The organism is Paraburkholderia diazotrophica (genome assembly GCF_038900755.1).
Lineage (GTDB): Bacteria > Pseudomonadota > Gammaproteobacteria > Burkholderiales > Burkholderiaceae > Paraburkholderia > Paraburkholderia diazotrophica_A.
In genome coordinates, this window is the sequence record NZ_JBBPEN010000005.1 from 57,672 (window position 1) to 115,342 (window position 57,671).

The 57,671-nt window shown below is 63.5% G+C and carries 48 protein-coding genes (2 of these 48 cut by a window edge); 13 read left to right on the forward strand and 35 right to left on the reverse strand.

The genetic code is table 11. The annotated features are described in order from the left end of the window. Together AABE10_RS17210 and AABE10_RS17215 are read left to right on the forward strand one after the other, a co-directional pair. Positions 1 to 88, forward strand: partial view of a C45 family peptidase gene (locus AABE10_RS17210; RefSeq protein WP_342934490.1) — the 3' end only. It extends 989 nt beyond the left edge of the window; only the last 88 of its 1,077 coding nucleotides appear in the window; its start codon lies off the left edge, out of view; it ends in the stop codon at positions 86 to 88. After that, positions 45 to 1,043: a MurR/RpiR family transcriptional regulator gene (locus tag AABE10_RS17215; protein ID WP_342934491.1), complete on the forward strand. Its 999-nt coding sequence runs from the start codon at positions 45 to 47 to the stop codon at positions 1,041 to 1,043. The genes AABE10_RS17210 and AABE10_RS17215 overlap by 44 nt, the downstream gene beginning before the upstream one ends. Positions 1,044 to 1,368: 325 nt before the next feature. Here the strand turns inward: AABE10_RS17215 and AABE10_RS17220 are convergent, their stop codons facing one another. The 6 genes from AABE10_RS17220 to AABE10_RS17245 form a co-directional block, all read right to left on the reverse strand. Beyond that, the gene (locus AABE10_RS17220) at positions 1,369 to 2,937 is read right to left on the reverse strand and encodes a class I adenylate-forming enzyme family protein (RefSeq protein ID WP_342934492.1); all 1,569 of its coding nucleotides are present in this window, start codon (positions 2,935 to 2,937) and stop codon (positions 1,369 to 1,371) included. A gap of 148 nt (positions 2,938 to 3,085) precedes the next feature. Further along, the gene (locus AABE10_RS17225; protein WP_342934493.1) at positions 3,086 to 4,231 is read right to left on the reverse strand and encodes an acyl-CoA dehydrogenase family protein; all 1,146 of its coding nucleotides are present in this window, start codon (positions 4,229 to 4,231) and stop codon (positions 3,086 to 3,088) included. A gap of 238 nt (positions 4,232 to 4,469) precedes the next feature. Then, entirely contained in the window at positions 4,470 to 5,498 is a 1,029-nt protein-coding gene (locus AABE10_RS17230) for a nitronate monooxygenase (protein WP_342934494.1), read from the reverse strand. Positions 5,499 to 5,582: 84 nt separating this feature from the next. After that, the gene (cofC, locus tag AABE10_RS17235; RefSeq protein WP_342934495.1) at positions 5,583 to 6,209 is read right to left on the reverse strand and encodes a 2-phospho-L-lactate guanylyltransferase; all 627 of its coding nucleotides are present in this window, start codon (positions 6,207 to 6,209) and stop codon (positions 5,583 to 5,585) included. A gap of 124 nt (positions 6,210 to 6,333) precedes the next feature. Then, positions 6,334 to 7,026 carry an NADPH-dependent F420 reductase gene (gene npdG / locus AABE10_RS17240; protein WP_342934496.1) on the reverse strand — a complete coding sequence of 231 codons (693 nt, stop codon included), beginning with the start codon at positions 7,024 to 7,026 and terminating at the stop codon, positions 6,334 to 6,336. Positions 7,027 to 7,206: 180 nt separating this feature from the next. Next, positions 7,207 to 8,277, reverse strand: coding sequence for an LLM class F420-dependent oxidoreductase (locus tag AABE10_RS17245; protein ID WP_342934497.1), 1,071 nt, complete (start codon positions 8,275 to 8,277; stop codon positions 7,207 to 7,209). Positions 8,278 to 8,977: 700 nt separating this feature from the next. Here AABE10_RS17245 and AABE10_RS17250 point away from each other — a divergent pair. Beyond that, positions 8,978 to 9,511, forward strand: a complete 534-nt coding sequence (locus tag AABE10_RS17250; protein WP_342934498.1) for an acyltransferase — start codon at positions 8,978 to 8,980, stop codon at positions 9,509 to 9,511. A 143-nt stretch (positions 9,512 to 9,654) separates the two neighbouring features. Here AABE10_RS17250 and AABE10_RS17255 read toward each other — a convergent pair whose 3' ends face one another. From AABE10_RS17255 to shiA, 5 genes are all read right to left on the reverse strand, one after another. Then, entirely contained in the window at positions 9,655 to 10,323 is a 669-nt protein-coding gene (locus AABE10_RS17255; RefSeq protein ID WP_342934499.1) for a ProQ/FinO family protein, read from the reverse strand. Between the two features lie 321 nt (positions 10,324 to 10,644). Next, positions 10,645 to 11,865 (reverse strand): porin, encoded by a 1,221-nt coding sequence (locus tag AABE10_RS17260; protein ID WP_342934500.1) that lies wholly within the window; start codon positions 11,863 to 11,865, stop codon positions 10,645 to 10,647. 189 nt (positions 11,866 to 12,054) lie between these two features. Then, positions 12,055 to 13,962 carry a bifunctional sugar phosphate isomerase/epimerase/4-hydroxyphenylpyruvate dioxygenase family protein gene (locus AABE10_RS17265; protein WP_342934501.1) on the reverse strand — a complete coding sequence of 636 codons (1,908 nt, stop codon included), beginning with the start codon at positions 13,960 to 13,962 and terminating at the stop codon, positions 12,055 to 12,057. 27 nt (positions 13,963 to 13,989) lie between these two features. Next, positions 13,990 to 14,835: a 3-keto-5-aminohexanoate cleavage protein gene (locus tag AABE10_RS17270; protein ID WP_342934502.1), complete on the reverse strand. Its 846-nt coding sequence runs from the start codon at positions 14,833 to 14,835 to the stop codon at positions 13,990 to 13,992. Positions 14,836 to 14,976: 141 nt separating this feature from the next. Further along, the gene (gene shiA, locus AABE10_RS17275) at positions 14,977 to 16,284 is read right to left on the reverse strand and encodes a shikimate transporter (protein ID WP_342934503.1); all 1,308 of its coding nucleotides are present in this window, start codon (positions 16,282 to 16,284) and stop codon (positions 14,977 to 14,979) included. A 354-nt stretch (positions 16,285 to 16,638) separates the two neighbouring features. On the opposite strand from shiA, the gene AABE10_RS17280 reads away from it, so the two are divergent. Then, on the forward strand, positions 16,639 to 17,409 hold the full coding sequence (locus AABE10_RS17280; protein WP_342934504.1) for an IclR family transcriptional regulator domain-containing protein: 771 nt from the start codon (positions 16,639 to 16,641) through the stop codon (positions 17,407 to 17,409). A 37-nt stretch (positions 17,410 to 17,446) separates the two neighbouring features. Then, positions 17,447 to 18,109: a phosphoribosyltransferase gene (locus AABE10_RS17285; protein WP_342934505.1), complete on the forward strand. Its 663-nt coding sequence runs from the start codon at positions 17,447 to 17,449 to the stop codon at positions 18,107 to 18,109. An 82-nt stretch (positions 18,110 to 18,191) separates the two neighbouring features. On the opposite strand, the gene galU is transcribed toward AABE10_RS17285, so the two are convergent. Beyond that, a complete protein-coding gene (gene galU, locus AABE10_RS17290) occupies positions 18,192 to 19,085 on the reverse strand; it encodes a UTP--glucose-1-phosphate uridylyltransferase GalU (RefSeq protein WP_342934506.1) in 894 nt (297 codons plus the stop codon). A gap of 258 nt (positions 19,086 to 19,343) precedes the next feature. Beyond that, positions 19,344 to 19,487, reverse strand: coding sequence for a hypothetical protein (locus AABE10_RS17295; RefSeq protein WP_177200287.1), 144 nt, complete (start codon positions 19,485 to 19,487; stop codon positions 19,344 to 19,346). A 232-nt stretch (positions 19,488 to 19,719) separates the two neighbouring features. On the opposite strand from AABE10_RS17295, the gene AABE10_RS17300 reads away from it, so the two are divergent. Beyond that, complete coding sequence (locus AABE10_RS17300; RefSeq protein ID WP_342934507.1) at positions 19,720 to 20,910, forward strand: acyltransferase; 1,191 nt, start codon at positions 19,720 to 19,722, stop codon at positions 20,908 to 20,910. A gap of 94 nt (positions 20,911 to 21,004) precedes the next feature. Here AABE10_RS17300 and AABE10_RS17305 read toward each other — a convergent pair whose 3' ends face one another. The 3 genes from AABE10_RS17305 to AABE10_RS17315 all read right to left on the reverse strand — a co-directional run bounded on the left by AABE10_RS17305 (position 21,005) and on the right by AABE10_RS17315 (position 27,203). Continuing rightward, positions 21,005 to 23,503 carry a glycosyltransferase family 4 protein gene (locus AABE10_RS17305; RefSeq protein ID WP_342934508.1) on the reverse strand — a complete coding sequence of 833 codons (2,499 nt, stop codon included), beginning with the start codon at positions 23,501 to 23,503 and terminating at the stop codon, positions 21,005 to 21,007. Then, complete coding sequence (locus AABE10_RS17310) at positions 23,500 to 24,978, reverse strand: flippase (RefSeq protein ID WP_342934509.1); 1,479 nt, start codon at positions 24,976 to 24,978, stop codon at positions 23,500 to 23,502. The genes AABE10_RS17305 and AABE10_RS17310 overlap by 4 nt, the downstream gene beginning before the upstream one ends. A gap of 62 nt (positions 24,979 to 25,040) precedes the next feature. Then, positions 25,041 to 27,203 (reverse strand): hypothetical protein, encoded by a 2,163-nt coding sequence (locus tag AABE10_RS17315; protein WP_342934894.1) that lies wholly within the window; start codon positions 27,201 to 27,203, stop codon positions 25,041 to 25,043. A 520-nt stretch (positions 27,204 to 27,723) separates the two neighbouring features. Here AABE10_RS17315 and AABE10_RS17320 point away from each other — a divergent pair. From AABE10_RS17320 to gmd, 3 genes are read left to right on the forward strand one after another with little or no spacing between them, the layout of a single operon-like run. Beyond that, positions 27,724 to 28,809 carry an acyltransferase gene (locus AABE10_RS17320; RefSeq protein WP_342934510.1) on the forward strand — a complete coding sequence of 362 codons (1,086 nt, stop codon included), beginning with the start codon at positions 27,724 to 27,726 and terminating at the stop codon, positions 28,807 to 28,809. After that, the gene (locus AABE10_RS17325) at positions 28,806 to 29,606 is read left to right on the forward strand and encodes an SGNH/GDSL hydrolase family protein (RefSeq protein ID WP_342934511.1); all 801 of its coding nucleotides are present in this window, start codon (positions 28,806 to 28,808) and stop codon (positions 29,604 to 29,606) included. Before AABE10_RS17320 ends, AABE10_RS17325 begins: the two co-directional genes overlap by 4 nt. Then, positions 29,603 to 30,646 (forward strand): GDP-mannose 4,6-dehydratase, encoded by a 1,044-nt coding sequence (gene gmd, locus AABE10_RS17330; RefSeq protein ID WP_342934512.1) that lies wholly within the window; start codon positions 29,603 to 29,605, stop codon positions 30,644 to 30,646. The genes AABE10_RS17325 and gmd overlap by 4 nt, the downstream gene beginning before the upstream one ends. A gap of 199 nt (positions 30,647 to 30,845) precedes the next feature. On the opposite strand, the gene AABE10_RS17335 is transcribed toward gmd, so the two are convergent. The 10 genes from AABE10_RS17335 to AABE10_RS17380 all read right to left on the reverse strand — a co-directional run bounded on the left by AABE10_RS17335 (position 30,846) and on the right by AABE10_RS17380 (position 43,870). Further along, positions 30,846 to 32,003 carry a glycosyltransferase family 4 protein gene (locus AABE10_RS17335; RefSeq protein WP_342934513.1) on the reverse strand — a complete coding sequence of 386 codons (1,158 nt, stop codon included), beginning with the start codon at positions 32,001 to 32,003 and terminating at the stop codon, positions 30,846 to 30,848. A 32-nt stretch (positions 32,004 to 32,035) separates the two neighbouring features. Continuing rightward, complete coding sequence (locus AABE10_RS17340) at positions 32,036 to 33,265, reverse strand: glycosyltransferase family 4 protein (RefSeq protein WP_342934514.1); 1,230 nt, start codon at positions 33,263 to 33,265, stop codon at positions 32,036 to 32,038. Further along, the gene (locus AABE10_RS17345; RefSeq protein ID WP_342934515.1) at positions 33,266 to 34,726 is read right to left on the reverse strand and encodes a glucose-6-phosphate isomerase; all 1,461 of its coding nucleotides are present in this window, start codon (positions 34,724 to 34,726) and stop codon (positions 33,266 to 33,268) included. It abuts the gene before it with no gap. 3 nt (positions 34,727 to 34,729) lie between these two features. Beyond that, positions 34,730 to 35,965: a glycosyltransferase family 4 protein gene (locus AABE10_RS17350; protein WP_342934516.1), complete on the reverse strand. Its 1,236-nt coding sequence runs from the start codon at positions 35,963 to 35,965 to the stop codon at positions 34,730 to 34,732. Beyond that, a complete protein-coding gene (locus AABE10_RS17355; RefSeq protein WP_342934517.1) occupies positions 35,962 to 36,924 on the reverse strand; it encodes a glycosyltransferase family 2 protein in 963 nt (320 codons plus the stop codon). Before AABE10_RS17355 ends, AABE10_RS17350 begins: the two co-directional genes overlap by 4 nt. Before the next feature lie 65 nt (positions 36,925 to 36,989). Beyond that, positions 36,990 to 39,182, reverse strand: coding sequence for a polysaccharide biosynthesis tyrosine autokinase (locus tag AABE10_RS17360; RefSeq protein ID WP_342934895.1), 2,193 nt, complete (start codon positions 39,180 to 39,182; stop codon positions 36,990 to 36,992). Between the two features lie 171 nt (positions 39,183 to 39,353). Next, entirely contained in the window at positions 39,354 to 40,526 is a 1,173-nt protein-coding gene (locus AABE10_RS17365) for a polysaccharide biosynthesis/export family protein (protein WP_342934518.1), read from the reverse strand. Then, on the reverse strand, positions 40,520 to 40,963 hold the full coding sequence (locus tag AABE10_RS17370) for a low molecular weight protein-tyrosine-phosphatase (protein ID WP_342934519.1): 444 nt from the start codon (positions 40,961 to 40,963) through the stop codon (positions 40,520 to 40,522). Before AABE10_RS17370 ends, AABE10_RS17365 begins: the two co-directional genes overlap by 7 nt. Positions 40,964 to 40,999: 36 nt before the next feature. Then, a complete protein-coding gene (locus tag AABE10_RS17375; RefSeq protein ID WP_342934520.1) occupies positions 41,000 to 42,415 on the reverse strand; it encodes a UDP-glucose/GDP-mannose dehydrogenase family protein in 1,416 nt (471 codons plus the stop codon). A gap of 57 nt (positions 42,416 to 42,472) precedes the next feature. Beyond that, complete coding sequence (locus tag AABE10_RS17380; protein WP_342934521.1) at positions 42,473 to 43,870, reverse strand: undecaprenyl-phosphate glucose phosphotransferase; 1,398 nt, start codon at positions 43,868 to 43,870, stop codon at positions 42,473 to 42,475. Positions 43,871 to 44,412: 542 nt separating this feature from the next. Between AABE10_RS17380 and AABE10_RS17385 the strand changes: the two genes are divergently transcribed. Beyond that, a complete protein-coding gene (locus AABE10_RS17385; RefSeq protein ID WP_342934522.1) occupies positions 44,413 to 45,945 on the forward strand; it encodes a mannose-1-phosphate guanylyltransferase/mannose-6-phosphate isomerase in 1,533 nt (510 codons plus the stop codon). Positions 45,946 to 46,093: 148 nt separating this feature from the next. On the opposite strand, the gene AABE10_RS17390 is transcribed toward AABE10_RS17385, so the two are convergent. Continuing rightward, a complete protein-coding gene (locus tag AABE10_RS17390) occupies positions 46,094 to 47,377 on the reverse strand; it encodes a DUF6566 family protein (protein WP_428983343.1) in 1,284 nt (427 codons plus the stop codon). Positions 47,378 to 47,971: 594 nt separating this feature from the next. Beyond that, complete coding sequence (locus AABE10_RS17400; protein WP_152764796.1) at positions 47,972 to 48,268, reverse strand: YciI-like protein; 297 nt, start codon at positions 48,266 to 48,268, stop codon at positions 47,972 to 47,974. A 243-nt stretch (positions 48,269 to 48,511) separates the two neighbouring features. On the opposite strand from AABE10_RS17400, the gene AABE10_RS17405 reads away from it, so the two are divergent. The 3 genes from AABE10_RS17405 (at position 48,512) to AABE10_RS17415 (ending at position 50,637) form a co-directional block, all read left to right on the forward strand. Beyond that, positions 48,512 to 48,805 (forward strand): PsiF family protein, encoded by a 294-nt coding sequence (locus AABE10_RS17405; RefSeq protein ID WP_342934523.1) that lies wholly within the window; start codon positions 48,512 to 48,514, stop codon positions 48,803 to 48,805. A gap of 345 nt (positions 48,806 to 49,150) precedes the next feature. Further along, the gene (locus tag AABE10_RS17410; protein ID WP_342934524.1) at positions 49,151 to 49,597 is read left to right on the forward strand and encodes a hypothetical protein; all 447 of its coding nucleotides are present in this window, start codon (positions 49,151 to 49,153) and stop codon (positions 49,595 to 49,597) included. Positions 49,598 to 50,049: 452 nt separating this feature from the next. Further along, positions 50,050 to 50,637: a BPSL1445 family SYLF domain-containing lipoprotein gene (locus tag AABE10_RS17415; protein ID WP_342934525.1), complete on the forward strand. Its 588-nt coding sequence runs from the start codon at positions 50,050 to 50,052 to the stop codon at positions 50,635 to 50,637. 257 nt (positions 50,638 to 50,894) lie between these two features. Here AABE10_RS17415 and AABE10_RS17420 read toward each other — a convergent pair whose 3' ends face one another. The 7 genes from AABE10_RS17420 to AABE10_RS17450 all read right to left on the reverse strand — a co-directional run. Next, the gene (locus AABE10_RS17420) at positions 50,895 to 51,968 is read right to left on the reverse strand and encodes a glycosyltransferase family 4 protein (RefSeq protein ID WP_342934526.1); all 1,074 of its coding nucleotides are present in this window, start codon (positions 51,966 to 51,968) and stop codon (positions 50,895 to 50,897) included. A gap of 377 nt (positions 51,969 to 52,345) precedes the next feature. Next, positions 52,346 to 53,509 (reverse strand): AAA family ATPase, encoded by a 1,164-nt coding sequence (locus tag AABE10_RS17425; RefSeq protein WP_342934527.1) that lies wholly within the window; start codon positions 53,507 to 53,509, stop codon positions 52,346 to 52,348. Positions 53,510 to 53,585: 76 nt separating this feature from the next. After that, the gene (otsA, locus tag AABE10_RS17430) at positions 53,586 to 55,019 is read right to left on the reverse strand and encodes an alpha,alpha-trehalose-phosphate synthase (UDP-forming) (protein WP_342934528.1); all 1,434 of its coding nucleotides are present in this window, start codon (positions 55,017 to 55,019) and stop codon (positions 53,586 to 53,588) included. A 368-nt stretch (positions 55,020 to 55,387) separates the two neighbouring features. Continuing rightward, positions 55,388 to 55,744, reverse strand: coding sequence for a Rap1a/Tai family immunity protein (locus tag AABE10_RS17435; RefSeq protein ID WP_342934529.1), 357 nt, complete (start codon positions 55,742 to 55,744; stop codon positions 55,388 to 55,390). A 109-nt stretch (positions 55,745 to 55,853) separates the two neighbouring features. Next, positions 55,854 to 56,627, reverse strand: coding sequence for an ankyrin repeat domain-containing protein (locus AABE10_RS17440; RefSeq protein ID WP_342934530.1), 774 nt, complete (start codon positions 56,625 to 56,627; stop codon positions 55,854 to 55,856). Positions 56,628 to 56,678: 51 nt separating this feature from the next. Further along, positions 56,679 to 57,470 (reverse strand): TatD family hydrolase, encoded by a 792-nt coding sequence (locus tag AABE10_RS17445; RefSeq protein WP_342934531.1) that lies wholly within the window; start codon positions 57,468 to 57,470, stop codon positions 56,679 to 56,681. Positions 57,471 to 57,512: 42 nt separating this feature from the next. Continuing rightward, positions 57,513 to 57,671: the 3' end of an N-acetyltransferase family protein gene (locus tag AABE10_RS17450; RefSeq protein ID WP_342934532.1), read on the reverse strand. Its footprint extends 348 nt past the window's final position; 159 of the gene's 507 nt are visible here — the last part of the coding sequence; its start codon lies beyond the right edge, outside the window; the stop codon is at positions 57,513 to 57,515.

Here is a 57,671-nt window from a genome sequence, read left to right on the forward strand (position 1 = left end):
CGTTTATGAACAGCCAGGCGGGCCGCCACGGTATCGACTGATCGATGGACACAGACAAACGCAACACGCGCCGCACGGCTCTGAATGACGACGAGGCGAGGGCGCCGGAAACGACGGGAACCGCGCCGCGCAGCGTGGACGGACTGCGCGAACTGGTGGTGCGGATCGGGCGCGACGAAGCGGGTCTGTCGCTCGGCGGCAAGGCGCACACGGTGCTGGCGCGACTGCTTGAACGGCCGGAGGAAGTGGCCGTGCGCACCATCACCGATCTGGCGACGGCGCTGGACGTGAATGCGTCGACGCTCACGCGACTCAGCACGAAGCTCGGCTATACCGGGTTCGCCGATTTCCAGAGCGTGTTTCGCGATTCGCTCGCGCAGCGCCATCGGCATTTCTACACGCATCAGGCGGAGCGGCTCGTCGCGGGGAAAAAGGCGCGCACGCAGACGCCTGTGAATGGCGGATCGTCGCCCGAAGTCGAGGTCGTCGCGCAACTGGCGCGCGAATCGATCGGCAACGTCGAGACATTTCTTGCGCAGCTGTCGCCCGACGATTTGCGCGGCGCGGCGGCTTTGCTCGCGAGCGCGCCGCGGGTTCGCGTGCATGGCTTGCGGCAGTTCAGCGCGCTTGCGAGCTTTCTTTGCTACGGGCTCGGGATGATCCGTACGGATGTCGCGTTGCTCGATGCGCAAGGACTCGGCGTGGCCGAAGGACTCGCGCAACTGCAACCGGGCGACGTGGTGGTCGCATCGAGCGTCGCGCCTTACACGCGCAGCGTCGCCGAGGCCGCCGTGGCTGCCGCCGAAGCCGGCATGACGGTGATCGCGATTACGGACACCCTCGCGTCTCCATTGGTGCCGCCCGCGCGCCACGCGTTTCTGATTCCCCATGACAGCAGCTTTTTCAGCAACAGCATGGGCGCATATCTGATCTTTTGCGAAGGCTTGCTGAACCTGGTCGCGACGCATTTGGGAAAACGGTCGTTGCAGGCGTTGTCGCGGCGCGAGCGGTTGATTACGGCGTTGGGGATCGAGACGGGGTGATCTGGGTGCTTCGGGAGCCGGTTTAGGGCTAGTGGCGGAGATTGGCGAGCCATGGTAACTGATGAAGATCCGGTGCCCCGGACCCCGACATTTCTATTTAGGACCTACAGACAGATGGTTGATAATTTATGTTATGTCAAATAACAAACGCACAACCGCAACCCATCCTCTCAACCCGTATCCCAAGACATCCTCCATAAAGCAAACCGCTCAAACGGCCCCGACCATTCCATCGAACAGCCGAAGCCATCGCCGAAGATTCACAACGCGCGTCGGATGCAACGCACCCAATCCTCCACGCGCATCCGACTATCTCCATCAGGCCCTACGACACCATTCGCGCACGGTCCTTCCAATACCGCTCGCGAACCTGTCGACGCAGCACCTTACCGACCACGCTCACCGGAAGCGATTGCACGAACTCAACCGATTTCGGCGCCTTGAACCTGCCGAGGCGGCTCTTGACGTGCTCGATCAGTTCCTCTGGGCTCACCCGCGCGTCGTCCCGCAATACGACCTCCGCATGCACGGCTTCGCCCCATTCCTCGTGCGGCACGCCGACCACCGCGGACATCTGCACGGCCGGATGCGAATTCAGCGCAGCCTCGACTTCGATCGCATACACGTTGAACCCGCCCGTGATGATCACGTCCTTCTTGCGATCGACGATATACAGGAAGCCCTGCTCGTCGATATAACCCATGTCGCCGGATTTCCAGTAACCATCTTCGAACTCGGCCGCCGTGCCTTCCGGATTGTGCAAGTAGCCCGACACCGTGGCGCGCGAGCGGAACCAGAACTCGCCGGTCTCGCCTTGCGCTACGTCCGCGCCGTCATTTCCCACAACCCTGAGGTCCACGCCCGGCGCAACACGCCCGGCCGACGCGAGTTGAGCATCGCTGGCCACAAGATGGTCGGCCTTGGTCAGGCACGTTACGGCCTGGAGGCATTCCGTCGAACCATACTGCTGCACGAAGATATTGCCGAAGCGCTGCTGTGCCTGTCTGAGCTTGGCGGGACTCATCGGTGCGCCGCCGTAGGTCAGCGTGCGCAGCGACGAAAGATCGTGCTGCGCGGCCTCCTGCAATTCCAGCAGCCGGTAAATCAGGGTTGGGAGCAGCAGGCTGAACGTGATCCGCTCGCGCTCGACGTTGCTGCACCACAGCTTGAGATCCGGCGAATTCTGCGTGACCGAGCAGCCGCCGCGAAACAGCGTCGGCAGCAATCCGAGACCCGAGCCGTGACTGATGGGCGCCATGTGCAGATAGCGCGTATCAGGCTCGTAGTGCTGCTCGAATTCCACGTAAAACGAATCGCGCGAGGCGAGCCAGTTGTCCATCGTGTACTGCGCGCATTTGCTGTTCCCCGTCGTGCCGCCCGTGAAGCGGTACACCATGAGATCGTTGAACGCGTCGCTGACGACGCCCGGATTCTCATCCGATACGCCTTCGAGAAGATCCCAGAAGTAGTACAGACCGTCGCGCGTGGCATCCACGGGGTCCATGCAGACCACGGTCACGCCCGACTCATGCAACGTGTCGTAGTAACGGTCGATCAGCGCGTTCTCCATGAACACGACTTTCGGGCGGATGAATTCGAACTGCCGCCGATGTTCGTCCACGGAATCGCGGAAATTGGTCCACGCCGCGGTCGCCTCTCCCTTGAGCGTGGTCCACGCGTGCATCAGCGAGAGGTTGTCGTTTTCCAGCAGGCACATGAACACGTCGCCGCGACGCAACATCAGACGCTCGCGCATCATGTTGACGATCTGGTTGGTGAGGCGATGCAGTTCCCGATAGGTGTAGCGCCGCTGCCGTTCGATATTGACCAGTGCCTCGCGGTCGGCGAACCGGACTGCGAGCTTCTCCATGAGGTTCGCAAAATTGAGTTTCACGCGTTGTCTCCTTTTGTTTATGCATCCGGTTTCTGGAAGATTCGACAGCCATCGCTCCAGTTCGTACGCCTGATTGCGCGGCCCGGCCGTCGATGCCGGACCTTTTGCCCGAGGAAGACCGGCTCTCCCGATGTCCGGCCGAATAGGCCTAGACCAGGTTGCGAGCGATGATGAGCTTCTGGATGTGACTCGTTCCTTCGTAAATCTTGGTCACGCGCGCATCGCGGTAATAGCGCTCAACGGGGAAGTCGGCGAGATATCCGTAGCCGCCGTGAATCTGCAACGCATCCGAGCACACTTTCTCGGCAATCTCGCTGGCGTAGAGCTTCGCCATCGACGCTTCGGACGCGCACGGGATACCCGCCGTATGCAGTCTCGCTGCGTGAAGGACGAATTGGTGCGCCACTGCGACCTGGGTCGCCATGTCCGCCAGATCGAACCCTACGCCCTGCAGATTGATAATGGGCGAGCCATAGGCTTCGCGTTCTCTCGCGTATTGGACGGCGGCTTCAAGCGCAGCGCGCGCCACTCCGACCGCGACGGCCGCAATCCCGATGCGCCCTTCGGAAAATCCGCTCATCAACCGCTTGTAGGCAGTGCCCTCTTCGCCAAGAAGATTTTCGACGGGAACGCGGCAATTATCCAGTTGGATCTGCGCGACATGTGCCGAGCGCTGTCCCAGTTTATTTTCGACGCGCGCGACGACATAGCCCGGATCGCTGGGATCGACGATGAACATGCTCCCGCCACCCTTCCCCGCGTTCTTGTCGGTGATGGCGAACGCAAAGGCGAAGCCGGCTTCGCTGCCGTTCGAGATGAACTGCTTCGTGCCGTTCAGCACGTAGTGGTCGCCTTCGCGCCGTGCCGACGTGCGGAACGCCGCCGTATCGGAACCTGCCTGCGGTTCGGTCAGAAGCCCCGCGCCGATGGTCTTGCCGGACACCAGATCGGGAAGATAGCGCGCCTTCTGCGCGGCGTTGCCCTCGGAGGCGAGCATGCCGCCCATCGCGTTGTGAACGTGCAGGATCGTCGCGAATCCGGCGTCGGCTGCTGCGAAGGCTTCGATAGCGAGACAGTACTCGACGAAGCTCGCCCCCGACCCGCCGTACTCGGGAGAAACCAGCATGCCGAGAAATCCGAGCTCGGCTACCTGATGCAATTCGGCATGCGGCCACGCGCACGTCCTGTCGCGTTCGGCCGCAGTCGGCGCCACGACCTCCGCCGCGACCTTTCTTGCCGTTTCGCGAATCATCAGCTCCTGCTCGCTGAGAAACGCCGCTGAATTGTCTTTCATGGTCATTCCACCCGTTGGTTTCGTGTCAATATGGGATTGCGATGCCGCCGCTTTCTCAGGCTTGCGCTCTCGCGCCCTGCCGCCCTTGCGCGCCCGTCCGCCGTCGAAAAGAATGCGGATGGCCTTCCTGTTTTCTATTCCTTACTAATGTCGATGCATCGTTGTCGTTGACCTGTCGCGATTCAATCCGGGTTGCAACGTCCAACCGCGCGCCACATCGACGTCGACAACGAAGCGATCAAGCCGACACCATCCGGTTCTGTATCTCTTCTGCTTGCTGGAGCGCTCGTTGAATGATCGCCTCGGCGGACAGCACCTCGTCGATCAGCCCCTGAGCCTGTCCGATCGGCAAGATTCCGCGCTCCATGTCGCCTTTCCTGATGGACAGCAGCGTGGACTTCGTCAATGCGCCGATCTGCACTTGCTGCACCAGGTTCGCAGGCCGAGCGAGCGCCATTCTCACAATCTGAGGCAACGACAGGCCGAGCTGTGCGGCGCTTGCCAGCGCACTCGGCACGGCTTCGATGAAGCTGATCGCGCGACGCGCGCGCTTGCGCGCGGCTCGCGTGTCCATCACACGGCATGGAATCCCGTCGAAGTTCGGGCTGTACAGCGTGTCGGCCACGCTCTTGCTGATCGCCGTATCCTTTGCGTGCGCGTGCAGCGGGCTTTCGCGCGACAGCGCGAAGCGCGTACCCATCGCGATGGCGTCGGCGCCGAGCGCCAGCGCCGCGACCAACCCTCGCCCGTCAGCGAACCCGCCCGCCGCGATGATGGGTAGCTCCACGGCATCGCGCACGGCGGGCACGAGCGTCAGCGACGTCGCAGCGCCGCCATGTCCGGCCGCTTCGTGACCCGTCACGATCAGCGCGTCTGCGCCGGCTGCCTGAGCAGCGCGCGCATGCTTTTCGGTCGTGACCGTGCTGACGATCTTGCCGCCATAGGCGTGAACGGCATCGGTGATTTCCTGGCTTCGTCCAAGCGACAGATTCACGACGGGCACGCGCTCTTCCAGCGCGACGCGCACGTTTCCCGCCGCAAACGCCGTCAGCATCGTGATGTTGATGCCGAATGGACGCGAGGTGATCGCGCGCACGCGCCGGATGGACTCGCGCGTCGATTCGGGGGTCAACGGGGCTGTCGCAAGAATGCCCAGCCCTCCCGCTTCGGAGACCGCTGCGACGAGTTCCGGTACGGCAATGTGGCTCATGCCCGAACAGATGATCGGATGCTCGATACCGAACAGTCGTGTGATACGGGTTTCCAAAGTTGATCTCCTTATTGGTTTGCATCGGGGAGCGTTCATGTCCAGATCGCACATCGCACTCGGACTTGCGGTTCGCATACGCCCCTACGCTGCCCGCGCGTGCGGCCACAGCCATGGCACGACGAAACGCAGCGCTTGCAGATCGGCCGGCGTGTCGAGATCGACGGCAAGCCCCGGCCGCTGAACTTCGACGACCGGCAAGCCGTGTCGCGCCGCCGCGCTGCGGTGTCGTCCTGCACTGTCCTTGCCGAAGCTGAACGCGAACGGCGCGTCGAGCGCCAGGCATAGCGCGTTGGTGCCGTGACCCGTGTGGTCACGTGCAAGCGCGACGCCGGTGGCCTCGGAAGCGGCTGTTGCCAGCGCGATCAGATCGTCGGCGCACAGCAACGGCAGATCGCACGACACCGTCATCAGGCGTGATCCGCGATTCGCACCGAGATGGGCGCGTGCTTCGTCGAGAGCGCCGTTCATCCCCGTGCGATCGCGCTCGATGAGCCACTCGACGCCCGCCCTGTGCGCCGCAGCCGCTACCTCGGCACAGCGCGTCACGACGAGCGTGCGTCCGCGTCCGGGAAACCGCGAGGCCTCGGCCAGCACATGCTCGAGCAGCATCGTGTTGAGACGAACGCGTTCGTGCTCGCTCAATACGCCGGCGAGGCGTTGCTTGCCGCTGCGTATCGATCGAACGGGTACGACGAGCCAGGGTTTCATGCGTTCGCTCTCATGCCGGACCGATCGCGCGCGTCGCGCACACGTGCCGCAAGAACATCGCCCGCGGATAAAAGCGCGACGACTGCCATTGCCGTCGAAACGATCGGCTTCGGTTGCCGCAGCTTCATTGCTCGTGCGCGTGAGGATCGGCTTCGAAACCGGTGATACGAATGCCCGCACCCGGAATCTTGTAGCGCGAATTGATGGCGATGAGCACCGAGGTCAATGCCTCCGCAGCCGCGGCGTTGCAGATGGGCCCCGCATGGTACGCACGCAGGCCGATCGCGCGCGCGAGACCGATGACGGTGTCACGCGCGTCGATGTCGTCGCCGCATACGAGCACATCGCATGCGACCTCATGCGTGAGATCGCGCAGATGATGCGCCGAGACGTTCTGGAATGCCGCGACAACGCGCACGTCTGCGCCGAGATGCGCCTGCATCTGCGCGACGGCCGAACCGCCCTCGGGCAGTTGCACGCGTGCGACTTTGGGCGGAACGAGCGGCACGGTCGCGTCGATCAGAATCTTGCCGCCGAGACTGCTGCGCACCTCATCGGCCGTGGCGCGTGCAGCCGCATACGGCACCGTCAGCGCGACGATGTCGGCTGCCCGCGCGGCAGTCGGATTGTCCTGCCATGTCAACGCCGCGTGGCCGAGCACATCGTTGAGTTCCGCGCATATGCGCGCGGCCTTCTCGGCGTTGCGCGAGCCGATGATGACCCTGTAGCCGGCCTGCGCCCAGCGCAATGCGAGCCCGCTGCCTTCATTGCCCGTTCCGCCCAGCACGGCGATCGTCGGTTTTTGCTGTTGCACCATGTTGCCCTTCGCGTGTCTGTTCGATTCTCGCGACCCTGAATGGCCGCGTCGTGTTGGCTATGCGCACTCCGGCGCCGCGCACATTTCGCTGTGCTGCCGGTGTGCTGCTCAAGTCCGGGCACGTCACGCTCCGGTGACGTATCGCCCGTCCCGCTCGTGCCCACTCAAGCGATGGCCGGTTCAATCATCGAGGCTCAATGTCACGCAACCGGAGCGCTTCGCGATATCGACGAACGCTCGCAGTTGCGACATCCTCTCCTCGACATTGCTCGTCTCGAACATCGGGATGACGGTATGGACACCGGCGTTCTGATACGCGTGCAGCCGCTCTGCGATCCGGTCAGCGGGGCCGCAAAGCGTCACCATGTCGACGAGTTCGTCGGGCAGCAGCGCGGCTGCCTCGGCCTTGCGTCCGGACAGATAAAGCTCCTGGACCTGTTCGGCGACGTCGCCATAGCCATACGAGCTCACGAGCGTCTTGTAGAAGTTGTTTTCCTTCGAGCCCATGCCGCCGACGTACAACGCAAGTTTCGGCCGCATCGTGTTGCGTGCCCGCGCGAGGTCGTCGTCGATATGAGCGATCACGTTGACCATGACGTCAATCGAGGACGGGTCGCGGCCGGCCGCGCGCGCGCCCGCCTCCAGCGGCGCGCGCAGCGTCGCTGCGTGCTCGGGCGCGAACCAGAATGGGAGCCAGCCGTCGGCGATCTCGCCGCACAATTCGATGTTCTTCGGACCGAGCGCGGCGAGCAGAATCGGCACAGCGGAACGCACCGGATGCATGATCAGCCTGAGCGGTTTGCCCTCGGTCCCTGGCAGCGGCAGGCGTATCGTCTCGCCGTGGTACTCGAGCGGCTTGTCGCGGCGCAGAATCATGCGGATCACGTCGACGTATTCCCGGGTGCGCAACAGCGGCTTTGCGAACGGCACGCCGTGCCAGCCTTCCGAGACTTGCGTGCCACTTGGGCCGAGGCCCATCAGCAGGCGTCCGTTCGAGAGCCAGTCGAGCGTCGCGGCCGTTTGTGCCGTCATGGCAGCCGTTCGGCCGGGAATCGCAAAGATGCCCGCGCCGATCTGAATGCGCTTCGTGCAGGCCGCAAGTGCAGCGAGGACCGTTGCTGCGTCGTTGCCATACGGCTCGCCGACCCACAGCGAACGGTAGCCGAGTCGCTCCGCCTCCTGTGCGTATTCGATTTCCTGGGCTGGTGTGAAGACGGTGGCGATATACCCCATGTTGATGCCGATATGCATGCTGCTTGTCTCCTGTTCGACTCGACCGGGTTCGGGGATTGCTGATGTTTATCAGGCAGTTCGTGGCGCAATGCTATGCCAATACGTTTTGTGCGCACCCTGTCCTTTGAGGGGGTAGAGGCGCATGCAGTCCGGCCTTCGGGGCCGTTTTCAGGGCGTTGCTGGACCGTCCGGCAGAGCGTCACAGGACTGCGATGAGCGACCGATTCAGGGCAAGAGAAGGCATGCGCGAAAGTTCAGCCCAAACGTAGTCAGGCCAACGGCGCATGGCGTGTCGAAGCTACGCGCTCGCTGTCGCGAACGGCGTTGCGTTATGCATAGCGAAATGCCGGACCGCCTGCGCATGATGGCAGAGCGTCGATACAGCGCTGGTCAAGGCGAAAAGGGGAACATTCCGACGCGCATCGTGCGATTGCGTCGACGTCGCAGCGCATGACGCCTGACTTCGCGCCAAAACCCCTTCTGAATGGGCCACTTGAGGGACGAAGCGGGCTCGCCGGTGCAAGCGATCGGTAAGATCACACTTTTAGTCGAACCAGGCGGTTCGATGGCAACGGTCCATCGAGCGAGCCGGGGTTATCGACATGTCCTTCAAAGAACGGCTGAAGTCAGAACAACCTACCCGCGCGTGCGCCTCACCGGGCACGGCGACGTTCGACCGCGCGAGGACGGCACGATGCGCGGTAATCGAGGGAGAACGATGAAGCTACTGACGGCACTGAAACGACACATCTTCATGAGCCTCGGCAACATGATGCCGATGTACGGCCCTTTCAACCGCACGCGCGCTTCGATGTACCGCAAGGCAGGCATGATGATCGGCAAGGACGTGACGATCATCGGACCGTTGAATGTCGAGATGAGCCTCAACGAGGAAACGCTCCGCGGCATTTCGATCGGAGACCGCGCGTATCTGAACGCCGATACGCGCCTCGCGTGTCGCAACAGCCGGATCTCGATCGGCGTCGACGTGCAGATCGGACCGCGTGTGTCGTTCGAGACGGCGACGCATGGTCTCGTGTTCGAACCCGAGCTCGGGCGCGGACTGGATCACCAGGAGATCCGCATCGAAAACAAGGTGTGGATCGGTGCGGGCGCCACCATCTTGCCCGGCGTGACGATTCACGAGGCGGCGGTGGTTGCCGCAGGAGCCGTCGTGACGAAGGACGTGCCGGCCTACACGCTCGTCGGCGGCGTGCCGGCACGAAAAATCAAGGATATCGAGCGCACGTGACGCACGCGGCGCGCGCTGCATGACGCAGAAATGGGCGGCGAGGATGTGTCGCCCGATTTGTCATCGCTCAGGGCATTCATTCCCCGCCCCTTTCCCCGTCCCTTTCGCTGCCCCTTTTCGCGCCCCGCTCGGCTAACGGACTATCAGCCGCGAGCCTGATCCGCTTCGGAAGACGCCTTGCCTTCATCGGCGGCAGCGCTTTCCGGCTCCGGCTTGCCACCGTCCTCCGCAGCCTTCGCGACGGCATTTGCTTCGCCCTCCGGCTTGGCGGGCTTCGTCCGACCGCCCGAGCGACGGCGCGCAAACGCCGAATCCGATGCCGTGACCTTGCCGGTTTCGGTGCCCGTCAGATCGACGCGCGGCGCGCCTTCCGTCAGGCTCGCCCAATAGCGGCTGCCGCGGCACCAGGTGCTCACGGCGTCGCGGATTTCCTGCTCGGTCAGCTTCAGATCGCCCGCTTGCGCAAGCAGGTCTTCGAGAATGCCGATCTTCAGCGCCACCTTCGGCGCAGGATTCTTCGGAAACGCCAGCGGAAAGCGCTTCTGCAATTTGCCGATGGTATGCACGACGGGATCGACGGGATTTTGCCGCGCGGCCGGCCGTGCCTGTGCCGGCTTGCCCGCTGGCTTGCCGGCCGGCTTCGCGGCAGGCTTTGCCGCCGGCCTGGCGTCCCGGGGTTGTGCGTCCTTCGCTTTGGCATCCTTGGCGCCCGTCCGGGTCGCCTGCTCTTTCGCCGCCTGCTTTTGCTTGCGCTGCGCGTTTGCCTGTTTGGCGAGTTCGTCCCTCAGCTTCGCCAGTTGTTCAAAGCCCATGTGTTCACCTGTATTGCAATGACGCAGGATTGTAGCAGCCGACGAGCATCTTCATCCCGGCCGGCCACCCACTGCCGTGCGCATATCATGCACTTTCTTGATGGCCCTTTCTTGATGCTCCGCGCGATATGCGCGCTTTCGCAATGAAACGCGCGACGCGCGGCAGTAGCCGACGCCATAAGCAAACTGCGGTCCTGATACGCGCCGATCACAGTGAAGTTGTCGTCACATGCAATTCTGCGCGAGATTCACGCATGAAAAACAAAAGCGCCGCAAATGCGGCGCTTTTTGCTGATTCCGATGCATGAACAACAATCGGCGTCAGAACCGGTGCACGATACCCACGCCCACGCCGACCATGCTGCGCGATGACGAAGGCGATGAATTGAAGCCGTCGCCGAGCGTCGCCGTTGCGTTGATGATATTGCCGGCACCGTTGTTGCCGAGCGTCTGGCCATTCGCGCGCTGATAGGCCTCCAACGCATACAGTCCCGTGCGCTTCGACAGCGAGTAGTACTCGGACAGGTTGAACTGCTGGTACTGCGCGCTGCTCGCGATGCCGTTGGCTTTCGTCGCGCGCGTGTAGCTGTAGCCCGTCGCGAAGTCCCATGCGGCCGTCGGCTTCCAGTGCAGCACGATGCCGCCCGTGTTCCAGATCGCCTCGCTGTGGAACGCCGAGCCGGCGCCCGGAATGTACTGCACGTTCGTATACGTTGCCGTGATGTCGAACTGGTTGCTGAACGTGTAGCCGAGACCGACTGCGAAGCGCTGCTGCGCCTGCGCCGTGCGATAGCCGTTGGTCACAGCCGAAACACCCGTCTGCGCGCCCGCATTCGACGTCGTCGAATCGGCGCCGAATGCGCCGCCGCCGACCGTCGAGTTGTTGATCCGCGAGAAGCCCACGGCAATACCGACCGGCCCCTGCGCGTACTGGATTGCCGTGCTCCACGTCGAGCCTTGGTTCACGCTGCCCGGCACGCCCGCAAACGAATATGAGCCGCTGAACTTGAAGCCGTAGAGCGACGGCGACATATACAGCAGCGTGTTGTTCGCCCGATAGATCGTGTCGAGGCCATCGACGTCGCCGGGGTGCGCGCCGTAGAAGCCGGTGAGCCACGTCGTCGGGCTATACGGCGACAGCAGCTGGTAGTACGACGCATACTGACGGCCCGCCGTCAGCGTGCCATACGTGGCATTCGTCACGCCGACGAAGGCCTGGCGGCTGAACATCAGGTTGGACGTCGACATCGCGCCGTTATTGCCGCTGAAGCCTTCTTCCAATGTGAAGATCGCCTTCGTGCCGCCGCCCAGGTCTTCCGCGCCCTTCAGACCGAAGCGGCTGCCCGCCCATACGCCCGTGATCATCTTGAACGCCGAGTGGCCGCCCGACGTCGAGCCGAGCGTCGTCGAACTCGACTGATAGCCGATGCCGTTATCGACGATGCCGTACAGCGTCACGCTGCTCTGCGCGAACGCGGGTATCGAGGCCAGCATCGCTGCGCCGGCCAATGCCGCTTTGACTTCGGGGTAACGTCTTTTCATCTCCAAGTCCTCTTTATGTTTGACTGTTATGACGATGCTTCGCATTGCGTGTCGGCGGCGAACAAACGAACGGACACACGAAGACCGTCGCCGCCAGTGCCGCGTGGAATTGCTGGGAAAGCCGAATTAACGCTGGAAAACAGGGGTATTGCGAGGACCGCTAAGGGTTACTGCCAATGCGCACCGCTTTCATGTCGTCGAGCCGTTCTTACGTTGAGCTTGTGCAGCGAGCCGCACGGGTGCGTTGACTGCGCCGTATCCGTCGTATCCACCCGCGCGCTGGACGACCTCGAGAAAGAAGCGGCCGTCCATCTGCTCCGTGTAGACATGGAAGAACTCGCCGCCTTGCGCATCCCTGTCGTAGAGCACGTGGGCATCGCGCATCTTCGTCACCATGTCATCAGGGAAATCGTAACGTGCTTCAAGGTCGTCGTAATAGTTTGGCGGGATCTTCAATAGCCGAACGTCGCGTGCGCGCAACTGTTCGACAGCGGCGAAGATGTCGTCGGTGACGAAAGCCACGTGACTCAGGCCCGAGCCGCGATACGTATGCAGCGACTCGGCAACGGACGTGTGCCCGTCTTGCGATGCGTTCAGAACGATGCGCACGGAGCCGTCGGCGCTGCGCACTGCGCGGCTGCGCACGAGTCCATAAGGATCGGGAAGCAGCCACGCGGGCTCGGCCTCGAAGCCGAATACGGCCTTGAAGTACAGGACCCAGGTGTCGAGCGCATCGGCGGGCAGGTTCAGGCACACGTGATCGATGCGCTCGAGCGCGCCTTGCTCTGCCGGCGAATGCGCGGCATCGGGCGCGGGCGGGTTCAGAACGAAGTCGGCTTCATAGAGTGTCGGCTCGTCGGGCCGCGCATCGACGAAGTAATGCAGGCTGCCATCGGGCGCACGCACGCTGGGCACGACGCGCTCGTTTGGCCCGACGCGGCCCGAAAACGGTGCATAGCCGAACGACGTCGCGCGCTCGAACACGCGCGCCGCATCGTCGACCTGAAACGCCGACGCGCACAGCGACAAACCATGCGTATGAAAGAACTCGCTCGCGAACGAATCGGTCTCGGCGTTGAGCACGATCGACGCATCGCCTTGCTGATAGAGCGTCACGTCTTTCGATCGATGCCGGCCCGCCGCATGAAATCCTGCTTCGGCAAAGCGTTGCGCGAGACGCGGCGCGCTCGTCGAATCGACGGCGAACTCGATGAACTGAAAACCCGAAATCGACGGCGGCACGGGCGGCGTGAACAAAGGCTGCTGTGCCTCGGGCGCGACGCGTCGCCGCGCGGCCTGCTCTTCGAGATACAGCAGCGAGCGATAGCCGTCGGCGGCCGTCGCGGCAGTCGGCGCGGCACGAAAGCCGTCGTTGAAAATCTCCAGCGAAAACGGTCCTCGATAACCCGTTGCGAGCACGCGATCCGCGAAGCCCGCCACGTCGAAATCGCCCTGCCCGGGAAAGCATCGATAGTGGCGGCTCCATTCGAGCACGTCCATTTTCTGCAGGGGCGCATCCGCGATCTGCACGAATGCGATGCGCTCGCCCGGAATGTCGGCGATGGGATCGATCGGGTCGCCGAGCGACAGCGTGTGAAAGCTGTCGAGTATCACGCCGAGGCTCGGATGATCGACGGCATCGACGAGCCGCCATGCGTGACGATACGAATTCACATGCTTGCCCCACGCAAGCGCCTCGAAGCCGACGCGCACCCCTTCGCGCTCGGCGAGTAGCGCAAGCTGGCCAAGCTGATCGACGATCAGCGCATCGTCCGCGATCACGTTTGCATTGACGTTGCTGCACACGAGCACGAGATCGGTGCCGAGCTCGTGCATCAACTCGAATTTGCGCTGCGCGCGGTTCAGGTTCTGCGCGAGCCGCTCCTTCGATACCCCCTCGAAATCGCGAAACGGCTGGAACAGCATGATTTGCAGGCCGAGATCGGCGCAACGCTTGCGGATGTCGGCGGGCGAGCCGTCGAAATACAGCAGGTCGTTCTCGAAGATCTCGACGCCGTCGAAGCCCGCTGCGCGAATCGCGGCGAGCTTCTCGACGAGCGTGCCGCTGACGGACACGGTGGCAATGGAGCGAAGCATGGGTATGACGTCAGTGAAGATTCGTTTCTAAGCCGCGGGCTTGAGCGACAGCAGCTCGCGAGCCTGTTTCGCGGTCGCGACGGGACGGCCGAATTCGCCGCACAGCTTCGCGACGCGCTCGACCAGTTGCGCATTGCTCTTCGCAAGCGTGTCCTTGTCCCAGCGCACGTTGTCTTCGAGACCCGTGCGGCAGTGCCCGCCCATTTCGAGCGTCCAGTAGTTCACTTCGAGCTGGTGACGACCGATGCCGGCTGCCGTCCACGTCGCCGTCGGCAGCAGCTTGCGCAGTTGCGCGACTTCGAATTCGAGAATCTCGCGCCGCGCGGGCAACGCGTTTTTCACGCCCATCACGAACTGCACGTGCACGGGTTCTTTCAACAGCCCTTGCTGAACCAGATCGACGGTGCTGTACAGCATCGCCAGATCGAAGATTTCGATTTCAGGCTTCACGTCGTAATCGAGCATCGTCTGAGCGAGCGCGCGAACGAAATCGGGCGGATTCTCGTAGACGGTCGTCGGAAAGTTCACCGAGCCCGTCGCGAGCGACGCCATGTCGGGGCGCAAATCGAGCATCGCGCCGCGCTGCTCGAACGAACGGCCGCGGCCGCCCGTCGAGAACTGGATGATGATGTCCGGGCAGTGCTTGCGGATGCCTTCCTGGAGCTCCGCGAAACGGTTGCGGTCGGAACTCGATCGCTCGTCTTCGTCGCGCACGTGAAGATGAACGAGCGTCGCGCCCGCTTCATATGCCTCGTGCGTGCTCTCGATCTGTTCGGGCACCGAGATCGGCACGGCCGGGTTGTCCTTCTTGCGCGGCACGGAGCCCGTGATCGCGACGGAGATGATGCAAGGCTGATTCGGATCGTGATTCATGGCAAAACCTTCTTCGATAAAACGCGCGATGCTGCGCGCCGCGTTCTACGTATCGTTCACAAGCCGCGGCGCGATGCATGCGAGCGATAGCTACGTGCAATGCCCGTGTGCGATGTTCGTAGTCGTTGCGGAGTCCTCGCGTTAGCGCGTCTTCATCTTCCACGCAACGAGCACCGACAGCAGACAGCCGATCGCCAGATACGCTGCAACGGGGTGCCACGAGCCGCCCGCCATGCTGACGAGCGCAACCGCGATGAACGGCGTGAAGCCGCCGCCGACCACGCTCGCCACCTGATAACCGACGCCCGCGCCGCTATAGCGGAACTCGGTGCCGAAGAGCTCTGTGAACATCGGTTGCTGGACGCTCACCACCATGTCGTGCGCGACGTTCGCGAGCATCACGGCGAAGACCACGATCCACAGCGTCGAGCGCGCATCGAGCGCGAGAAAGAACGGCACGGCCGACAGCATGCCGATCACGGCGCCCGTGATATAGACGCGGCGGCGGCCGAAGCGGTCGGCGGCGAGCGCGAAGAGCGGGATCGTCACGATGCTGACGGCACCGACCAGCAGGCCGACGTTCAGGAAGAACTGACGCGGCATGCCGAGGTTGCTCGTCGAATAGCTGAGCGCGAAGGCCGTCACGATGTACATCGTGAACAGTTCGGCGAGACGCAGCGCGATGATCAGCAGGAACGCCTTCGGGTTTTCGCGCAACGCGTCGAAGATGGGCAGACGCGCGCGGTGATGCGTCTTCTCGACCCTCTCGACGAACTCCTTCGACTCCTCCATGCTCGATCGCACCCACAGGCCGATCAGCACCAGCACCACGCTAAACACGAACGGAATGCGCCAGCCCCATGCCTTGAACGCATCGTTGTCGAGCGTCGATGTGAGGATCGACACGATGCCCGTCGCGAGAATCAGCCCGACGCCATAGCCGACCTGCACGCCGCTGCTATAGAACGCCTTCTTCTTTTCGGGCGCGCTCTCGACGGCCATCAGCGCCGCCCCGCCCCACTCTCCGCCGACCGCGAAGCCCTGGACCGCGCGCAGCAGCACGAGCAGCACGGGCGCCCACCAGCCGATCGAAGCGAAGGTCGGCAACAGGCCGATCAACGCGGTCGAGAGGCCCATCATCATCACCGTCAGCACGAGCATGCGCTTGCGGCCCAGGCGGTCGCCATAGTGGCCGAACACGAAGCCGCCGAGCGGACGGAACAGAAAGCCGACGCCGAACGTGCCGAACGCCGCGAGCGTGCCCATCGCGGGACTGATGTTGGGGAAAAACTCGGTGTTGAAGATCAACGCGGCGACGATGCCGTACAGCAGAAAGTCGTACCAGTCGACGACGGCGCCGACGAAGCTGCCGAGGGCGGCCTTGCGCGCGCGGCTCTTTTCGGCGCTCACGTATGTCGGGGATTCGGTGGAACGAAGGGCGAAAGTCATGACGGATGTCTCGGATATCGTGTTTGCAGCGCGGGTTGCTGAGCCGGGCGCTGAAAGTGGCTCAAGAATAGGCAGGCGTCAGTGGGCGGGCAATGCTCCCGATGCCGAAAGCGTTCGATAATCGCACGCGCGTGTGCGTTCAGCGCGCGCTTTTCGGGTTAGCACCAGGCGGGGCATCGGGGTAATCATCGCGTGTCTCCAAGGTTTTGGTCGGGCGTTCGAGGCATCGGTATTGCCTCGGCGCGTGATTGGATGCTATGAGGGAAACGCCTGTCGCCCCAAGAACAAATCGCATCGTTCGCGCGATAATCGCGCGTACAGATGCGTTAAACGCGCAGAATCAGGGTAATTGCTATGAACCGACCGCCACTGGACAAACGGGACTGGATCGCGGGGCTCGAAAAAGGGCTCGCCATTCTCGAGTCGTTCGACAGCGAGCACGCGCGCCTCACGCCGAGCCAGGCCGCGCAACTGACGGGTATGACGCGCACGGCCGCGCGCCGCTATCTGCTGACGCTCGAACATCTCGGCTACGTGCAGGGCGACGGCAAGCTGTACGGACTGACGCCTCGCGTGCTGCGCGTCGGCTGGTCGTATTTCGACTCGGCGCGTCTGCCCAAGACAGTGCAGCCCTATTTGCAGCAACTGAGCGCGACGATCAACGAGTCGGTCTATGTGAGCGTGCTCGACGGCTGGGAACTGGTGTTCATCGCGCGCAACGGCACGTCGCGCGTGATGACGACGGGCTTCGTGCTCGGCGCGCGCGTGCCTGCCCCGCTCACATCGCCGGGCGTCGTGCTGCTCGCGTATCACCGCGATCAGGAAGCGATGCAGACCTGGCTCAACGAGACGGAACTCGCGCCCTTTACGCCGCACACGGTGACGAACAAAACGGGGCTGCTCGAAAAGATCCGCCGCGCGCAGGCCGATGGTTTCGCCGTGATCGAGCAGCAACTCGATATTGGCGTGCGCGGCGTGGCGGTGCCGATGAAGAACCGCCACGGCGAAGTCGTCGCGGCGCTCAGCACGAACATGCCGATGGGCAAGGAAACGACGGAAGCCGCGTTGAATCGCGTGTTGCGTCCGTTGCAGGAGTCGGCACTCTCGATGCTCAACGTCCTATAGTGAATGAACGGATATGTAGCGGACGTGGGAGCGAATCATGTTCTGTCGATTTGCCGATCGTGCCGACGCGGGCCGCGCGCTCGCCGATCAGCTGAAGCAATACGCAGAGCGCGACGACGTGGTCGTGCTCGGGCTGCCGCGCGGCGGCGTGCCCGTCGCGTATGAAGTAGCGCGCGCGCTCGGCGCGCCGCTCGACGTGCTCGTCGTCAGGAAACTGGGCGTGCCGTGGCAACCGGAACTGGCAATGGGGGCCATCGCGTCAGGCGACGCGCTCTGCCTCGATGAAGAATTGATGCGCGAAACGGGCGTTTCGCAGGCGGAGTTCGACCGCGTGCTGGCAGAGGAGAAAGCGCAGCTCGCGCGACGCGAGGCGCTCTTTCGCGATCCGCAGCGCGCGAGCGTCGACGTTGCGGGCCGCATCGCCATCGTCGTCGACGATGGACTCGCCACGGGCGCATCGATGAAGGCGGCAGCGCGCGCATTGCGTGCGCGCGGCCCCGCGAAAATCGTCGCCGCGTTGCCCGTCGCGCCGTATGACGCGGCCGAACGCATCGTCAGCGATGTCGACGAATTTGTCTGCGTGGCGTCGCCAGAACTCTTCTTCAGCGTGAGCCAGTTCTATGCGGATTTCGGCGAAACCACCGACGACGACGTGCGCGCAATACTCGCACGCGCGTCGCCGGCGAGCGGGCACGCGTGAAGCGGACCGCGCGTGCGCTCGCGCGCACCGTTGCGCATGGCGACGGCCGGTAGAGACGATGGCGCCGCCATAGACGCTGCTTTCAGGCAGCGGCTGCCGTCAGATGCATCGGCAGATAGCTTTGCAGATAGTCCTCGAACTCCGCGCGCACTTCCGGGTGACGCAGCGCGAATTCGACGGTGGCCTTCAGATAGCCGAGCTTGCTGCCGCAATCGAAACGCGTGCCGAAGTAACGGTAGGCCAGCACCTGCTCTTCCGTCAGCAGCGATTCCAATGCGTCCGTCAATTGCAGCTCGCCGCCTGCGCCCGGCTTCAGCGCGCGAATGTGGCGGAAGATCGTCGGCATCAGCACATAGCGGCCGACCACGCCGAGATTCGACGGCGCCTTCTCGGGCGCGGGCTTCTCTACGATCCCCGACAGCTTGATCACATCTTCTTCCCATTCCTTGCCGTCGACGACGCCATACGAACGGCTCGCCTCGCGCGCAATGGTTTCGACGCCGACCACCGAGCTGTGATAGTGGTTGAACACGTCGACGAGCTGCTTCATCACGGGCTGTTCGCTGTGCAGCAGATCGTCCGCGAGAATGACGGCGAACGGGCTTTCGCCGACCAGTTTTTCCGCGCAAAGCACGGCATGACCGAGGCCGAGCGCTTCCGCCTGACGCACGTAGAAGCAGTCGACGTTCGACGGCTTGATGCTGCGCACAAGGTCGAGCAGTTGCTCCTTGCCGCGCGCTTCGAGTTCCGCTTCGATCTCATAGGACTTGTCGAAGTGATCTTCGATTGCGCGCTTGCTGCGGCCCGTGACGAAGATCATCTCGGTGATGCCCGCGGCAATGGCTTCTTCGACCGCATACTGGATCAGCGGCTTGTCGACGATGGGCAGCATCTCCTTCGGGCTCGCCTTCGTAGCGGGCAAAAAACGTGTTCCGAGACCCGCGACAGGGAAGACGGCTTTGGTGACTTTCAGCATGGTGTGCATTTCCACTCGGTTGATTGAATGTATGCAATCGCCAGGACTGGCGGCGCGCGATGTCGTGCCCAGAAAAGACTAGCGCAAAATCAGTCGGAACGAGTCACAAAAACGACTCCACAATTCATTATCGATTCATTTCGCGGGCCAAACCATTATATGGAATACATCGGAAATAATGACGCGATCTGATTCAGTCAATTGCATGTGCGACGTAAATCTTGCTTATGGCATGCGCAAAGTCCGGGCACGCGACACTCACTCGTTGTCCTCGAATTGCGGCATGTTTTCCGGAGTCATCCGGATACGGCTGATCGGCTCGTTGCGCAGCGCTTCGCGATATGCGGAAACGCCTATCAGCAGCAACAGCACGGCAACGCCGGCGAGCAAATGCAGGTTCATGACCCTACCCCTGTCAAAAGTTTGCCGGCATTAACCTAACATGAAAAAAGCGTCAAATAATTTCATCGACTAACCGGATTGCGCCATTCTCTCCACATCGGAAAACAATCGCTAAATTATTGAATGATTTTTTATCGATTTTTTGCACGACCGTTCCCCTACGATAGGCAATCGGCGTGCTGCGTCGTGAAAGGCCGCGCGTCATCGGGTCATCAACGAACGAGGATCGCGCATGAGCGATACAGCACTGGACGCCACCCACTCGCCCCTTTCATTGACGACGGCGGCGCGCAGCGCGACGAAGGCCGTCGACAACGAACACGTCATCGATGCGATGCGCGGATTCGCTGCGCTGCTGGTCGCCTACTTTCATTGCCGGCAGGTCGAGTGGATCGGCATGCAGAGCTTTCATCAGTTCGCGGACAAATCGCTCGGCCTGAATACGATCGTTTCCTACCTGACGCTTCCGATCGCGTGGGGCTCGGCAGGCGTGCCGATTTTTTTCGTCATCAGCGGCTATTGCATTCATCGCGGCGCGGCGCAGCGGCTCGCGGACAATCCCGCTTACCGGCTCGACGCAGCGAATTTCTGGGCGCGCCGCCTTGCGCGCATTTATCCCGTGCTGGTCGCCGCGCTGCTGCTTACGTTGGCGCTCGACTGGACGAGCCTGCACTTTCCGCCCGTCAATCACAAGATCCTCGATATCGGACCGAAAGCTTTTCTCGTCAACCTGTTTTCGCTGCAAGGCGTAGCGGGCAAGACGTACGGTTCGAACGGCGCGCTCTGGACGCTTTCGCTCGAAGTGCAGTTCTACGCGGTCTATCCGCTGCTGTTCGCGCTGCGTCGCAGGTTCGGCATGATGCCCGTGCTGGCGCTCGTCGTGTTCGTCAATGTCGCTTCTGCCTTCATGTTCGAGCGCAATGACGTGCAGTTCTTCACGTCGTTCTGGTTCTCGTGGACGCTCGGCGCGTGGATCGCAGAGTTGCAGGTGAAGCGCGATCCGTCGCGCACGCGCATGCCGTGGCGAATGTATGGCGCGGCGTTGATGTTCACCGCGCTCGGCTGTGCCGCTTTCCACTTCGGTCAGTACATCGCATTTCAACTGTGGGCGCTCGGCTTTGCATGCTATCTGGCCGAAGCGCTGAAGAGCCGGCATCAAGACCGCAGCGAGAAGCATGCGCCTGTCGTTCTCTTGCTGTCGCGCTTCGGTGACTTCAGCTTTTCGTTGTATTCGATCCACTTGCCCATCTTCGTGCTGCTCTCGTCGCTGCTGTATCGCTCGGCACTGCAAACGTCGATCTTTCCGACATTCGCCTTCATGCTCGTCGCGATCGCGGTGGCGTGGGTCTTCTATCGCTGCGTCGAACTGCCCGCGATGAAATGGTCCGCGAGCTTGCGGCCTGCCGCTGCGCGGGCGCGTTGATCGATGCGTCCGCTATCCAAAACTGTTCGATAACTGTGATTCGTTCGAGCTCGAGCGAAATGGCCGGCGTGAACTTCATTGCGCCGGCCTTTTTTCAGCTCGCAAGTCCTGCCTTCTCGCCCGCCACGTTCATCAGAATCCGCTCGACGCCTTCCACATACGCCTGCGTGCCGAACTTGCGCACGGCCGTCTGATAGCCCTGCGCAACGAGCCGCTCGCGCAGCGCCGGATTGGCGCGCAGTTCGGCGAGCGTATCGGCGAGCGTGTGTGCATCGCCCGGCGTGCACATCAGCCCGTTCACGTTGTCGTCGACGATCTCCGTCACGCCGCCCGCGCGCGCGGCCACCACGGGGCGGCGCGCGAGCATCCCTTCGACGATCACGCGGCCGAACGGCTCCGGCGTGATCGACGTATGCGCGACGACATCGACGGCGCACATGCACGCGGCAACATCGTCCTGGAAACCGAGGAAGTGCACGCGATCGTTCAGTCCGTGCGATGCGACGAACGCGTGCAACCGCGCTTCGTACGCGTTCTCGCCGAAAAGCGGCGCGCCCACCAGCACCGCATGCATGCCGGGGTTGAGCACCATCGCTTCGAGCAGCACATGCTGCCCCTTCCATTGCGCGAGCCGGCTGAACGAACCGACGAGAAATGCATCGTTCGGAAGATCGAGCCGCGCGCGCAGCACGCTTTGCGGCACGTCGCGCAATGCGTTGAACGGCGCAGCCGAGATGCCGTTGAATACGACATCGATACGCGTGTCGCCGAAATTCGTCAGTTCCGCAAACGCGCGCGCCGATGCGGCCGAGTTCGCGATCACATGCGCGAGGCCGAGTTTCGCGCACCACTTGATGATCGCGAGCTGCTTGCCGCCGAAATGCTCGCGGCTCACGATGTCACGCAGATGCCAGACCACCGGGCGCCGCGCGAAGCGGCCCGCGAGCGCGCCGATCACCATCGCGCGCTGCGTGTTCGCGTAGATCACGTCGCTATGACGCGCGCGCTCGACCGTTTCGCGCACCAGCGACGCGACGCCCTTGACCGCTTTCATCAGCGGCGGCGTGCCGCCCTGCTTGCGGATATCGCGCGTCGCACCGGGATCGAGCACATCGACCGCGACGCCTTCACGACGCAGCGCCGCGCGAAACGGCCCGTCGTCGAACAGCACGACCTGGACGCGCGCCTTGAGCGCCTTCACGATTTCCAGCAGCGACAGTTCGGCGCCGCCCATCACGCCGCTCTGGTCGATCGCAAGCACGCGCAATGCGCTCGATGCGTGACCGTATGCGCTTTTTTCGACGGCGACATTGTTCGAAGGCAGCGTCGCGCGCTGCAGCGCGGGCACCGTCTCGCGCACGAAACCGAAGAAGCGCTCGCGAAAATGCCCGATCGAAAAGCGCTCGGCATTCGCGCGGCAATCGGCCGGCTTGAAGCGCGTGGGATCGTCCGCGAAGCCCTCGACGGCCGCGATGATCGAATCGACCGATTGCTCGTTGAAGAAGAGGCCCGTCGGATGCGGATCGTATTCGTCGCGCACCGTTTCGAGCGCCCCGCCCTTGCCGTATGCGATCACAGGCGTGCCGCACGCCTGCGCCTCGACGATAGAAATGCCGAAGTCCTCTTCCGCCGCGAACACGAACGCCTTCGCGCGGCGCATGTGATCGCGCAACACCTCGAATGGCTGATAGCCGATGATCTGCACATTCGGCGCCGCTCTCTCACGTACTTTCTCACGTACCTTCTTCATGTCCGGGCCATCGCCGATCACGATGAGCCTGTGCTGCGGCATCTTCGCGAACGCTTCGACGATCAGATCGATCTTCTTGTACGGCACCATTCGCGATGCCGTCAGATAGAAGTCCTCTTTCTCTTCGCAAAGAGAAAACGAATCGACATCGACGGGCGGAAAGATCACTTCCGATTCGCGCTGATAGACCTTCCTGATCCGGCGCGCAATGAACCCTGAGTTCGCGACGAATGCATCGACGGAATTGGACGTGCGAATATCCCAGTTGCGCATGTAATGGAGAATGACCCGCGCGAACGCGGATTTCGGGCCACGCGTGAGCCTGGACTGCTGCAAGTACTGGTGTTGCAAGTCCCACGCATAGCGGATCGGCGAATGCACGTAGCTGATATGCACCTGGTCGGGGCCCGTCAGCACACCCTTCGCGACGGCATGGCTGCTGGAGATCACGACGTCATACGCGGATACGTCGAGCTGCTCGATCGCGAGCGGCATCAGCGGCAGATACGCGCGGTACTTCGCGCGCGCAAGCGGCAGCTTCTGGATGAACGAGGTCGTCACGGGCTTGCCGCGCAAAAACGCGCGCTCGTCGACGTCGAGAAAGTCGACGAGGCTGAAGAGATCCGCATCCGGAAAGCACGCGACGATCTGTTCGAGCACACGCTCGGCGCCCGCATAGGTGACGAGCCAGTCGTGAATGATCGCGATGCGCATGGGCCTGTCGCCGCGCGCTTGACGTCGCTTGGCGGGCGGCTTCGCAACCGGCGTCGCGAACGGATCGGCGGTGGCATCGCGCGTCATCGGGCGACGCAACAGGTCTTCTTCTACGATATCGTGGTTCATGCGCTATTCCTCGGATTGAGTCGCAGCTTCAGACGCGCAAGCAGCGAACGCGCAAGATCGCGCAATGCAGGGGTCATCGTGAGCGACCATGCGACGTTCGCGCCAACGACGAGCGCGCCCGCGGCAATGGCCATCGGCAGGCTTGAGAGCAATGCGGCGAGCCACAGCGTGCCCACCAGGAAAGCGAGATGCGCGAGCATGTCGAGCGCGATGGGACGCGCATGAATGGCGGACAGACGCAGCAGCGCGACGTAATCGAACAGGCCGCGCGCTGCGACCACGACAGCCGCGCCCGTCAGCCCGAAATGCGCAATGCCAAACCACAGCGCGCCCGCATAGAACGGCAGTTCGAAGAGGCCCAGGCGCGCGGCCGTCGCCGGATGCACCTGCGACTGGATCAGGATGCGCGCGAGATTCGCCTGGCCGACGAGCCAGACGGAAACGATCAGGATGCGTCCGACGGGGCCCGCCGCATCGGCGACTTCGCTGCCCACCCATATGTGCAGGAACGGTTCGAGCACGATGATCGCGACGAGCGCAACGGGCGTGAATACGCCGTTCAGAAATTCGAGCGACTGCCGCATGATGACGTCGGCATCGTCGCGACCCACGGCCGAAAGGCGCGGAAACAACGTGCGCAGCATGGCCGTCGGCACGATGTTCAGTCGCGTGACGAGATTCTGCGGCACCGTGTAGTACGTGACGAAACGCGCGCCGAGACCTGTGCCGAGCATCACGCGATCGAGCGACTCGGCGATTGTGTTCGTGAGGCTCGCAACCAGCATCCAGCCGCCGAAATTGAACAGGCCCTTCGCGACGTTGAATTGCGGCGCGCGGATGTGCCGGATGCCGAGCACGTTGAATGCGGAGCGCCCGAGGAGAATCGCCGCGGCGAGACGCGCGACGACGGCGGCCGCGAGGACGTTCTGCAATGTGGGCCCGATGAGCCATGCAGCGGCGAGCGGCAGCAGCTGAAACAGGAACGTGCCGAGCGTCTGGTTCGCGTTGTAGATGCCGAAGCGTTCCGCGCCGTTGATCGCGCCTGCAAAAACCCACGACACGTTCGCGAGCGGAATCGCCACCGCGAGCCACGGCAGCGCGTTGTACACCTCGTGCTGCAAGCCGGTCGAGACCTTCGAAAAATACGCGGTATAGAGCGCCGCGCCGAAGTAGATCACGAGTCCGCCGATGATCCCCGTCGCCAGGTTGAGCCACGTCGCGCTCCAGAACACCCGCTCGCACGCGTCTTCACCGTTCGATGCGCGCGCCTTCGAAATGTGGTTCTGCGCAGCCATGCTCATCCCCAGATCGAGAACGCTGAAGTAGCCGATCAGCGTCCACACGAGGCTGATCACGCCATAGCGTTCGACGCCCAGCAGCCTGATGTACGACGGCACCGTGACGAGCGATACGAACGTCGGCAAGATCAGTCCGATCAGGTTGATCACCACGTTTCTGAGGATGCCTTTGTCCATCGGATACCTTTGGATCGGTACGCTAGTGTCGGGTAGCGTGTGGGTGGAGAAGCGGCATCTCTTCACGCGCGAGGCGTTGGTTTCCAGCGGTACATCATCACTTTCCCGCGCGCGTCTTCTTCGACGAACACGAGGTACTCGCCATCGTTGCGGCGATACGCGCTGATGCCGTTGGGCACGTCGACCCAACCGGATGCATGGCCCACTTCAGGTCCGGGCTGCATCGTGCCGATGGACGTGCCCGTGTCCCTGTCGTACACGTGGACCGTACCCACGGGTTCGACGGCGAACACGTATTGGCCTTCGACCGTGACGCCGATCAGCGTCGATACGGGCTTGCTCTTCGTGTCCCACGGCAGCGGCAGCGTGTAACGCGGCACGGGCTTGCCGCCCGACCACTTGTCGTAGCGCACCAGCACGCGCCCCACCTCTTTCCAGAAGCCCCGGTCGAACGGCGCTTCAGGCGTGTAGCCCGTCACGTACATCGAATCGGTCTGCGGGTCATAGAGCGCGCGCTTCACTTCGCTGAACGGCGGCGGCACCGGATAGGCCGTCATGTCCACGTACGAGTAGATGGGGTTGCCCTTCGCATCGAGACCGCCGAACCTGAAGCGGTTGATGCCCTTCGAATCGCGCGCGCGCCAGATGTCGCCGTGCGTGTCGACCCACCAGCCCCAGCCGCCCGCGAGGCGCGTGCCCGTCGTGTTCGGCGTGAATTCATCGGCATCGAAGCGGCCATTGCCGTTCGTGTCGCGCCAGATCCAGTCGCCGCCAGCAGGCGCGTTCGGCACCTTCAGCACGGCCCGCTCGCGGCCCGCGATGAAGCCGGAAGGCGTGGCCGTCTCGCCGTCGCGGCCGCCATCGAAGCGATAGATCTTCAGATGGTCCGCATACATGTCCGTGAGAAACAGAAACGTATGGCCCTTAAGCTTGCGGGCGATGGGCAGGCCCGGCCACTGATCGATGTTGAGCACGGGATCGTCCGGGTACTTGAAGCGGTTGGTCAGAAAGCCCGCGTACGTCCATTGCCGACCCGGCGGTTTCGTCAGGTCGAGTTCGAAGCGCTTGTTGCCCGTGTAGACGCTGTCGGGCCGCGACGGGTCCATCCACGCGCCATCGACGAACAGCAGCCCCTCTACCTGCCATAGACGCCCGCCGTCTGGCGCGTAGCTTTCGAGCGTTGCGCCGAGGCCGGCTCCCGTCGGCTCGAAACGCGGACCGATGCCGTTCGTCGCCACGTAGACGTTGCCGCGCGCATCGACGCCGACGCCCGTCAATCCGTTGAAGCGCTGCGGACCCGGACGTCCCGCAACGCCCGCGAAAATGCCGCCGCGTTCGCCGAGCGTTGAAGTGAGTGCGTATTGGCCGTCGCGCTTGCCGAAGAACAGTACCTGCTGACGCGGACCGTTGTCGGCGATCAGCACGCGGCCTTGTGGATCGATCGCGATATCGACGGCAACGGTGTGGGCGGGCAATGGCAATACGTCATCGAGAAGCCGGCCGTTGGCGTCGAGATGCGCGACCTTCGGCCTGTCGCCGAGCGTATCCGTCAGCACCCACAGCGTGCCGTCACTCGCGCGCGCAATCCGGCCGGGCTCGCGCACGCTCCATTGCGCCTTGCGCTGCATCGATGCGGCGTCGTACACCTCGATGTGATCGAGCGACGTATTCGACGCATAGAGCGTCGTGTCACTCGCCGCGAGACCGTTGATGTCACCGCGCGTGCCCGTCGGCACGTCGTTCACCAGCATGAAGGCGGCCGCCGCCTTCGCATGCGGATCGAGGCTGTTCGCGACGGGCTGGAATGCGGCGACGCGCTTCGTATCGCCGATCTCGCGCCGCGAAATGCCGTACCACTGACGCCCCTTGTCCGGCCACACGCCCGCGCCGGCGAGATGCCCCTTCTCGTTGCCTACGCCGACGGCCACATACGCATAGCGCCTGTTGATCGCGATCGCGTTGCCGCCACTGTTGCCCCAGCCATGCGTGCCGCCCGCGAAGCCGAGCATCTTGCCGTTCTGATAGACGCTCGATTCCGCGCCGCTCTCGTCCCACGGCGCGTTCGTATAGACCTTGCCGTCGGGCGAGACGGCGATGGCCGTGATGTTGATCTGCGTCCATGTGCCGTCGCCAAAACCGGACGTATTGCCGATCCACGACGTCTGCACGTTCAGCGCGGGTTCCGCGAATGCATGCAGCGTCGCGAGGAAGGCAAACGCGCACATCGCGCGTGCAAGCGTGAGTCGGGACAATGCAGGTTCTCCGGTCCAGTCGAAGCGAAGGCGGGCATTTCCCATCGGATTGCAAAAGAACAGGGAAACGACAAGGCGCCGCAATAGAGCAATGCACAATGATCCAATCAGCGCTTTACGGTACGTGCAAACAATGGCGACGAAATCGATCAAATAATCAGAAATTATTCGAGCATCGAAATTTCAGGAAAAGAATGCGGAAATAATTCGATGCGCATGGGTTGCGGTCGATCGGCTGCACGAAAGAGCCCGTATTTGCCTGGTCGCATTGCGTGGCGCGCGCTGTTCGGTGCCCGTGAGCGATGCGCAACCTGTTGCAAACGAGAATAAAAATTCACTTCTTTTTATTCGAATCAATTCGTTTATTTGATTCGCGTTTTTTCGGCATTTTATTTACCTAGAATCAAACGCAATTTGCGGTCTTCATGGCGAGCGCATTGCGGCGCCATGCATGGCCTTTCGAATGCCGGATCAGGCGCATACACGGACGCTCATGACAGCCAGCACTCCGCCCGCATCGATTGCTCACAGCAGGCGCATCGTCCAGCTCGACGGACTGCGCGCGATTGCCGTGCTCGCAGTTTTTGCTCAGCACGCGCTGAAGGCGCCGCTGTGGATGGGCGTCGATCTGTTCTTCGTGCTGAGCGGCTTTCTGATCACGGGCATCCTGCTCGATCGCAAGGCGCGCAAGCAGTCATATTTCGGCTACTTCTACGCGCGTCGCGCGCGGCGCATCCTGCCGCCCTATCTGTTGCTGATGGCCGTGTCGTCGCTGCTGTTCGGTTTCGGCTGGGCGCAGCAGTGGCAGTGGTATGCGTTCTTCGCGACGAATATCGGCGATGCGCTCGGACAGAGCGGACACGACAGCCTGAACGTGCTGTGGTCGCTTGCCGTCGAAGAGCAGTTCTATATCTTCTGGCCGTTCATGATTCTGCTCGTGCCCGAGCGCGCGCTCGGCTACGTGGCGCTTGCGCTGATCGTGCTCGTGCCCGTGCTGCGCGCCGTCGCGACGCCGTGGTTCGATTCGTTCTGGCCGATCTACTACCTGACGCCGTTCCGCATGGATCTGCTCGCGGCGGGCGCATTGCTCGCCGTCGCCGTGCGGCGCGATGCCGACGCATTGGAGCCCTACAAGCCGCTCGCAGTGCTCGGCGTGTGCGCGGCGCTTGCCGTGCTCGCGTGGCTGCATCTGCATTTTCCGCGTTTTCGCGCGGCCAATACGCCGCTGTCGAATGCCGCGCTGTATAGCGTATCGCTCGTGCTGTGCACGTCGATCGTCGTGATCGCGTTGCAGAGCAAGGGCATCGTGAAGCGCGCGTTGTGCAACCCTGTGCTCGTCTATATCGGCACGATCAGCTACACGATTTACCTGATTCACCTGAGCGTGCTCTACGCGTTGTGGCCGCTGCATGACAACCGCTATGTGACGGCTGTGTTCGCGCTCGCGATCACGCTCGTCTACGCGAGCATCACGTGGTTCGCGTTCGAGCGGCGTTTGATTCACGGCGATGCGTCACGCAGCGGCCGACACGAAGACGCCTTGCACGCGGCACGCGAAGCATCGAAGACGAGCGCATGAAGCGCGTACTTTCGCTATGCGCGGCAGCGTGCGCGCTCGCACTTTCCACAGCGGCCCTCTCGCATGCTGACGAAAGCGCGCGGCCACAAGTGTTGATCGAGGCCTATGGCGATTCGACGACGCTCGGCATTTCGTGCAGCGACGGCCGTTGCGGGCCGCAGGCCGACAACGCGGTGACGTATCTGCAGGACGCGCTGCGCGCGAAATACGGCGCGCGGGTGACGGTGGCGAATTTCGGCGTCGGCGGCACGATGGCTTCGCAACTGCGCGACGGCACGGGCCCCGGACGCAACGGGCCGTGGAAAGCGCGCCTCGCCGCATCGAATGCGCAGATCGTCACGATCAACTACGGCATCAACGAAGTGATGCACAACCAGACGCCCGAGCAGTTCTACGAAGCCGAGACCGATCTCGTGAAGGCTACCCAGGCGTTCGGCAAGCTGCCCGTACTGCAGACGTCGAACCCGATGCCCGACGGCCGGCTGAACGCGCGACTCGCCGCGATGGCCGCGATGACGCGCCGCGTCGCGGCCGAACAGCACGTGCCGCTCGTCGACCAGTACGCGGCGATCTCCTCGATGGCCGACTGGAAGGCGCAGATGTCCGACGGCGCGCATCCGAAGCCCGAGCTGTATCGCGTGAAGGCGCAGCAGGACTTTCAGGTGATCGATCCGCTCGTGCAGCGGATGCTCGGCGTCGCCGCCGTATCCGCGCAGAGACCACGGCAAGCGCAGCGTCCGCGCACAGCCGCTCCCCTTCATTCAACTTCAGGCAACCCGACGAAAGGCAACTCATGACCCATCAGCGCAAGGCCATCATCACGGGCGTATCCGGCCAGGACGGCGCCTATCTGACGAAACTGCTGCTCGGCAAGGGCTATCAGGTCACGGGCACGTATCGCCGGACAAGCTCCGTCAACTTCTGGCGCATGGAAGAGCTCGGCGTCATGGACGACCCGAATCTGCAACTCGTCGAGCACGACCTCACGGACGCGGGCTCGACGCTGCGCCTGCTCGACACCGTGCAGGCCGACGAACTGTACAACCTCGCTGCGCAGAGTTTCGTCGGCGTATCGTTCGATCAGCCGTCGACGACGGCGCAGGTGACGGGCGTCGGCGTACTGAATCTGCTCGAAGGCATTCGCACGGTGAACCCGAAGATGCGCTTCTATCAGGCATCGACGTCGGAGATGTTCGGCAAGGTGCAGGCCGTGCCGCAGCGCGAAGACACGCCGTTCTATCCGCGCAGCCCGTATGGCGTCGCGAAGCTGTTCGCGCACTGGTCGACGATCAACTACCGCGAGTCGTATGGCCTCTTCGCGACGAGCGGCATTCTGTTCAACCACGAATCGCCGCTGCGCGGCCGCGAGTTCGTGACGCGCAAAATCACCGACACCGTCGCGAAGATCAAGCTCGGCAAGTCAGACGTGCTCGAGTTGGGCAATCTCGATGCGAAGCGCGACTGGGGCTTCGCGCTCGAATATGTCGAAGGCATGTGGCGCATGCTGCAGGCCGACGAGCCCGACACCTACGTGCTCGCGACGAATCGCACGGAGACGGTGCGCGATTTCGTGAAGATGGCGTTTGCGGCGGCCGGCTATCAGCTCGAATGGTCGGGCCGAAACGAGCGCGAGACGGGTATCGATGTGCGGACAGGCAGGACACTCGTGCGCGTGAATGCGAGGTACTACCGCCCTGCCGAAGTCGATCTGCTGATCGGCTGCGCGGACAAGGCGCGCGAGAAGCTGGGCTGGGCGCCGGGAACTTCGCTCGAACAGCTGTGCAAGATGATGGTCGACGCGGATATCGCGCGAAACGAGAATGGGGTGTCGCGCTGAGGTGCTGAGCAGCGTGTGAAGCGCCCTTTGTTCTTTTAAAGCAGGCTGCGGTGACGCAGGGGATCGCGAATTCCAATAGTTCGAACTATGTCTTCGTCGGTCGCCTCCATCCGGCATCACAGCCATTTCGAGCGAGGAACAAAAGCGAACGCCAAGGATGCCGTTCCTTTTGTTCGCTGCTTGCCGCCCGGGTGGCCCCCTACGCCGCCTGAATCGCCTCCCCATACACGGCAGCCACGCGCTTCGCGATCACCGGATTATCGAAATTCGCGCGCGCATACGCACGGCACGCATCGGCATCGGGCAGCTTCATCGATCCACCGAGCGCCTTGCCGAGCCCGTCGGCAATCGCATCCGCTCCCGTCGAAGCCAGCACGAGATCCTGCGAGAGCCCCGCCACCGCCTCCGGCAATCCGCCGACGGGCGTGACGAGAACAGGCGTCCCCGAGGCGAGCGATTCCACCGTGATCAGGCCAAAGCCTTCGAGCGCGACAGTCGGCACGACGCTGATATCGGCCGCGCGATACAGCGACGCGAGATGCTCGTCGGGCACGAAGCCGAGCAGCTTCACGTTGTCGCCGAGACCCGCGTCGTCGATGCGCCGTTGCAGTTCCTCCTGCAAGCGGCCCTTGCCCGCGATCAGCAGCAATACATCCGGATTGCGGCGCCTGACGATCTTCACGGCATCGATCAGATCTTCGAGCCCCATGCGCCGCACGAGCCGCCGCACGGCCAGCGCGATCGGACGGCCGAGCGGCAATTGCAGGCGCAGACGCGCTTCGTTCCGCGTCAAAGGCAGGTTGAACTGATCCACGTTCACGCAGCCCGGCACGACGCGAATACGGTCGGCAGGAATGCCGTAGCGCGACGTGAGAATCTTGCCGAACGCATCCGACAGCACGATCAGCCGCGACGAACGCGCATAGACGGCCTGCTCCAGATAGCGCTTCGCGCGCTGTCCGAGCGAGTCGCCACCTTCGACATGGCTCTCGTCCGCCCACGGGCCCTGAAAATGCGAGACCTGCGGAATGCCGCGCGTCACATCGAGGCCCGGAAACGTGTATAGCGCGAAGTGCGAAGAGATCACATCGGGGCGCTGCGCGCGAATCTCTCGACGCAGCGCGCGGCGCGCGGCCATCAGACGCATCGGCAGCGATTGCGCGGCGGAACCGAAGCCCCGGATCGCGCCGTTGGTGTCCTGCGCGACGCGCTCCGAGCCCGCCACCACGCCGCGCACTTCGACGCCCGCGCCCGGCAGCGCGCCGATCAGCGAGTAATACATGCGGTCGAGTCCGCCCGCGCGCTCGGGAAACCAGTGCATGCCGATTTGCAGCGATTTGATGGAACGTGTAGTCATGATGGGTGCCTTCCTGTTCGTAGTCGATGACGTCACGCGCGGTCGGCGCGTTGCGGGCCGGCCGGCACGTTCGCGCTCAGCGTGTCGGTGTCGTTTGCAACGGATTTCTGCGCGCGGCGGCGGTCTTCGCGCTGCCCCGCAATCTGTCGATACAGCGCGATGTATTGCTGCGCCATGCGGGCCCAGCCGAAGCCCTTCGCGAGTTCGCTGGCTGCTCGACCCATCGCGAGGCGCTCGCCGTCGTTCGACGCGAGGCGCGCCACGGCTTGCGCCAGCGCGTGCGGATCGTCGGGGTCGTCGAGCACGATCCCGCATTCGGGCGTGATGATCTCCGCCCCGCCCGCCGTGCGCGCCGTCACGACGGGCAAGCCGGCCGCCATCGCTTCGAGCAGCGACAGGCTCATCGCTTCGTAGCGCGACGGAAACACGAACGCATCGACGGAATGCATCAGCACGGGCATCTCCTTCACGAGCCCCAGAAAATGCACGCGATCCGCGATGCCCAGCGCTTTCGCTTCATCCGGATACGGGCTGCCCGGCAGATAGCCCGCCACGGCGATATGCACGCGCCCGGGCAAATGGTGCAACGCCTTCAGCGCCGTGCCGAGGTTCTTGCGCGGCGTGCGCAGATCGCCGACGAAGAGCAGCAGGAACGCGTCGGCGGGCAGCTCGAAGCGCGCGCGGTCGCCTTGCGCCGCGGCGAAGCCCTGCGTGTCGACGCCGTTGTAGATCACGTCGAGCCGGTTGCGCGGCGTGAGCCCGATCGCGGCGATCTCGGCGGCTACCTTCCGCGAGACGGCCGCGATCACCCGCGAGCGTCGGTACGCCCAGCCTTCGAGCATGGCGTTCACGCGCGTATAGACGAACTGATACGCAGACCACCATCCCTTGCTCAAACCGAACGGGTAATAGCGGCTCTTGAGCCAGCCGCTGTGCACGAAGTGCGCGGTGTTGACATCGGCGGGCGTCCACGTGATGAAGCCGTTCACGTGCAGCACGTCGTATTGCGCGCGATGCGTGCGCAGCCACCATGCGCTCTTCAATGCGAACACCTGCTGGCGCAGCAGATTGGTTGGCCAGAAACGGCCGATCTTGATGGGCACCCAGCGCACGAGCGGGTTCGCGAGCAGATCGGGCGCGACATGCGACGCGATCAGCGTGACTGCGATCTGCGCGTCGAGCGCCGCGCGCGCGATCTCGTGATTGACGCGGCCTTGCCCGTCGTTATGGCGCACCACGTGCGTGACAATGGCGACTCTCAATCAGTGGCCTCCATGAAGAAAGGGATCGCGGCGGCGGTTCAGTTTCTGCCAGTGCGCCGCGGAAAGAATCGAAAATACGCCCATGAAAAGCAGCAACCCGCCAGTGCCGACGAGCGAGTTGGTGAACACGAGCATCGCGAAGATCGCGAGCGAAAGCGACATCGACGCCGACACGAACTTGTCGTCGATCAGCCGGAACGACGCGCGCAGCGCGCGCACGAGCAGCCAGATCACGCCCGACATATAGAGCAGCGTGCCGGGCCAGCCGAGCACGAACGGAATGTTCATCACGCCGCTGTCGAAGTTGCCGTACTGGCCGAGCTGGCCGCCATCGTTCGAGAGCTTCGTCGACGTGCCCGTCGCGCCGAGCCCTTCGCCGGATACATCGGTGAATGCCGTCTTCGCGAACGTCGCGTAGAACTCGTTGCGCGCGGCATAGCTCTGGTCGTCGTGCAGATTGACGAGGGTGTCGAGGCGCGCCTGCATCCGCCCGGCGACGGGGCCGACGGCAAGCAGCGGCACGCACAAGCCCGCAAGCATCAGCGCGCTCGCGACGATGCGGATGCGCACCTTGTTGTTCGACTTCACCAGTTGAATGAGCATCGCGATCACCCAGCCGCCCCATGTCGAGCGCACGAGCGACAGGCAGAACGACAGAAAGCCGAACGCGCCAGCGAGCCAGCGCACCCGATGCGTCGCGGCCATCACATAGACCATCGCGCCCATCATCGCGAGCGCGAACGGGCCCGACGAGTTCATCGTGCTGAATACACGCACGCCGAACGGCACGGGGTCGCCCTGCGAGTTCATCTGCGAGCCGAGCATCCACAGCGCGTCCCACTGCGGCATGACGAAGAACTGCACGAGTCCGTAGCCGCCCATCAGCAGCATGCCCCAGATGAATGTGTTGACGATGGTCTCGCGGTAATCGGGGTACTGCCGCGAGTGCGCCATGATGTGAAAGCCGATCAGCACGGGATATACCCAGTTCGCGAGGTCGTACAGCGCGGCCAGCGGGCCGCTGGAGACGACGCCGACCATGAACGCATAGCCGAGCCCCGCGAGCACCAGCAGGACCGGCAAGCCGCGTTTTTGCGCGAGCACGGGATAGAAGCGGATCAGCGACAGCCCGCTGATCATCGTGACGGCTAGCGGCGCGATCTGGATCAGGCTCGTCGGCGTGAAGGCGCCTTTCGACCAGTCGGCGAGACGCCGCACTTCCGGGCTCAGGAACCACAGCCACCACATGTAACCGACGTACTTCGCCGGGCTCTTGAAGTACAGCCAGAAACCGACGCCGATCGACAGCACCGGGAACGCCAGCGTGAGCACCGTGCCCTGGTGCGCGACGATCAGCATCGCCGTCAGCAGCCACAGCAGCGCGGGAGGCATCCACTCGCTGCGATCGCCGTTGACGATGCGCGCGGCGCTGTCGATACCGGCTCGTGCAATCGACGACATCGCTTACCATCCTCCGCGGCTTTGCGACGGCATCTGCGCGCGGGCGTTCGCGTTCGTCGTCGGCTTTGCAGCGGCAGGCGCATTCGCCGCATGTGACGCCGCCGCCGAAGACGACGATGGCGCGGCGTCGCCTTGCGGCATCGTCCGCATCGTCTGTGCGCGGCGGCGCAACAGCTCTCGCGTGATCCGCACGTGCTGCTGCGCGTAGTGCTGCGTCGTGTGATCGCGTGACACCAACTGCAATGCGGCGGCCTGTGCCTGTTGCAACGCTTCGTCGGGCGATGCCGCGAGGCCGATCAGCGCGTCGCGCAATGCGTCGGCGTCGAACGGCGGCACATACGCGGCGGCGCGCGCCGAAAAATAGTCCTGCAAACCTCCGACGTTCGTGACGACCATCGGCTTGCCGACGGCCACCGCCTCGAGCATCACCGTGATACCCGACGCATGCGAATTCGACCGCAGCGGCACGACGATCACATCGGCCCAGTCATACAGTTCGCGCTGTTGCGCGAGCCCCGCGGCGGGCGCGACATTCACGTTCAGCGCGCGCAGCGAGCGCGGAATGCGCCGTCGTGTCGCGAGCCGCACGGCAAAGCGAGGATCGTTGCCGACCGCGCGGATCAGCGTTTCCCAGTCGCGGTCGCGGTCGTTGCCGATCGCGGCGATGCGCAGCGGCATGTGCGGCTGCCATTGCTTCGGCGGTCGCACGGGGAAATCGCGCGTGTTCAGGCCGTAGAACAACTGCGTCGCGTCGCGTCCGAAGTATCGACTGCATAGATCCGCGTTGTCGCGCGCGAGCGTCGTCAGCAGATCGGCGCGCTCGATCAGCTTGCGATAGAACCAGCGGCGCAACGGGCCGTACTCGGGCCACCTGTCGAGCAGCCACACGCTTTGCGCGACGAGCAGCGGCTGACTTTCGCGCTTCAGGCGAGCGCCGTTCACCAGCAGCATCAGCGCAACGGACAGCCATTCGTGCTCGGTATGCGTCCAGATCACATCGGAGCGCAGCATCTCGTCGCTGTTGCGCAGCGTGTGAATCAGATCGAAGCCGAGCATCGCCTTCAATGCGCGGCGCGCGAGCCGCACCGGCTTGCTTTCCTTCGCGTCCCGCGAATAGGTCAACTGGAACTCGTCGGATTCGGCATGGTGATAGCCGTACAGGCAGCCGATGTTCTCGCCGTTGCGATAGAAGCGCGGATCGGCGCCGTAAAAGAGATGCACGTGGACTTTTGTTGTCATGCGTGCACTCCCGTACCCGCGCCCGTCCCGCGACCCCGAGCAAGCGCGCGGCGCGCCTCGCGCGCGCCCTTGCGCACGGCTCGCCAGCGCGCGAGCTTCGTGCGGCCCTTCTTCGACGTCAACGCGAGCAGCGCGTGCACGGCGCCCGGATAGACGCGCGTGCCGACGAGCGCATACCACCACCACGCCACTTCGCGATGCAGCGGCGGCAGATGATCGCGCAAGATCAGATGGAGGTTATATGCGGCGTTGCGCACGGCCGTCATCGTCTGCGCGTCGCGGCGGTCATCGTCGAAACGCTCGGCAGGGAAATGATCGACGGCCACGCGCGGATCGTAGACGAGCTTCCAGCCCGCGTTCTTGACGCTCAGGCTGAACGCCATGTCGTTGTGCACCTGCGCGCCCGTGCCGCGCAGCCGCGCGTCGAAGCGGATATGGCGGATCGCATCGCGCCGGTAGCTCATGTTCGCGCCCTTGAGCAGATCGACTTTGCGCGCTTCGCCCACGCCCAGATGATGATTGCCGATGATCTTGCCCGACGGCGTCAGCTTGCCGACGAGACCGCGCGAGCCGTCGAGCACGCCGCCCTTCTGATGCACCCAGTCGCGTCCGCCGAGCGCGCCCAGGCGCGGATCGGCTTCGAACGCGGCGCCGATGCGGCGCACCCAGTCCGCGTGCGGCGCGGCGTCGTCGTCGGTGATCGCGATCACGTCGCCCGTCGCGGCATCGAGCCCGCGATTGAGCGCGGCCACCTGGCCCGGCACGTCGATGAGCGCGACGATCAGCGGCAGCACGCCGCCTATCTGCGGATCGCGCAGGCACGCGTGCGTCGCGTCGTCGTCGAAGCGCGCGACCACAACGATCTCGTCGGGCATGCGCTCCTGCGTTTGCAGCGCCGCGAGACAGCGCGCAAGATCCTGTGGCCGGCGATACGTCGGCACCAGTACCGTTATCTTCATCGTGTCCTCTCCGTGGCTGGATCGACGGCCATCGGCCCCGCATGCGCAAGGCCCACGCGTGCGCGTCAGTTGCTCAGGTATTCCTGCACGGCCGCATAGCTGCGGTCGTAGTTGCCGCGCGCGCGCGGCGGCATCGCGTTGAAGATCGCGCCCTGCACATGCACGCCCGCTGAATTCAGGCGCTTCAACGCATCGGCGAGCTCGCCTTCGCTGTGCATGCCCGAGCGCACGACGAAGAACGTCGAGCCCGCATAGCCGCCGATGATCGACGCGTCGGTCACGGCGAGGACGGGCGGCGTGTCGATCAGGATCACGTCGTAGCGCCGCGCCAGTCCATCGAGGTATTGCGGCAGACGCGGCGACATCAGCAGCTCCGACGGATTCGGCGGACGATGGCCGCACGAGATGAACGCGAGTTTGTCGATCTCCGTTGCGCGCACCGCTTCTTCGAGCGAGATCTGGCCGCTCAGCAGTTCGGAGAGGCCGTTCTCCTGCGTGCCGCCCAGATGTTTTTCGAGGGCGCCGCGCCGCATGTCGCCGTCGATCATCAGCACGCGCTTGCCCGAATGCGCAAGCAGCACGCCGAGGTTGATCGTCAGAAAGCTCTTGCCGACACCCGGCATCGGCCCCGTGAACATGACGATGCGATTGCGCGCATCCTGCAGCGTGAACTGCATCGACGTGCGCAGGCTGCGCAGGCTTTCGATGCACACGTCCTTCGGCTTCGCGTTCGCGAGCACTTCGCGCTGCTGCGTATCACCGCGCGTCGCGGCGTTTTCGAGCGCGGCCTGCTCCGCCGACAGCGGCACGAGGCCATACACGGGCAGATGAAACGCGCGCTCGACCGTCTCGGGGTCGTCGATGCCCTTGAACATATTGCGGCGCAGGAACACGAAGCCCGTGCCGACGATGAGCCCGAGTATCGTCGCCGCCGACAGGATCAGCACTTTCTTCGGCTTGACGGGTGAACCGGGACGCAGCGCCGCGTCGACGATATGCACGTTGCCGCCCGTGCCCGCCTTCTGCACCGCGAGTTCCTGCACGCGATTGAGCAGCAGCACGTAGATGTCCTCCGCAACCTTCGCATCGCGTTGCAACTGCACGGCCTTCACTTCCGTCGCGGGCAGATCGCGGAAGCGGTCCGCGTATTTCGCGCGCTGCGCCTGCAACTCGCTCATCTGTTCCTGCGCGGCCTTGATCATCGGGTGATCGTCGCCATAGCGCTGTTCGAGCTGCGAAATCTGCAGGCGCAGCGCCGAAATCTGCTGCTCGTACTGGATGCTGCCTTCCAGATAGACCTTCGCTTCGTCGCTTGCATTGATCGAGCCGCTCTTGCTCTGGTACGCGGTGAGCGCCGCCTCGGCGCGTTCGAGATCGCCCTTCAGGCGCGGCTCCTCGCTCTTCAGGAAGTCGAGCATCTTGCTCGCGTCGGCTTGCTTCGTCTTGATGTGCTCGTGCAGATACGATTGCGCAAGCGCATTGGCGACGGCCGCCGCGTGCGCCGGGTCCTGGTCCTCGAGCGAAATCGAAATCACGCCCGTCTGCTTGCCCTGCTCCTGCACGTTGATCGCCGTTTGAAAGGCGCCGATCGCATCGAGATCGTTCGCGCGCATCACGATGAACTGCGTGCCGGGCCGCGCGATCAGCGTGTTGACGAGCATCGACACGCCGCCGCCCTGCGCGGGCTGGCCCGCCGCGCCACGCAGCAGCAATACGCCGTCGGGCGACGTCAGCATGTAGCGTCCGTTGTCGAGCGCGGTGAGAACGAGCTTCTTGCCTTCGAGTGCGGGCGTCACGTCGATCGAATCGACGTTAGCGACTTCGCCGCCCCACGCATACGAGCCGAGCCCGAGCCACGGCTTTGCGGGCTCGCCCGGCGTTGCGAGACGCGCGGCAAGGCTGCCGAGGATCGGAATCGTCTTCGGCGCCACCGAGAAATTCAGCTTCATCTGCTGAACGACGGGCGCGACCACGCCGCGGCTCTTGATCATTTCGATTTCGGCGTCGGTGGGAATGGTCGTCTGGCCCGTCGAGATCGTTGCACCCGTCTGCGTCTGCGTGAGGGCCTGCGAGGTGTTGTCCGACGCTTCGACGCGCACGTGCGCATCGGCCGAATAGACGGGCCGCGCGACATAACAGTAGAAGCCGGCGATCGCGACGATCGCGAATGCAATGCCGATCAGCCACCAGATGTCGTCGAGGATCACCTGCAGCAGTTGGCCGAGGACCACGTCCTCTTCTTCGGTCCTGGCCTGCATGGCCAGATGGGGATTCGCTTGAGTGCTCACTTGGATGCTCGCTCGAGTGCTCGGGGTTGTGACCCGGATCGGGTCGCCGACGGACGTCCGGCGCGTTGCACCCGTTCGTGTTCCGGATGCGAAGCGCCGGGACGCCGTCGGCGGTTCAGGCGTTGCGGCTGCAATCTGGTATCAGCGCGTCAGCTGCTTCAGGTAGAACACGGTCTGCACCGTCGGCAGGATCTGCTGCAACACGCGATTGAAGGTCGTCGATGCGGCGGTGCCCACGTAGACCACGTCCATCGGTTGCAACTGGAATTGCGACGACAGCATGATCGCGTCGGGCTGCGTCATGTCGAGGCGATACACGTCGGGCGTGGTCGGCTTGTCCTTCATGCCGCGCATCACGTAGATCTGGCGCGGGTTCGCGTCGGTATCGAGAATGCCGCCCGCCTGCGTGAGCGCATCGGCGATCGTCAGCGTGCCCTTGATCATCGTGACGGGCATCGGCGTCTTCACTTCGCCCATCACGAAGATGCGGCTGTCGGTCCGGTCGGGTACGTTCACGATGTCGCCCGCCTCGAGCATCACGTTTTGTGTTGTGTCGCCGCGATCGAGCAGGCCGTTCGCGTCGAGCACATAGAGCCGGTTCTTGCGCGTGAGACGCACGCGCTGCAGATCGGCGTCGGCCGTCGAGCCGCCCGAGCGCGTGATCGCATCGACGAGCGTGAGCGGCACATCGGACATCGCGAGCGGACCCGGCGACTTTACGTCGCCCGTCACCTGCACCTTCTGGCTGCGATACGACAGCACGCGCACGTCGACTTGCGGATTGCGGATATACGGCACGAGCTTCGTGGCCAGTTCCTCGCGAATCTGCGCCGTCGTCTTGCCGCTCGCGCGAATGCGGCCGACGAACGGGAAATAGATCGTGCCGTCGGGCGCGACCGTCTGGCCGTATGGATCGGCCTGGCCCGGCAGCGCCTGCGTGTACGGCTGCTGAAGCGCGCCGCCGAGCGTCTGCGTCGTGTTGCCGCCTGCGGACAGCGTGCTGCCGTTCGGCGTCGTCAGCTCCGGGTGGTCCCATACGGTAATGCCGAGAATGTCCTGCGGCGCGACGCGATAGACGTACTGCGTCGGATCGGCGAACGGACCCGGCGGTGGCAGCACCTGTGCCGCCGTTTTCGCCTGGGCCTGCTGCACGATGAGATCCGGGTCGATCAGCCTGACGGGATATGTCTCTTTCGGCGCGCTGTGCTGCTCGTCCCTCAGACGCGACGTGTCGAGGTAATTGCCCGGCGCCGTCGCGCAAGCCGACAGAAAAGTCGTCAGCAGAATTGATAGCGTGATGTTTCGCTTCAGCATATTTTTTTCAGCCATCCGATGACGAGGTGTTCGATGTGCGCGAGGCTCTCGCGATAGACGCCTTCGTCGAGCCCATACGGATCGGCGACATCGGTGTTCTCCCACTTGCCGAGCGGATAGACCTTGCCGCGCGAAGTCGGCTCGAGCGCTTCCACGTCTTTCACTTGCCGCTGTTCGGTGACGAGAATCAGATCGGCTTCGCGCACGATGCGCCCGTCGAGCCGCCGCGCGCGATGCATGCCGCTCTCGACGCCGCGTTCTTCGAGCAGACGCCGCATCATGGGGTCCATGCCGAGTCCGTCGATCGCGCGCAAGCCCGCCGAGCGAAACGCGATGGGCAGCGCGCCGCGCTCGTGCTGACGCGACCTGAAGAGCCGCTCGGCGGCAGGCGAGCGGCACACGTTGGCATGACAGACGATCAGGACGTTCGCGAACATGAGCGGCCCCTCAGGAAAGTCGACGACGTATGCCGATCACGGCGCGGCGGCGGCGAGCAATGCGAGATCGTGCGCAGCCGCTTCTAGCTGCGCATGTTGACGTCCGATCGCGTGATACTCGATGCCCATCTCTCGCAGCGTTCCCGGCTCGTAGAGATTGCGGCCGTCGAAGATTAGCGGCGTTTTCAGCAGCGCTTTCAGGCTGTCGAAGTCCGGGCTCTTGAACACCTTCCATTCGGTGAGGATCACGAGCGCATCGGCTTGCTCCGCGGCCTGCATCTCCTCGTGTGCAAACGCGAGCCGCGCGAGATGCTGCGGCTTGCCGTGCAGATCGAGCGCGAATACGCGCTTCGCTTCGTCGATCGCCACGGGGTCCCAGGCGACGACCTTCGCGCCGCGTGCGAGCAGTTCCGCGATCAGCGGACGGCTCGGCGCTTCGCGCATGTCGTCGGTGTTCGGCTTGAACGCGAGGCCCCAGACGGCGAACGTGCGGTCCGACAGGTCCTCGCCCATGCGCGCGACGATCTTCTGCGCGAGGATTTTCTTCTGCGTTTCGTTGACGGCTTCGACCGCTTCGAGAATGCGCAGCGTGTGCCCCATGTCGCTGCCCGTGCGGATCAGCGCCTGCACGTCCTTCGGAAAGCACGAGCCGCCGTATCCACAACCCGCATACAGGAAGTCGTAGCCGATGCGCGGATCGGAGCCCATGCCCCGGCGCACGGCTTCAATATCGGCGCCCACGCGATCCGCGAGATTCGCGAGGTCGTTCATGAACGAGATGCGAGTCGCGAGCATCGCGTTGGCCGCGTACTTCGTGAACTCGGCGGAACGCACATCCATGTAGAGCGTGCGCTCGTGGTTGCGGTTGAACGGCGCGTAGAGGCGCTTCATCAGTTCGCGCGCCTTTTCGCCGGGCACGTCGTCGTCGCAGCCAAGGATGATGCGATCGGGGCGCGTGAAGTCGTCGACGGCGGCGCCCTCCTTCAGGAACTCGGGGTTCGACACGACCGAGAACATCTGCTTCACGCCGCGCCTGTCCAGCTCTTCCTGCACGGCCTGCGCGACGCGGCGCGCGGTGCCGACGGGCACCGTCGACTTGTCGACGATCACCTTGAAGCCCTTCATGTGCCGGCCGATATTGCGCACGGCCGCGAGCACGTATTGCAGATCGGCGGAGCCGTCTTCGTCGGGCGGCGTGCCGACTGCGATGAACTGGATGTCGCCATGCGCGACGGCCGCTTCGATGTCCGTCGAAAACTTGAGGCGCCGCGCCTTGCGGTTGCGCGCGATGATCTCCAGCAGACCTGGCTCATGGATCGGCACGCCGCCGTTGTTCAGCACGTCGATCTTGCGTCGATCGACGTCGAGGCAGAGTACGTCGTGCCCGATGTCGGCAAGACAGGCGCCTGTCACGAGGCCTACGTATCCCGTTCCAACGATCGTCAGGTTCATGAATCACACCTCGGAGATTGTGAATGGTTCAGTTGCAGTGAATGAAGAATGTGGCGCTCAGTACGCGTTGCTGCCCGCGAAGCCCTTCCACAGCGTGAGGCCGACGATCTTGATGTCGAGCCAGAAGCTCCAGTGCTGCATGTAGTAGAGGTCGAGCTTCACGCGACCCATCATCTTTTCGATGCGGTCGGTTTCGCCGCGATAGCCGTTGATCTGCGCCCAGCCCGTGATGCCCGGCTTGATCCGGTAGCGGTGCATGTAGCCCTTCACGAGGTCCTTGTAGATGTCGTCGTGCTCGAGCGCATGCGGACGCGGGCCGACCACGGACATCTCGCCGCGCAGCACGTTGATGAACTGCGGCAGCTCGTCGAGGCTCGTGCGGCGCAGGAACGCGCCGACGGGCGTGATGCGCGGATCGCGCCGCGTCGCCTGCGTGAGCCTGCCCGCTGCTTCCTTGTGCAGCTTCATCGAGCGGAACTTGAAGATCTCGAACTCGCGTCCGTCGATGCCCTTGCGCCGCTGACGAAAGAACACAGGGCCCGGCGACGACAGCTTGACGGCCGCCGCGATCGCGAGCATCAGCGGCGCGAGCGCCGTCAAAGCGGCAAGCGCAAAGAGCCGGTCGAACACGCGCTTGGGCAGCACGCGCAGATCGGTGATCGGCGACGCGGCGAGATTGATCGCGGGCACGCCGAGCAGATCGACCATCGGCTGACTGAAAAGCGTGAGGCTACGCACATCGGGGATGAAGCGGATGTTCACGAAGTCGTTGCGAAACTCCATCACGAAGCGATGGATGAGCTTCTCTTTGGACATCGGCAGCGCCATCCACAACTCGCGCACCGAACGGCGGCGTATCTCGTCGATCATCGCCGCATAGTCGCGCTTCACGGGCACGCCTGCGATCGTCTGCGGCCCGTCGGTGTCCTCGTAGTGGCTGCGGTTATCGTCTTCGTCATAGACGACGACGGGGCTGAAGCCCGCCTCCGGACGGCTGCGCATCTGCTCGATCAGGAACCTGCCATATGGCGCGCCGCCGACGATGGCCACCTTCTTCTGGTTGTAGCCCTCGCGACGCAAGCCGCGCAGCACCGCATGCACAGCCGCTTTCGACACGATCAGCAGCACGACGGTCGCGATCGCCCAGTACGCGAGCCACAGGCGCGACAGCATGTCCGAGCGGTGCAGGCTGAAGCTCATCAGGATGCCCGTCACCTCGGCCATCAGCCAGCCCATCGACACGCGCCACAACAGGTCGTAAATCGGCTTGCCGCGCCACGACTGATAGATGCCGAGCGCGGGGAAGAACAGGATCACGAGCAGGCAGTCGAACGCGAGCGACACGCTTTGCATGTCGTCGAGCCACACGAAGCCTCCGCTGTGCACGGCCGACGCGATCAGCGCGCCGAGCGCCACCATGCCGATGTCGATGATTCTCGATAGAACGCTCAGCATCTGCCGCACCTCGCCTTGTCTGTCAGTTCAATCAAGTTCTGTCCACGGTTCTGCCGGTCGCTCTTTTCAACCGAATTGCAATCGGCATTGCAATCGCTATTGGGAGCAATTGCGGCGATGAGTAAATACCCTCGTTCAAGCCTAGATAAAGCGGCATTAAAATTCGCGCGGCAAGGCGGCAAAAAATCTCAAAATGTATCAGCGGAAGTTGCATTATTTTTTCTGCTTTTTATTCGGTAACTCTTGCCGAACCATGTGGAATCGCATATTTTTATCCGTCCTTTCTCTGCTTTATTTCTTCCGGCGATGCGCGCCGCTTATAAAGCCATGCCGCGTCACTTTCTTTATTTTCCTCTGCACGGACTGTGTCACGCCGATTTTTATCGGCTTTATTTTTGGTTTTTGAATATTTGCGAATCCTGTCTTTAACATGAATTCGACGCTTTTAATTCTGCTCGACAAAAGAAATCCAACGTTGATTTATTGCGCTTTTACGACGTGATAAAACGACGCCATTTCCCCCGCTTCGAGGAGTGATCACCATGACTGCTACGGCGTCGGCCGTCGACAATCGACAGGCGAATCAGCACCGGCTCAATGTGAAGCTCAAGGTTCATCCCGTCATCCTGGCCGGCGGATCGGGCACGCGCCTGTGGCCGATGTCGCGCGAACAGCATCCGAAGCAGCTGATCGGCCTGCTCGGCGAAGACTCGCTGCTGCAATCGACCACGCGCCGGCTCGACGGACTCGACGCCGGCTACCCAGTCGCCGGGCAGATGGTTGTCGTCTGCAACGAAGAGCACCGCTTCACGACCGCCGAGCAGTTGCGCGTGAGCGGCAAGGCGAGCCGCCTCGTTCTCGAACCGTGCGCGCGCGATACCGCGCCCGCGTTGACCCTTGCAGCGTTGACGGTGCTCGCGCAAGACGAGGACGGCATCATGGTCGTGATGCCCGCGGATCATGCCGTTGCCGACCTCGACAGCTTTCGCGCGGCCGTCGCGACAGGCGTGCGGCACGCGGCGAACGGCCACGTCGTGACGATGGGCATCGTGCCGACTCGCGCGGAAACGGGCTACGGTTATATCCACATCGGCGCATCGCTGCGCGCTAGCGGCAACGAGGACCACGGCGCCATCGACGCACATCAGCTCGACCGCTTCGTCGAAAAGCCGCATCTCGAACTCGCGCAGCACTACGTCGAGTCGAAAGAGTACTGGTGGAACAGCGGCATCTTCATCCTGCGCGCGTCGACGTGGCTCAGGGCCGTAAGCCACTTTCAGCCCGCGATTCATGACGCCTGCGAAGCCGCGCACAAACAGGGCGCGGCCGACGGCGACTTTTTCCGCGTGCAGCGCGATGCATTCGGTGCGTGTCCGTCCAATTCGATCGACTACGCGGTGATGGAGCAGTTGGGCGGCGATACGCCGGTGTGTTCAGGCGTCGTCGTGCCGCTCGATGCGGGCTGGTCGGACGTCGGCTCGTGGGATGCGATCTGGGACATCCTGCCGAAGGACACCGACGACAACGTCGGCCGCGGCAACGTGATGTTCGAAGGCGCGGCGTCGACGTTCGCGCACTCGGAAGGCCGCCTGATCGCGTGCGTCGGCACGCAGGATCTCGTCGTCGTGGAAACGGACGATGCGATTCTCGTCGCCGACAAGCGCCGCGTGCAGGAAGTGAAGAAAGTGGTCGGCCGTATCCGCGAAGCGCACCGCCCGGAGGCCGTGAATCATCGAAAGGTGCATCGCCCGTGGGGCCATTACGATTCCGTCGACGTCGGCGAGCGCTTTCAGGTCAAGCGCATCGTCGTGAAGCCGGGCGCGCAGTTGTCGTTGCAGATGCATCATCATCGCGCCGAGCACTGGATCGTCGTGCGCGGCACGGCGCTTGTCACGCGCGGCGACGAGCGCTTCATCGTGTCGGAAAACGAGTCGGCGTATATTCCGCTCGGCATCACGCACCGCCTCGAAAATCCGGGCAAGATGCCGCTCGAAATCATCGAGGTGCAGTCAGGCTCGTATCTCGGCGAAGACGATATCGTGCGCTTCGATGATAGCTACGGGCGTCGCACGTAGTGTGGGTGGCGGGCGGTGGCCGCCGCTTGTGCTTCTGGTCGAGACGCACGCAACATCGAAGACGAATCCGCGCGCGAGCGGCCCGCGCGGATGCCGGAGCGTCTGGTTCCTTCGCTTGAGCAAACGTTTGCGCACGGGCGCCAGAATGTCAGACGTGCGTGATCAATTTCGGATTCGACGGATAACGCTCGACAGCCGCGTCCTTCGTCGTATCCGATGACGGATAACGGCGCAACGGCATCACACGCGGATTCAGCGGCTGCGGCAGATGCGGATTGCCGGTCGGCGTGACGGACGCAACGGACGCAACGGACGAACTGCCAGGGGCGGCTGCATTCGAAGCCATCAGCACGGGCGTCGGCGTCAGTTCGGGGATCGCGCGCGCCATCGGCGTGACGTCGGCCGCGACGCCCAGCGGCTGGATCGCACTCGCCTTCTTCGCATGCTGTTCTGCCGCAGCGTCATGGACGCGGCATTCGCGATCGATCCACTGACGCGCCCAGTCGAGCGCGAAACGATGCGCGGCATCGGCATCGGCGAAACGCGGGCCGATCAGCCCCGAACGCTCGACGCGCTTGCCATCCTTCATGATCTCGGCCCACGCGCGGAACATGTCGCTGGGCACGCGCTCCGCCGCGACGTAGACCACGTACCCGTGGTGGTCGGCGAACCGCAGGCCGCGCGGTTCCGTGTGGCCGATCCACAGTGGCGCATGATGGACGCTGACCGCCGACGAACTGTCGTCGTGGGCTTCGGGGCCGTGAGTTCCGGGCGCGGGAGCATCCGGCTGCATGGGGGGCGTATCGAGCGTCGTGCGCGTACTCATCGGCGCGCCAATGCCCTGCGGCTTACCGAACGCATCGCCCGAAGGCACGGGACCGACGGCGTTCGTGCGCGTATCGACGAAACCGGTCTCGACGGCCGCCGAGCCTGCGAGCTGACGCGTGATGTCGGCCATCGGCGCGAGTGCGTGCCAGCCGAACGGCGAGCCATTCGTGCCGTGCGGATCGTCGGCAGCCGATTTCCACGTCTCGGGACTCTTCCAGTAGACGCCGCGCGCAAGCTCGTCGCGCGGCTTCGGCGCTTGTGCAACGTGTGCGGGTGCGGGTACGGGCTTGGAAGGAGCAGGCGGCGTGGGTTCGGGAATGTAGGCGAACGTGCGCCCGTTTTGCGTGAGACGGCGGATCATCTCGGCCAGCGTGCCGTTGGCCTGCCACTCTTCGAATCGTCGCCGGCACGTCGGGCCTGACGGATAGCGACCGGGAAGCTTGGACCAGGGCTCGCCGGTGGTCAGAATCCACAGGACGGCGTTTGTCACGATGCGTGGTTCGGCGCGGGGCCGTCCGCGTCGGTTCAGACGGACGGCTGGCTCATCGGAAACGAGCGCTGCCAGTTGCGCCCATTCGTCATTGCTTAGCTCATCGAAAAACATTGAGTTCTCCACGCAGCCTGGCCTGGCCGCGGCTTGGGACAATCACGAACTTCATTCGGACGGTTCGTGTCCTGCCCCGGGTTGCACAATATGCTTATACGTTTTTGCGCCGGTATTACGAAACCGCACATCGATAGTGCGCTGTTTCACCTGTACGACGCACAAAACGTGGTCTCACTCGTGCATGGGAGAATTTCTGCACGAAGCATACCATCGCCAGGGTTTGTCTGAATATGACTGAACGAAAGTGTTACGGATAGAAACAAAGTTGTCCTTTTTGCTCTGTCCTTTAAGGCCCGACTGTCACAGAAGCGACGTTAGCTGCGGCGCTCCGAGTAATGCACGAACGGCGCGCGATACCGCGTCAATCCTCGCGCCGACGCGATGACAAATGTGTGTGAACGTGGAAGATTCTCAACAAAAAGGCGCAACCCGATTCAACTTAATGAGCCAGGCATAAAACGCCATCGCGCAGGCGGATTTTCTATTTGGGGCGCATATTTTCCGCTGCGCGAGGCGTTCTTGATCGCTTCGACAAGCCGTCGTTTTTGTCGTCTGCGATGCGCTCGCAATGTGCAAGCGAAGGATGCGCGTTCAACGAACGGGCGTTGACGCGTGTTCGCCGACGACGGTCGTCCACGGACGCACACGCCATTGCGTGACGAGGCCATTGAGCACGTACGGGTCCGCTTTGGCAAACGCTTCCGGCACTTCGGGCGAATCGGCCTCGAACAACAGCACGGCGGTATCGACGGGATCGGCCAGCGCGCCCGCCAACAGCAGCTCGCCGCGCTCGGCGGCCGCCCACGCAAGCTTCAGATGCGCGCCACGAAATTCGGCGCGGCGTTCGAGATAGTCGGATGACACGTCGTAGATCAACAGATAGTGCATGGTGAAAACTCCTGGATGGTTACGACTCAAGCATAGCGATATCGACTGCTTGAACTAGCGATCCTGGGGGAAATACCTGTGCATTCCGAATGGTGTCCCGGTCAACCGATTACCCTGTCCGTTCGTTCTGACAGGCACCATGCGAAGCAATGGTGACGGCCGATCACAGCGAAGGCGACCCGCCCGGCTCGAAGTCCGTCTCACGAGAATCAACAACATCCACAACCCGTGATGGAGTGTCCCATGAAGATGCAAGCCATTATCACCGCCCTCGCCCTGACGGGCTTGCTCGCGTCGCCGGCATTCGCCGCGAACAGCCAGCAAACGAAGATGGCCGATTGCAACAAGCAGGCCGGCGACAAGAAAGGCGACGAGCGCAAGACGTTCATGAAGAGCTGCCTGTCGGCTACGCCGGCGGCTGCTTCGACGCCGATGTCGCAACAGGACAAGATGAAGGCGTGCAACACACAGGCCGCCGACAAGAAAGGCGACGAGCGCAAGGCGTTCATGAAGACCTGTCTGAGCAACAAGGGTTAAGCAAGGCTCGGTTCGAACCGCTGTCTAGCGGCTTCGTGCTTTGATCGGGACGAAGCGGAATCGAACAGCAAAGCGCGAAAAGCGGCGTCCGTTGTGTGGGCGCCGTTTTTCTTTTTGCGCTGGGGCCGTGCCCGTCGCCGGTGTCGCGCGTAGGTCACGCGCCGGTGCTTTGCGCGCCTCGCGACGTCGCGCACCTATCGGCGCTGCCTGGCGCATCGCGCCCTGCACTTTGCGGGCCATTTTCTTCTATGATGGCTGCACACAGACGGCCCACCCCACCGAAAACAAGTCCCGCGGGCCGCCAGCTTGTCGTTGATGCCCCTCGCGCATCGCACGGAGGCAAGGATGGTTGGGAGACACAAGAATCGCTGGCTGCGTCGCTGGCTGGTGGTGATCGTATTCTGGGCAGTGCCCGTGGCGATCGTCGCCGTGCGCGAGATTCAGGAGGAGATGGCCTATAACCGGGTCGACCTGAACAACGCGCTCACGACCTGGCAATTCACCGATGCTCAACGCGCCGCCGGCGCCGCCGCGCGCTGCCACGGCAAGCCCGACGATGCGCGCGCGGCCGGCTGTCCCGCCGACGTGCTCGCGGCGAATGCGCCGCGTCAGCAGGACGCGCTCAACGAATACGAGGTCCGCAAGAGCACGCTCGCGAACTATCTGTGGCACGCGTTCGTCGGCTATTGGGTCGTGCCGGCCGCAACGATCTTCGCGATCGGCTTCGTCATCGGGATCGTGCGGCGCGCGCTGCGGAGGCCGCCCGTGAACAAGAGCACGGCGAATCACTAGCGCGCTGGCTGCCTCGCATACTTGAGGTGCTCCCGGCACCGATGATGAAAACGGGCGTTATGGCGATGCGGCCCGCATGTGGATCACGTCCGTCGGAAGCCGTTGCAGCATTCCCGCAACACTTTCCATTGGCTTTCGACCGATTTTTTCGCAGCGCAAAAGCGGTAAATACAACCTGTTTTCGGTGTCGCCGAACGGCACGGACAGGGCCGCGAAGCGAGCCCTTCGTATGATGTCTCGCGACCGTTCGATGCTGCCGTGACCCGCTCGCGGCATATGGCCATCAACCGGCCAGAATTACCCAACGATTCGCTGACCATCCCGGGAGTGCCCGCCGCACAAGGGTTTGCGCGGTGTTCGCAAGACCCTTGCTTTCTTGTGCGTGTGATATAACTAAACAGGCAACCCGCGTGAACTGAGGCTGCACCCCGGAACCACGATGGAGAAAAACGATGCAAAGACGAAACTTCATTCTGAAGAGTACCGCCGCGCTCGCTTTCGGAAGCCTTGCACTGGCCGGCTGCACCACCACCAAGAGCAGCGGGGAATCTGCCGCTACCGACATGTCCAAACGCCAGTCGATCGACGCCAGCGTCGACGGCACGATGTCGCGCCTGTACACCTCGGTCAGCGGATCGCGCGAGCTGGTTTCGAAGGCCCGTGGCGTCCTCGTATTTCCGTCCGTGATACAGGTCGGCTTCGTGGTCGGCGGACAGTACGGTGAAGGCGCGCTGCGCGTCGGCGGGCATTCCGTCGGGTACTACAGCACGGTCTCCGGCTCGTTTGGCCTGACAGCGGGCGCGCAGTCGAAGGCGATCATCTTCCTCTTCATGACGCAGGACGCGCTCGACAAATTCCGCAACTCGGACGGCTGGTCGGCGGGCGCGGATGCGTCGGTTGCGCTCGTCAAGGTCGGTGCGAACGGCGCCGTCGACACGACGACGGCCACCGCCCCCGTCCAAGCCTTCGTGCTGACGAATGCCGGCCTGATGGCGGACGTGTCGCTTAACGGCACGAAGGTATCGCGGCTGAAGATCTGACGACCTGACGACGGCGCGGCCCGCTTTACTCCGCGCGTCGGGGCCGCGCCGCTGTTGCGCATGACGACGGGATGCGGGCGCAAGTCCGCGAGGCAGCCGGTGTTCCGGCAGGCTGTCGATCAACCGTGCGGCATCGCAAACCGTCGGCGGCGAACTGGACAAAGGGCGATGCAGCTACTCACTGCATCGCCCTTTCTTTCTGCGCAATTTTTATCCGCGATCCTGTGCGTCCGCCGACGCGACCGCGCGGACACGCGTCAGGTGGTGCTCGACGACGCGTCGATCACCTTGAAGCGCGAGCGCTTCTGCGCGCGGATCACCGATTGATACGCCTCGATGTACTGCCGCGCCATCCGGTGCGACGTGAAGCGCTCTTCGAAGCGCTTGCGCACGAGCGCGCGCGGCAGCTTGTGCAGACGATTGATCGCGGCCACCGCGCCGATTTCGTCTTCGACGATGAAGCCCGATATGCCGTCGTCGACGACTTCGGGCACCGCGCCGCGATTGAACGCGATGACGGGCGTGCCGCACGCCATCCCCTCGATCATGACAAGCCCGAACGGCTCGGGCCAGTCGATCGGAAACAGCAGCGCATGAGCGCCCGACAGGAATTCGGCCTTTTGATCGTCGGCGATTTCCCCGATGTATTCGACATACGGCAGATCGAGCAGCGGCTTGATGTCGCGTTCGAAGTACTCGCGGTCGGCGGCGTCAACCTTCGCGGCGATGCGGATCGGCAGCCCGCAGCGGCCCGCGATGCGGATGGCCGTGTCGACGCGCTTTTCAGGCGAAATGCGCCCGAGAAACGCAAGGTACTTCTGCTCGACGGGCTGCGGCACGTAGAGCTTTTCGGGCAGCCCGTGATAGACGGTGGAAAGCCATTTGGCCTGCGGCAGCGGATGACGCTGCGCGTTCGAGATCGAGATGACGGGCGCCGTGTTGAACGTATCGAACACCGGCTGCTGCTCGGGCAGATCGAGACGTCCATGCAGCGTCGTCACGAACGGCGTGTCCTGGCGCTTGAACACCGAAAACGAGTAGTAGTCCATGTGGAAATGGAGCACGTCGAAATCTTCGGCCTGACGGCGCACGAGTTCCATCAGCAGCATGTGCGGTGCGATGCGGTCGCGAATGCCCGGATCGAGCCGCAGCGCGCGCGGCCATACCGCTTCGAGCTTCGCGCTCGTGACCGAGTCGCCGCTCGCAAAGAGCGTCACGTCGTGCCCGAGATCGACGAGCGCCTCGGTGATGTACGACACGACCCGTTCGGTGCCGCCATACAGTTTCGGCGGCACGGATTCAGTCAAAGGGGCGATCTGCGCAATTCTCATGTGTGTCTCCAGGCGGGCAACGATGCGGGCCCGCTGCAGCGAGTCGGTGGCGAACGAGTATGCCAGCAGGCAGACGGTCGATCAAACGCGGCGCAACGGTTCGATGGACGCTCCTGCGCCGATGCGCCGCCCGGCTCGGGTCGAACGCCGGTCAACCCGGACAACCCCTAAGCGGCGCTATGGCTTCCGCAGCAGAGGGGCGCTTCGCCTCTCACGACATACCGCTCGTTTCCATGTACGGATTATTGCCTGGCGTTTCGCGAAAGACCCCGGGGTATTTCAATTGCATGTCGCTGTTACAGTCGGGAAACACTCGATTACGGCGCCCGGTTCTTCACGCATCGCGCACTTTGCGCAGCCCTTCGCCGTGCGTAGCGTTATCGCGAAGGCCACTTCCACGCGGGCAGATCGCGCGAATCCGCATCGACGATGCGCGTCGCACCCAACTGCTTGTCGAGTACGACAGACTCGCTGTTGTCCTCGCGCTCCAACGCCGAAATCAGCCGCGCCGCGTGCGATACGACGATCACCTGCGAGCGCTGTGAGGCTCGCGCGATCAGCCGCCCCAACGCGGGCAACAGATCGGGATGCAGGCTCGTCTCCGGCTCGTTCAGCACGAGCAGCGCCGGCGGACGCGGCGTCAGCAGCGCGGCGACCAGCAGCAGATAGCGCAGCGTGCCGTCGGACAGCTCGGCGCCCTTCAGCGCGCGCAGCAGACCTTGCTGCTGCATCGTCACTTCGAAGCGCCCTTCGACGTTCGTGATCGCCACGCGCGAGCCGGGAAACGCGTCGTCGATCGCGACGTCGAGTGCGTTCGCGTCACCGATTTCGCGTATCGTCTGGAGCGCCGCCGCGAGGTCCGCGCCGTCGTCGCCGAGCACGGGCGTATGCGTGCCGATTTGCGGCAGGCGAACGGGCGACTCCGCATCCGTCCTGAAGTGATCGTAGAAGCGCCAGGAGCTGATCTGTTCACGTACGGCGATCATCTCCGGTGCGCTACGCGGATCGGAGAACTCCGTCATCATGCTGTCGAAACTCGCGACAGGATGCGGAATAGTCTGCCATTCGCCGTCGTCGCCGCGCGCGCGAATCGTTGCGCCGTGCCGATCCACCAGTAGCGCCGACGGACGCAGCATAGGCCCGCTCCAGATGCACTCGCGCTTGATGACGGGATCGAGCCCGAACTGCGTCTCGCCGGCAACGGGCAGGCCGAGATCGATCGCATAACCGAATTCGTCGCCGGCAAAGCCCAGTTTGAGACTGACGAGCTCCGAGCGGCGCGTGCCCTGCACGGGCGTCTCGCCAGCGAGCATCGCGCGGGAAAAGCGCTCGGGACCGGCCCAGAGCGTCGACTGCAAGCCGCCTTCGCGCGCGAGCGACGGAATGACGCCGCCGCGCGCCGTCGCGGCCAGCAGACGCAGCGCGCGGTACACACTCGACTTGCCGCTTCCGTTGGGTCCCGTGACGATGTTCAGCCGCCCGAGCGGCACGATCAGATCGCGAAGCGACCGATAATTGGCGATCGCAAGCGCGCTCAGCATCCTCGCTCCGAACGGCGCGCGTTTCGTTCAGAACGATTGGGATTAATCCGGATAGCGAATGAATGCCAGCGACGCATCACGCATCCTTCTCCTGTCGAGCCGATGACCAGCTCTCAGGAAACGCCGCGGGCGCCGGCACGTTGCGCAGATCGCGCAGAAAAGAATCGCGCCACACGCCGAGATCGTTCTTGCGCAATGCCTCCATGTCCGTTTCGTGGCGCTGCTGGCGCTCCGCGAGCGGCATCGCGAGCGCCTGTTGCAACGCTTCGCACATGCCGATCGAATCGTGCGGATTCACGATCAGTGCGCCCTTCAGTTCCGCCGCCGCGCCCGCGAACATCGAGAGCACCAGCACGCCCGGATCGTCGGGATTTTGCGCGGCTACGTACTCTTTCGCGACGAGATTCATCCCGTCGTGCAGCGGCGTGACGAAGCCAACCTGCGATTCGCGAAACAGCGACATCAGCTTCCAGCGGTCGTATTGCTGGTTCAGATAGCGGATGGGCGTGTAGTCAAGGCCTGAGTATTTTCCGTTGATACGCCCTGCTTCATATTCGAGTTGCTGACGAATGTCCTGGTATGTCGTCACGTCCGAGCGCGTCGGCGGCGCGATCTGAACCAGCGAGACATTGCCGCGCCACTCGGGCGAACGCTCCAGCAACGCTTCGAACGCGCGGAATCGCTCGACGAGCCCTTTCGAATAGTCGAGCCGGTCGACGCTCATGATCAGCTTGCGCCCTTCGAGGCTCTGCTTCAGGTCGAGCACATGCTGACGGCTTTCGTACCGCTCCGCCTGCTCGGCGATTTCATCGGGGAACACGCCGATCCGGTACACGCCCGTGCGCAGCTTGCGGCCGAACGCTTCGACGTGCCCATCGTCCGATACGGTGCCGCGCGCATGCCTGGACAGATAGTCGTGAAACGCAAGCTCGTCGTTTTGGGTCTGAAAGCCCAACAGGTCGTAGCAACACAACGACTTGACCAGTTCTTCATGCGGCGGAATGTTGAGCAGAATCTGCGGCGATGGAAACGGAATATGCAGGAAGAATCCGATGCGGTTCGACACGCCTTCGGATCGCAGCGCTTCGGCGAATGGAATCAGGTGATAGTCGTGGACCCAGATGATGTCGTCGGGCTGGAGCAGCCTGATCAGCTTGTGCGCGAGCCACGCGTTGACGCGCCGATAGCCCGCGTATTCGTCGCGCTCGTAGCGGGCGAGGTCGTTGCGGTAGTGGAAGACGGGCCACAGCGTTGCGTTCGAAAAGCCGCGATAGTACTGGTCGTAGTCCTTGCGCGTGAGCCCGGTGGTGGCGAACGTCACGGGGCCGTCCACTTCCAGTGTGGGACCGGCATTGGCGACCGTTTCGCTGACGACGTCGCCGCTCCATCCGAACCACACCCCGCCCGTGTCCTTCAGCGCGCCGAACACGCCCACGGCCAGTCCACCCGCGGAGCCCTTGGTTTCCGTCGGCGTTGCCACGCGATTCGACACGACGATCAGTCGGCCCATGTTGCTGTCCCTCCACTTTCGTTGAGGCGGCCGGTCGTCGTGGCCGGCGCGCGTTGTTCAGTGTTGGTTCGACCGCGGTGGCACCGGATCAGTTGCACATTTGTGCGCTCCGGAAGGCATAGGCGAAAAGACCGCCGGCATCGGCGCTGCCCGCAGATGCGCGAGAAAACAGCGACGACGGGCGCATGAGGCGCGCGCCCGCAACGAAAAACGGCGCGGCAAGGCACTCTCGACTAAAGCGTAGACGAAGAGCGAAACGCGAACGAAGCGCACGCGCCGCAAGCGCAAAAACGCGCGCCGTGCATGCAACACGGCGCGCGTCGGAATGCGGCGCGGACGGACGCGGCGAGCGAGATGCCCGCCGCCGGTCAGCTACCCGACTTGCAGGGAAACGCCTTGCCGAGCCCCAGCGAGACAGCCGTGCTCGCGTTGTAGCCCGCGACGTTCGGATTGTCGGCGATGTACTTGCGCACGGCGTCCGTCAGTTGCTGCGAGCGCGCGTCCGGCGGCAGGCAGAAGTACTGGCCGACACGCGGGCCCGTCGTCCCGCCGATGGCATCGATCGTATTGAAGACGCCGTCCGCGGCCCCTTCGATGTACGCCGCGCACGCGCTACGGGACGCAACGTCCGTCTTCGTGCACAGCTTGTTGAGGTCGCCCGCCGTGAACGCGGCAGCCGTCAACGGCACAGCGAGCGCGCCGGCGCAAATCAAAACCCGCAGCATGTTTTTTCCTTCCTCGTATGAGCCCGGCAACGTCGACGGTGCCCGGCTGTCTTTGCCGCCAAACCGACATGGCGGCAATTCGGGCGCGTGGTGACTCGCGCCCAAGCCGCTATTTTGCACTGTTTTGCGGCGTTGCAGGCGCGCCGGCGGGCGCCTGCTTCTGCGTCTGTTGCATGCGCGCCGTCAGGCCCTCGACGACGTCCGGCTCCTTGTACTGCTTCGCGAAGTCGAGCGCCGTCAGGCCGATCTGATTCTTCACATTCAGGTCTGCGCCGCTGTCGAGCAGCAGCTTGACCGTGGACACATGACCGCCACGCGCGGCCATCATCAGCGGCGTGGTGCCGTTCGGCGAACCCGCGTCGATGTATGCGTCGTGATCGAGCAGCAACTTGACGATGTCGTCGTGACCGTTCGCGGCCGCGTAATGCAGCGGCGCCCAGCCCTTCTTGTTGACCTCGGCGTCCTTCGCGATCAGCAGTTTCACAATATCGATGTCGCCGTTCAGCGCGGCCATCATCATCGCGTTTTCGCCCGCCTTGTCGAGAATCTCGACGTCCGTTTTCGGATTGTCGATCAGCGCGGCCACTACCTTGTCCGACTTCTCGCGCGCGGCGATCACCAGAAGCGGCATGCCCTGGTTGTCGGCCATGTTCGGGTCCATGCCGTTCGCCAGCTGCTTCTTCACTTCCTTCACGTCGTCGAACTTGACGGCCTTGATCATCGTGTCGGAGGGCGCCGCATGCGCAGGCAACGCGCCGAGCGTCGCGAATGCGACGCCCGCCGCCAGCGACACGGCAGCGAAACGTCGGCGCACGCCCAGGGCGCGGGCGATGGCCGGACGGAAAGGCGCGCCGTTATGGCCCTCGATCATGTATTTTTTCATGCTTTACTTTAGGAAAATTTCCTATCCCATTGATATTGCTGACTTCGCAACTCAAGCACCTGCCGGCGCCGGAATCTTGAACAGGCGGAAGAAGTTCTCGGTCGTCGCAGCAGCGAGCGCTTCGTCCGGCATCTCGCGCTGCTGCGCGATGAAGCGTCCGACATGGCTCACGTACGCAGGTTCATTCGGCTTGCCGCGATACGGCACGGGCGCGAGGTACGGCGAGTCGGTTTCGATCAGCAATCGATCGAGCGGCACGCGGCGCGCGACATCCTGCACGTCGGTCGCGTTCTTGAACGTGACGATGCCCGACAGCGAAATGTAGAAATTCTGCGCGAGCGCCTGTTCGGCGACGGCCCACGGCTCGGTGAAGCAGTGCATCACGCCACCCGGCTCGCTCGCGCGTTCTTCGGCCATGATCCGCAGCGTGTCCGCCGACGAGGAGCGCGTATGGACGATCAGCGGCTTGCCCGCGCGATGCGCGGCGCGGATATGCACCCGAAAGCGCTCGCGCTGCCACTCCATGTCGTCGATCGAGCGGCCTTCGAGCCGGTAGTAGTCGAGTCCCGTCTCGCCGATCGCGACCACCTTCGGATGCTGCGCCAGCTCGACCAGTTCGGCGACGGACGGCTCGCGCGCGTCCTCGTGATCGGGATGCACACCGACCGACGCGTACACGTTGTCATACGCGCTCGCGATGTCCAGCACGGACGGCAGCGTTTCGAAATCGACGGATACGCACAGCGCATGCGTCACGGCATGCGAGCGCATGTTCTCCAGCACTTGCGGCAGGCGGTCGCCGAGTCCCTCGAAGTTGATGTGGCAGTGCGAATCGACAAACATGATGAAGTCCTGCGAAAAATCCAATGGCGCGTCAGCGCGCCCTTAGTGGGAACCGTCCAGGCGCTTGCCGAGAATGACGAGATCGCGTTCGACGCCATCCAGCACCGCGACGCGCGGCAGCGTGCCCCAAGCGGTAAAGCCGAACGATTGGAAAAGCCGCACGCTCGGCTCATTGTGGCCGAACACGAAACCGAGCACCGT

Excerpts from the sequence above, each read along its gene's own strand:
- AABE10_RS17270 (WP_342934502.1), bottom strand. The coding sequence starts at position 14,835 with ATGAATCACGATCCGAATCAGCCTTGCATCATCTCCGTCGCGATCACG.
- AABE10_RS17410 (WP_342934524.1), top strand. The coding sequence starts at position 49,151 with ATGGTTGGGAGACACAAGAATCGCTGGCTGCGTCGCTGGCTGGTGGTG.
- AABE10_RS17310 (WP_342934509.1), bottom strand. The coding sequence starts at position 24,978 with ATGGACAAAGGCATCCTCAGAAACGTGGTGATCAACCTGATCGGACTG.
- AABE10_RS17380 (WP_342934521.1), bottom strand. The coding sequence starts at position 43,870 with ATGCTGAGCGTTCTATCGAGAATCATCGACATCGGCATGGTGGCGCTC.
- AABE10_RS17355 (WP_342934517.1), bottom strand. The coding sequence starts at position 36,924 with ATGAAGATAACGGTACTGGTGCCGACGTATCGCCGGCCACAGGATCTT.
- AABE10_RS17370 (WP_342934519.1), bottom strand. The coding sequence starts at position 40,963 with ATGTTCGCGAACGTCCTGATCGTCTGTCATGCCAACGTGTGCCGCTCG.
- AABE10_RS17250 (WP_342934498.1), top strand. The coding sequence starts at position 8,978 with ATGAAGCTACTGACGGCACTGAAACGACACATCTTCATGAGCCTCGGC.
- AABE10_RS17405 (WP_342934523.1), top strand. The coding sequence starts at position 48,512 with ATGAAGATGCAAGCCATTATCACCGCCCTCGCCCTGACGGGCTTGCTC.
- AABE10_RS17245 (WP_342934497.1), bottom strand. The coding sequence starts at position 8,277 with ATGCATATCGGCATCAACATGGGGTATATCGCCACCGTCTTCACACCA.
- AABE10_RS17335 (WP_342934513.1), bottom strand. The coding sequence starts at position 32,003 with ATGACTACACGTTCCATCAAATCGCTGCAAATCGGCATGCACTGGTTT.
- AABE10_RS17435 (WP_342934529.1), bottom strand. The coding sequence starts at position 55,744 with ATGCTGCGGGTTTTGATTTGCGCCGGCGCGCTCGCTGTGCCGTTGACG.
- AABE10_RS17280 (WP_342934504.1), top strand. The coding sequence starts at position 16,639 with ATGAACCGACCGCCACTGGACAAACGGGACTGGATCGCGGGGCTCGAA.
- cofC (WP_342934495.1), bottom strand. The coding sequence starts at position 6,209 with ATGAAACCCTGGCTCGTCGTACCCGTTCGATCGATACGCAGCGGCAAG.
- AABE10_RS17445 (WP_342934531.1), bottom strand. The coding sequence starts at position 57,470 with ATGTTTGTCGATTCGCACTGCCACATCAACTTCGAGGGACTCGGCGAC.
- AABE10_RS17385 (WP_342934522.1), top strand. The coding sequence starts at position 44,413 with ATGACTGCTACGGCGTCGGCCGTCGACAATCGACAGGCGAATCAGCAC.
- AABE10_RS17345 (WP_342934515.1), bottom strand. The coding sequence starts at position 34,726 with ATGTCGTCGATTGCACGAGCCGGTATCGACAGCGCCGCGCGCATCGTC.
- AABE10_RS17320 (WP_342934510.1), top strand. The coding sequence starts at position 27,724 with ATGACAGCCAGCACTCCGCCCGCATCGATTGCTCACAGCAGGCGCATC.
- AABE10_RS17260 (WP_342934500.1), bottom strand. The coding sequence starts at position 11,865 with ATGAAAAGACGTTACCCCGAAGTCAAAGCGGCATTGGCCGGCGCAGCG.
- AABE10_RS17425 (WP_342934527.1), bottom strand. The coding sequence starts at position 53,509 with ATGCTGAGCGCGCTTGCGATCGCCAATTATCGGTCGCTTCGCGATCTG.
- shiA (WP_342934503.1), bottom strand. The coding sequence starts at position 16,284 with ATGACTTTCGCCCTTCGTTCCACCGAATCCCCGACATACGTGAGCGCC.
- AABE10_RS17375 (WP_342934520.1), bottom strand. The coding sequence starts at position 42,415 with ATGAACCTGACGATCGTTGGAACGGGATACGTAGGCCTCGTGACAGGC.
- AABE10_RS17325 (WP_342934511.1), top strand. The coding sequence starts at position 28,806 with ATGAAGCGCGTACTTTCGCTATGCGCGGCAGCGTGCGCGCTCGCACTT.
- AABE10_RS17265 (WP_342934501.1), bottom strand. The coding sequence starts at position 13,962 with ATGCTTCGCTCCATTGCCACCGTGTCCGTCAGCGGCACGCTCGTCGAG.
- AABE10_RS17295 (WP_177200287.1), bottom strand. The coding sequence starts at position 19,487 with ATGAACCTGCATTTGCTCGCCGGCGTTGCCGTGCTGTTGCTGCTGATA.
- AABE10_RS17440 (WP_342934530.1), bottom strand. The coding sequence starts at position 56,627 with ATGAAAAAATACATGATCGAGGGCCATAACGGCGCGCCTTTCCGTCCG.
- AABE10_RS17215 (WP_342934491.1), top strand. The coding sequence starts at position 45 with ATGGACACAGACAAACGCAACACGCGCCGCACGGCTCTGAATGACGAC.
- galU (WP_342934506.1), bottom strand. The coding sequence starts at position 19,085 with ATGCTGAAAGTCACCAAAGCCGTCTTCCCTGTCGCGGGTCTCGGAACA.
- AABE10_RS17305 (WP_342934508.1), bottom strand. The coding sequence starts at position 23,503 with ATGAACCACGATATCGTAGAAGAAGACCTGTTGCGTCGCCCGATGACG.
- AABE10_RS17255 (WP_342934499.1), bottom strand. The coding sequence starts at position 10,323 with ATGGGCTTTGAACAACTGGCGAAGCTGAGGGACGAACTCGCCAAACAG.
- AABE10_RS17315 (WP_342934894.1), bottom strand. The coding sequence starts at position 27,203 with ATGTGCGCGTTTGCCTTCCTCGCGACGCTGCATGCATTCGCGGAACCC.
- AABE10_RS17225 (WP_342934493.1), bottom strand. The coding sequence starts at position 4,231 with ATGAAAGACAATTCAGCGGCGTTTCTCAGCGAGCAGGAGCTGATGATT.
- AABE10_RS17420 (WP_342934526.1), bottom strand. The coding sequence starts at position 51,968 with ATGAGAATTGCGCAGATCGCCCCTTTGACTGAATCCGTGCCGCCGAAA.
- AABE10_RS17285 (WP_342934505.1), top strand. The coding sequence starts at position 17,447 with ATGTTCTGTCGATTTGCCGATCGTGCCGACGCGGGCCGCGCGCTCGCC.
- AABE10_RS17365 (WP_342934518.1), bottom strand. The coding sequence starts at position 40,526 with ATGCTGAAGCGAAACATCACGCTATCAATTCTGCTGACGACTTTTCTG.
- AABE10_RS17360 (WP_342934895.1), bottom strand. The coding sequence starts at position 39,182 with ATGCAGGCCAGGACCGAAGAAGAGGACGTGGTCCTCGGCCAACTGCTG.
- gmd (WP_342934512.1), top strand. The coding sequence starts at position 29,603 with ATGACCCATCAGCGCAAGGCCATCATCACGGGCGTATCCGGCCAGGAC.
- AABE10_RS17300 (WP_342934507.1), top strand. The coding sequence starts at position 19,720 with ATGAGCGATACAGCACTGGACGCCACCCACTCGCCCCTTTCATTGACG.
- otsA (WP_342934528.1), bottom strand. The coding sequence starts at position 55,019 with ATGGGCCGACTGATCGTCGTGTCGAATCGCGTGGCAACGCCGACGGAA.
- AABE10_RS17350 (WP_342934516.1), bottom strand. The coding sequence starts at position 35,965 with ATGACAACAAAAGTCCACGTGCATCTCTTTTACGGCGCCGATCCGCGC.
- npdG (WP_342934496.1), bottom strand. The coding sequence starts at position 7,026 with ATGGTGCAACAGCAAAAACCGACGATCGCCGTGCTGGGCGGAACGGGC.
- AABE10_RS17415 (WP_342934525.1), top strand. The coding sequence starts at position 50,050 with ATGCAAAGACGAAACTTCATTCTGAAGAGTACCGCCGCGCTCGCTTTC.
- AABE10_RS17400 (WP_152764796.1), bottom strand. The coding sequence starts at position 48,268 with ATGCACTATCTGTTGATCTACGACGTGTCATCCGACTATCTCGAACGC.
- AABE10_RS17390 (WP_428983343.1), bottom strand. The coding sequence starts at position 47,377 with ATGTTTTTCGATGAGCTAAGCAATGACGAATGGGCGCAACTGGCAGCG.